Here is a 57,671-nt window from a genome sequence, read left to right on the forward strand (position 1 = left end):
CCAACAGGCCACCATCACGGAGGTGACAGCACCACGCCTGCCAGGCAATGTTGAAACCAACAAGAATTCAAAAAACTTGGTACAACATTCAAACAAAGCACACTATTGAGTTCTCAAACAACAAACCTGTACTAGGAACTTTCACCTGATATGATGTCCGCTCCCGCGGTTGCCTGAACAAGTTTACCGACTGTCCTCCGGCGAGTCAACTTGACGTTTCCGCCTTGTTCACTCTTCCTGCCACCTCTTCGAGCTGATTGCTCTTCAGAGCGACAATCCACCAGCTTAGCTGGTCGTTCCTGACGACGCAACTCGTTGATCCTGAGATCTTGGTGGAGGTTTGTCGCCACTCCCCGGTCGTGACCAGGTCGCCGTGGCAACTCGCATTACTTTACAGACGCCCACGGGACCCCGCAACTCGGGAAGCCGTGGGCTGCGTCACTCCTGCTGGAGCGGCCCGGCAGGGCACAGGTCAGTCCCCGCCGACGCTTCGGCGAAGGCGCGAAACCTCGTAGAGCGCGATGCCTGCAGCGAGGGAAGCATTGAGGGATTCCATCGCGGAATCGATGGGGATGGAGACGACCTGGTCGCACTTCTCCGCCGTGAGACGTGAAAGCCCCTTGCCCTCGGATCCCACGACCACGCACAAGGGTTCCGTCGCCAACTCGAGGTCGGGCAACTCCACGTCGCCGTCGCCGTCGAGCCCGACCACGAAGACTCCCTGGTCCTTGAGCTGGCCGATCGTCCGGTTGAGGTTGGTTGCCTTGGCCACCGGAACACGTGAGACCGCACCCGCGCTTGTCTTCCACGCGGAAGCAGTCACGCCGGCGGCCCGACGCTCAGGCACAATCACCGCATGACCCGAGAACGCGGACACGCTCCTGATGATCGCGCCAAGGTTCCTGGGATCTGTGATTCCGTCCAGCGCGACGAAGAGCGGCGGCTGGGCCATCTCCCCGGCGTGCCACTTCTCCAAGATCGTCGAGGTCAGGTCGCCGGCGTCGGGATATTTGTACGGCGGAATCTGCAGGGCAAGCCCCTGGTGGACTGCGCCTTCCGTCAGACGGTCGATCTCGCTCCTCGTGATCTCCAGGGCAGGGATGTCCCGATGCGCCACGGTCGCAAGAATTTCCTTGACCCGATCGTCCTGTTCGATATTGGCCATCACATAGATGTGCTTCGCAGGAATGTCCGTACGCAAAGCTTCCAGTACAGCGTTGCGGCCCGTCACGAGCTCTTCGCTGGTCCGCTTTCCGCCCAGTCGCTGCTGGCGCGACTGCGCGCCACGCTGCTGATTCCGGGCGGCGGCCTTCTTGGTCTTGTAGGCCTTGTGGTACGGCCGGTCCTCGGCCTTCGGGGTGGGGCCCTTGCCCTCCAGGGACCTACGGCCGTGGCCGCCCGTCCCCTTGAGCGGGGCACGCTTCTTCTTCCGGATGGCTCCGGGGCGATTGTTGTCAGCCATGGTTTGCCTTTCTGTACTCGGTCCGGTCTCAGACCGACCAAGTCGAGCCGTCGCCGGAATCTTTCACAGTGATTCCGGCTGCGGTGAGTTCGTCACGGATTTGGTCGGCGCGCGCCCAGTCCTTCGCGGCGCGCGCATCGGCCCGTTGGGCCAGGAGGGTTCTGATCAGGGAATCGAGCGCGGATCGCTCCGCGCCGGATCCATTTCGGGGCCCGAGATCCATCAAAGATGTCAGCCCCAAGACGTCCGTCATTGCCCTGACCGCATGTGCTTCGAGCTCGACGTCGTCGGTCTTCCCCGCCGACAGCGCCGAATTTCCCGCCTTCACGCGATCGTGCAGGACCGCGAGGGCCTGCGGGATGTTGAGGTCGTCGTCCATGGCCTGGCCGAAGGCCTCCGGCACCTCCCCGCCCGGGGCGCCTCCCCCGGAGTTCGCCAGGAAGGACTCGACGCGTTCCACCGCGACCCGCGCTTCGTCGAGGGACGTCGGACGGTAATCGAGCACGGACCTGTAGTGAGCCTGACCAAGGTAGTACCTCACAACAAGGGGACGTGCGGTCTCGAGCATCTCCTCCGGCGAAACGGTATTGCCGATGGACTTGGACATCTTGTCGCCCTCGTAGGTCACAAGACCGTTGTGCAACCAGTAATTCGCAAAGCCGAAGCCGGCCGCGGTGGATTGGGCGAGTTCGTTCTCGTGGTGCGGGAACCGCAGATCAAGCCCCCCACCATGGATGTCGAAACGCTCACCCAGGTATTTCCCCGCCATGGCCGAGCACTCCAGGTGCCACCCCGGACGACCCCGTCCCCACGGGGAATCCCACGACGCCGTCTGCGGCTCTCCCTCTTTGTGCCCCTTCCACAACGCGAAGTCACGCGGGTCCCGTTTGCCTCGGGGATCGGCGTCGGGCGCAGCCTGCATGTCGTCAATGTTCTGCCGGGTCAGTGACCCGTACGGGCCCCAAGACCTCACGTCGAAATAGACGTCTCCGGAATCGTCCAGGGCCGGGTAGGCGTGCCCCCTGTCGATCAACCGCTGGATGAGTCCGAACATCTCGGTGATATGGCCAGTCGCCCGAGGCTCATACGTCGGGGCGTTGATGCCCAAAGTGTCATAGGCCGAGGAGAAAATGCGTTCGAACCGATAGGCCAGGGCCCACCATTCCTCCTCGGGGTAATTTCCGCAGTACCCCTGCTCGAAACTGGCCGCAGAATTGGCCAAGATCTTGTCATCGATATCGGTCACGTTGCGGACGGTGGTGACCTTGTAGCCGCGATAGCGCAACCAGTTGCTGAGCTGGTCGAAAACGAGAGCAGACCTGATGTGCCCGATGTGCGGCATCCCCTGGACGGTCGCTCCGCAGTAATAGAGGCGGGCTTCCCCGGGATTCACCGGTTCGAAATCTCGGACAGTGGCAGTATCTGTACTGTAAAAACGCAAGCTCACGGGGCAATTCTAGCGGCGATGTCCAGCGACGACGTCCAACCGCCGGGCCCCACATTCCGTGGCGCACGGTCCTGTTCCCTCGGACAGTTCGACAGCCCGGTCGGCGGCCCCGCGCACGAAGGACACCTCAAACAACAAAAGCGCGTCCCTCCCGGACGGAGGAACGCGCGATCGTCGTCTTCAATGACGCCGCGGCCCAGGCGGTCCCGGCGAGCCGGGCGCCCGGTGGACGAATTCAGTGCTCCAGGATCTTGTCGAGCTCCGTCTCCGCGGCTTCCTCGTCAATGTCTCTCGCGAGTGCCACCTCGGACGAGAGAATCTGCCGTGCCTTGGACAGCATGCGCTTCTCCCCCGCGGAAAGACCTTTGACCTGTTCGCGCCGCCAGAGATCGCGGACGACCTCGGCGACCTTGAGGACGTCCCCCGAAGCCAACTTCTCCGAGTTCGCTTTGAACCTGCGGGACCAGTTGCTGGCCTCTTCGACATCCTCGGCCTGGAGTACGTTGATGACCTCCTGGAGGCCGTTCTCATCAACGACGTCCCTCACGCCCACCATGTCGACGTTGTCCGCCGGAACCTCAATCGTCAGATCCCCCTGGGCGACCTGGAGCTTGAGATACATTTTTTCTTCGCCCTTGACCATGCGAGTCTTGATCTCTTCGATCGTCGCAGCGCCGTGGTGAGGGTAAACGACGGTTTCGCCAACCTCAAAAAGCATATGGATGAACCCCTTTCAGCCTACCCAGTTTACCACGGCCCATTTACACCAGGGGCCGATGAGTTTCCTACAATGAAGCGCAGGAAAACATGAGGTATTCGCCACCCGTTGTGGATCGCTCGGAGCGAGAATTCGGGGATACGGGACCCGTGCACCGGCCTGCCGGAGATCGGGACGATCGCCACGGGAGCCGTTGCAGACGAAGCGTCCACAAAACACGCTAAACTGACCAGGGAATGAGTCCGCGACGCTTCAGACAAGGGCGCCGCTCGATCCTCGCATCACCACACAAGGAGTGAGACGTGAAGTCTTTCGGTCGCCAGAACGTCAAGCGCGCTGGAGCAACCGCAGCCATCGCAGTCGCGGTTCTGTCCGCCACCGCCGGTTGCGGCTACATTCACGAACAGCCCACCACGATCCACTACGCGGCTTCGGACGGCGTCCACGCGAACGTGGCCGATGCCGAATTCCGCAACCTGATGGTGATCGCCAAGGACAAGAACTCCGCCGGGCGGTTGCTGGGTACGATCATCAATTCCTCGGACAAGGAAATGAACGTCACCATCGACACCGGTGACGCCACGGCCTCCGTCAAGGTTCCGGCCGACGGCAAGGTCCAGCTCGAGAAGCAGGAGACTCTCCTCAAGCCCGTGGGCAAGGTCCCGGGCGAAACCCTGGAAGACACCAAGCTCTCCGTCGGGCCCCAGAGCACCACGTCCAATGTTCCCGTGCTCGACGGAACCCTGGACGAATACCAGCAGTACATGCCCAACCTGGCGGACACTCAGCCCTCGAACGGTTCCTCGCCCAGCTAGGCTTTCTCGAGTTCCGACTCCTGCGGCCCCGAGAACCGGGCTCACTTCCGCGGATGCGAGCCAGGCGACTGAGACACATGCGCGAAGGCTCCCTGCCGAATCATCGGCAGGGAGCCTTCGTGCATTTCGGCCAAGGGTCCGGCCTAGGGCTCGAATTTGTAGCCGAGCCCGCGGACCGTCACCAAGTACCTCGGGTGCGAGGGGTCCGGCTCGATCTTGGACCGGAGTCGTTTGATATGGACGTCCAGTGTTTTGGTGTCCCCCACATAGTCGCTTCCCCACACGCGGTCGATCAGCTGCCCTCGGGTCAGCACGCGCCCCGCATTCCTCAGCAACATTTCGAGCAGTTCGAACTCCTTGAGCGGCATGGACTTCTGCGATCCGTTGACGCTCACCACGTGGCGCTCTATGTCCATCCGGACCGGGCCGCCTTCAACGGTCGACGTCACGAGCTCCTCGGTCTCCGTCTGCCGTCTCAGCACGGCACGCACGCGGGCCACGAGTTCTCGGGACGAATACGGTTTCGTCACATAGTCGTCCGCGCCGAGCTCCAGGCCGAGTACCTTGTCGATCTCCGTGTCCTTCGCGGTCAGCATGATGATCGGGACATTGGATCGTTGCCGCAACTGTTTGCAGACCTCTGTTCCTGACTGCCCCGGAAGCATCAGGTCCAGCAGAACGAGGTCCGCGCCGGCTCGATCGAACTCCGCAACCGCATCCAGACCGTTGTCGATCACCGTGACCTCGAACCCTTCACGTCCCAACAAGAACGCCAGCGGCTCGCTGAGAGCCTCCTCGTCCTCGATTACCAAGAGTCGAGTCATGCTTGAGTATCCTCCTCGTCACGACCGGATCCAGCCGGTCTGCTCTTCTCCGCGGACCCCGCGGGGGCGTCGTCCACCGCCGTGATGGAGACGGGTTCCTGGTCCCGAATCGGCGCCGGTTCCGATTCGCTGTCCCGAAGGTCTTTTTCGGTGGCTTCGTCCAATTCGGGAAGGCTCACCGTGAAAGTGGATCCTTGCCCCGGCGTCGACCACAAGGAAATCTCGCCACCGTGCTGTGCCATCACGTGCTTCACGATGGACAGCCCAAGCCCGGTCCCACCGGTCTGGCGGGAACGCGCGGCGTCGACGCGATAGAACCGCTCAAAGATCCGGTCCTGCTCGTCATTCGGAATCCCGGGCCCCTGGTCCTTGACCGAGACCAGCGCTGTGCCCTTCTTGGATTTGATTCCGACGCCGATCCTGGTGTTCTCCGGCGAATACCGGATCGCGTTGTCGATCAGGTTGCGCAGCGCAGTCATCAGCAATTCCGGGTCCCCGTGGACCGGACGTGTGGCCGCGCCGCCGACACGGATCGATATGTTCTTGTTCTCAGCGGCCAGCTTGTTGCGGTCCGCTGCCTCATGCACCAGCTGGTTGAGGTCGATGATCGTCCCCTTCTGGACGATGTCGGTTCCCTGCAGCCTCGAGAGTTCGATGATGTCGTGCACGAGGGCGGTCAGACGAGCCGACTCCTTGTGGAGCCGCCGGGTGAAGTGCCGCACCGCTTCCGGATCCTCCGACGAGCCTTCGATCGCTTCGGCCAGCAGGCGGACCGCCCCCACCGGAGTCTTCAGTTCGTGAGAAACATTGGCGACGAAATCCGTACGAATGGCCTGAGCCCGCGTGATCTCGGTCCGGTCGTCGGCCAGCATGAGGATGTATTCGTCGGCCACGGGGGCAATGCGCACATTGAGCACGAGAACGCCGCGCCCCATCGGCCCGCGGGATATTTCCACGGTCTTCTCGACGATGACGCCGTCCCGACGAACCTGTCTGATCAGGTCCAACAGTTCCGACTGCGCCACGCTGTGGCCTCTGACGAGTCCGTAGGCATATGAACCCTGGGATGCCCGCACGACCCCGTCGACGGCGTCGACCAGAACGTACGCCTGCCCGACGACGGCCAGCACCTGGGCCGCGCCGTCGTTGATGGTGGGCTCGTCCACAACGGCCCATTCGGCGCGCTGACGATCGCTCCTGCGCAGGGCGAAGTGACTCACCACGCCGAGCGCCAAACCGATCAGACCCCACATGAAGGCCATAGCCACAGAACTCACCCTTACAGCTTAGGCACATACGGGCCGCCGACACCGTTCGGAGCATGGTTCACATCGATGGATTCAACTAAGGTTCACCCAAGGCCGGCACTGCGTTTACGCGAGATGGCCAGACTCGACAGGTAGATACGCGTTGTCAGGAAAGGACCGTTTCATCGTGCGCAAAGTTTTTCAGGCCGAGCTCCAGCAGGTGGGCGACGACCTCGTCGAGATCGCGAATCTCGTTGAAACGGCCTTCGACCGCGCGTCGGAGTCCTTGCTGAACGCGGACATTCAGGAGGCCGAGCAGGTCATTTCCGACGACGCCCGCATCGACTTCCTCCAGAACCAGCTCGACGAGCGTTCGATCGACCTCCTGGCGCTGCAAGGTCCCGTCGCATCCGACCTGCGCATGATCGTGGGCGCGCTCCGCATGAGTGCTTCCCTCGAGCGCGCAGGCGACCTCGCACGTCACCTCGCTCAGGTCACCCGGTTGCGGTACCCGGAGACTTCAGTTCCCGAGGACCTCGTACCGACCTTCCAAGAAATCATCGATCACGACAAAGCGATCATCAACAACGTCATCCACCTGCTCGAGACGCGGGAACTGGCCTACGCGGACGAGATCTATGCGGCCAAGGGTCGAATCAACGTGCTCCACGAGTCCGTTTTCGCTCACATCGCCGAAGCGGACTGGGGGTCCGATGCCCAGACGACCATCGATATGACGCTCGTTTCCCGTTACATGGAGCGTTTCGGCGACCACGGCGTCTCCGTGGCCCGAAAGGTCACGTACCTCGTGACCGGCGAATGGGACTCCGCCCCGACGGCGAGCCACTCGTAACCCAGACCATGTGCCCGGACCGCGTGGGCCGGGCCAGGTCCCGTTCAACGCAGAACGCGCCACGACGCACACCAGCCGCCCGACCATGGGATTGATCGGGCGGCTGGTGTGCGTCGTGGGATACGGGCTACTTCTTGCCCTGGTTCGCAACGGCCTGGATCGCGTCCGCAGCCGCGTCCGGGTCCAGGTACTCACCGGGCTTGACCGGCTTGTAATTCTCATCCAGCTCGTAATAGAGCGGAATTCCGGTCGGGATGTTCAGGCCGGAGATGTCCTCATCCGCGATACCGTCCAGGTGCTTGACCAGGGCCCGCAGGGAATTTCCGTGTGCGGCGACCAAAACCGTCTTGCCCGTTGCAAGATCCGGCTTGACCCCCTCGTGCCAGTAAGGAAGCATCCGCTCGAGAACATCCTTGAGGCACTCCGTCCGGGGAGCATCTTCGACGTCCGCATACCGCGGATCATGGGCCTGGGAGAATTCGGAGTCATCGTCCAGGGACGGCGGCGGAACATCGTAGGAACGACGCCACTGCATGAACTGTTCCTCGCCGTACTTGTCCCGAACCTCGGCCTTGTCCTTGCCCTGAAGGTCGCCGTAGTGACGCTCGTTGAGACGCCAGTTCCGCTTGACCGGGATCCACAGCCTGTCGGCCTCGTCCAACGCGAGGTTCGCTGTGTTCATGGCACGACGCAACAAGGACGTGTGCACGACGTCCGGAAGGATGCCGCGCTCCTTGAGCAGTGCACCACCACGGACGGCCTCCTCCCGCCCTTGGTCGGACAGGGGCACATCGACCCAACCGGTGAACAGATTTTCTTTGTTCCATTCGCTCTGCCCGTGACGCAGCAGAACAAGTTTGTACGTTTCAGCCATGTCCCCCATTGTTCCACTTTCCGGGACCTCATCGGGAGGAAATCCACAGGAAATAAAAGCGCCCCGGGCGAACCCGGGGCACTGTCCGTTGTGCGTTCGTCATCGCGCAGGCCGGTGAAGGCGCCGCGGAAGGAGCTATTTCCTGGTGCGGACCGCCGGACGGACATCGGCCAGGAACACCCCCACCGCCGACGCGGCGATCAATTGCAGGAACAGGCTCGAAGAACCGCCGCGCAGGGCGCCGAGCATGGATATCACCGCGGCAAGCAGGCAGGCTCCCGTGACGAGTACCCAGAACTTCTTCGTGCGTTTGAAGGAGTACTGGTAGGCGTGGTCGCTCGCCCCGAGCGCTGAGACGAAGGCCCACAGCGCGAGCAGGAAGAGGATCAGCCCGAGCGCAAGATCGATGATTCGTTCCAGGGCCATCGTGATGGTCAAGATCTCCATGCGTTCACCCTATCGCTTCTCGACGTGGTCCAAAGCCTGACTCAGATCCGACCAGAGATCCTCGACGTCCTCAATGCCCACCGACAGTCGCAGAAGCGCCTCGCTGACGCTCGGGGCCTCGTTCGAGTGTCGGCGACGTCGCTCGACCAGCGATTCCACGCCGCCCAACGAGGTCGCCGGCGTCCAGAGCCGCAAGGCCTCGACGACCCGCTGTGTCGTCTCGGCGTCGGCATTCAGGGTCGCCGACAGCACCGAGCCGAAATTGCTCATCTGTGCCTTGGCCCGATCGTGTCCGCGGTCCTCCGGCAAGCCGGGGTACCTGACTTCGGCGACGGCCGGATGATCGCGCAGTCGTTCCGCGAGAACCTGCGCGGATGCCGACGACTGCCGGATACGCAAGGACAGGGTTCGCAGTCCGCGCAACGCCAACCACGCCTCGACGGGTCCGGCGATCGCTCCTCCCAGCGAGCGCTGGGCCAGAGTCGCTTCCCTGAGCGCGGGGTCACGAGTCACAACGGCCCCCATGACGACGTCGGAATGTCCGGCCAGATACTTGGTTGCCGAGTGAACCACGAAGTCCGCACCCCATTCCAGGGGACGCTGCACCAGCGGGGTCGCGAAGGTGTTGTCGACGGCCGTTCGAATTCCCAGGCCACGGGCGGCCGCCAGGAGGGTCGGAAGGTCCGCGACCTCCAGCATGGGGTTGGTCGGGCTTTCGAGCCAGAACAGAACGTACGGCGCCTCGGCACCAGGGGCCGGTTCGGGGAGGGAACGCGCCTGCTCGGTCAGAACCTCGATCACGCGATCCGTGTCTTCGATGGCCACCTCGACCAGTGTGCAGACACCACGCCGTTCCATCTGACGAACCAAGGACATCGACCCCAAGTAGGTGTGCTCCGGCATGACGATGACCGACCCCACGGGGACCTGGCCCACGACGCCGGCGACGGCGCCCATGCCCGAACCGAAGAGCAGAGCCGGCAACTCGGACCCCTCGAGGGACGAGAGAACCTGTTCCAGGTCCTCCCACGTCGGGTTCGTAAACCGACCGTAGGCGCGGTCCTCCGGCAGAATGGGGCCAGCGCCGTGGAACGTCGAAGAGAGAACGATCGGCGAATTCACCGGGGCGTCATGTTCCCTCTCCGGTCGCCCCGCCGAGACGACCAAGGTCTCGCGCGACCACGGCGAATCGGCGTCCGTGCCCTGATGTTCGGCGCGCGCTTCTTCCGCGACGATCTCGTCGGGCTCGTGCCCCTTGCGTCCGTGGATATCCGAGGAATTCTGCTGCATAGTCCACAGATTACCCGTCCGCCCACGGCAAACCGGGGTGCGCGCCCATGGACCGCCCCTGATTTCGATAGGCTACGAGGGTGACTTCAGAGCTCCACTATTCACCGCCCGAAGTGACTTCCCGGCGCCCCGGAACCTTCATCGTGTTCGAAGGCGGGGACGGTACCGGGAAGTCGACTCAGGCGCGGATTCTCGAGGACCGGATCCGCCAACGGCTGGACCGCGAGGTCGTCCTGACCCGAGAGCCCGGAGGAACGGATATCGGAGAGAAGATCCGTTCCCTCGTGCTCGAGACGGGCAACGGAGTGATCGACGCCCGCACCGAAGCATTGTTGTATGCCGCTTCCCGCGCCGCCCACGCGCATCAGCTCATCGCACCGGCCCTCGAACGCGGAGCCGTGGTCGTGTGCGACCGATACATCGACTCTTCGGCCGCCTACCAGGGCGGCGGACGGGGGCTGGGCGAGGACGCCGTCACGAACCTTTCCCTGTGGGCCACGGAGAATCTCGTCCCGGATCTGACGGTCTTCCTGTCCGTCGACGGTGCACATGCACGCAACCGCGTGGCCTCTCGAGGCGCACTGGATCGACTCGAGACGGAGCCCGACTCGTTCCATGCCCGCGTGCGGGAATCGTTCCAGGGTCTGGCTAGGAGCCCTGGATCGAAGAAAACAGTGATCGATGGTTCCGGTTCCGTCGACGAGGTCGCGGACAGGGTGTGGGACAGCGTCCTGCCGACCCTGATGGCGGGTGAGACACCATGAGCGTCTGGGACCAGTTGGTCGGCCAGGAACAGGCCGTCGTCCAGCTCCGCAAGGCGGCGGCGTCGGAATTGCCTCCGCACGCCTGGTTGTTCACGGGACCTCCAGGATCAGGGCGGTCAACGGCCGCACGCGCCCTGGCTGCGGCGCTGCTCTGCGAGAAACCGGACCCGGCGGAGAGGGGGTGCGGGGAGTGCAAATCGTGCCGTACGGCCATGTCCGGAGCGCACGCGGACGTCACCAATTTCGCGACCGAGAATGTCCAGATCAAGATCGAAGAGGCGCGCGACCTCGTGGTCAAGGCCCAGGACCGCCCCGCCGTGGGCCGGTGGCGGGTCATGATCGTCGAGGACGCCGATCGCATGCCCGAACGCACGTCCAACGTCTTGCTGAAAGCGATCGAAGAACCTCCTCCGCACACGATCTGGTTGCTCTGCGCGCCGAGCCCGGTCGACGTCCTGGTGACCATTCGGTCACGGTGTCGCGCCATCACTCTGAAAGTCCCCACGGCCGAGGAAGTCGCGGAGCTTCTTGGGCGCAGGGACGGAGTCGATCCGGAGACCGCGGAGCAGGCTGCACGCCTGGCACAGGGACACATCGGAATTGCTCGTCGGCTCGCGCTGTACCCCGAGGCGAAAGCCCGCCGCGAGGACGTGGTGCGGCTCCCCCTGGGCCTGGGTGGGATCAGCTCGGCCGTGGCCGCCGCGGATCGCCTCATCTCCACGGCGGAGGCCGAGGCAACCGCCGATGCCGAGGAACGCAACGACCAGGAAAAAGCAGACCTGCTCGTGACTCTCGGCGCGCCCGAGTCCGGCCGGGTGCCGCCGACCATCAAGGCCGCCGTACGTCGCCTCGAGGAGGACCAGAAGCGGCGTGCCAAACGGATTCAGGTCGACACCCTCGACCGCTTCCTCATCGACCTCTCGACCTTCTACAGGGACGTGCTGACACTCCAGCTGAAAACGGGCTCACGTCTGGTCAATCACCATTTGGAACGGGAGCTGTCCGACTACGCGCTCAATTCCAGCGCGGAACGGACCCTGGAGCAGATCGACACGATCAATCTCACGCGCAGAAGGATCTCGACCAATGTCAGCCCGCGCCTGGCATTCGAGGCCATGGCCGCCAGTCTGATACTCCGCCACTGACCGCCGAGGGGCGCGGGTCAGTTCCGGAAACCGTGGACCGGGGACGGGATGTGACCCGCCCTGCGGACGAAGATCTCCGAGGACCCTTCGTGCGCGGGCATGACGGGCGCCCGTCCCAAGATCCCGCCGAACTCGACGACGTCGCCCACCCCGAGACCGACCGCGGGGATCACACGCACGGCGGTCGTCTTGTGGTTCATGACGCCGATGGCCGCTTCGTCGGCGATCATGGCCGAGAGCGTGGACGCCGGGGTGTCTCCAGGAACGGCGACCATGTCGAGCCCCACGGAGCAGATGGCTGTCATCGCCTCGAGCTTGTCCAGGGTGATGGCCCCCGAAGCCGCGGCCTCGATCATGCCGATGTCTTCCGATATCGGGATGAAGGACCCGGACAACCCACCGACGCGAGAGCATGCCATGAGGCCTCCCTTTTTCATGGCGTCGTTGAGCAGGGCCAACGCCGCCGTGGTCCCGTGGGTTCCCACCACCTCGAGGCCGAGCTCCTCGAGAACCCGCGCCACGGAGTCGCCGACCTCGGCCGTGGGCGCGAGGGAAAGATCCACGATCCCGAAGGAGACCCCGAGCCTCTCTGCCGCGAGGTTCCCGACGAGTTGCCCCACGCGCGTGATCTTGAAAGCGGCCTTCTTGATGACCTCGGCGCTGACATTCAAGGGCGCCCCGGGAGCCTTTTCCAGGGCACGCTTGACGACGCCGGGACCTGAGACACCGACGCTGACCACGCAGTCCGTCTCCTGAACGCCGTGGAAAGCCCCCGCCATGAAGGGATTGTCCGAGACGGCATTGGCGAAAACGACGAGCTTGGAGCAACCGAAACCGTGGGCTTCACCCGTCAGATCCGCCGTCTCGCGGATCACCTCTCCCATGTCCCGCACGGCATCCATGTTGATGCCGGCGCGTGACGAGCCGATGTCCACCGAAGAGCAGACCACGTCGGTTTCCGCGAGCGCCCGAGGAATCGAGGACATGAGAATGCGATCGGCTTCGGTCTGCCCCTTGTCGACCAGCGCCGAGAATCCGCCGATGAAATCGACGCCGACCGCGCGCGCGGCCCGGTCGAGTGTGCGGGCGTATTCGAGGTAGTCGGAATCGCCCGATGCGCCGGCCACGATCGAGATCGGGGTGACCGCGATGCGCTTGTTGATGATCGGGATCCCGAGTTCGGCCTCGATCCCTTCGGCGACCCCGACCAGGTTCTTCGCGCGCTGGGTGATTTTGTCGTATATCTTGGCCCGCGCCCTGGCCCCGTCTGCATCGATGCAGTCGAGCAGCGAGATGCCCATGGTCACCGTGCGGATGTCGAGTTTGTCTTCCTCGATCATCTGGATGGTTTCGAGGATATTGGCGTTGGTATCGATCATGGCGGGACGTCCTAGAGGGTGTGCATGGCTTCGAAGATGGCCTCGGACTGGATCCGGATCTCGACCTGCGCCGCCTGACCGATGGGTTCCATCGCCGCCTGGATGTCTTCGATGGTCTGCTTCGACTCGTCGAATTCACCCTGCATGATCATGGTGAAGTAGCCCTCCATGAGGGTTTGGGAGACATTGAGGATGTTGACGTGAAGATCGGCCAGACCGGTGGAGACGGCGGCGATGATGCCTTCGTGGTCCAGGCCCGTCACGGTGAGGATGACTTTCATGGTGCTCTTTCGGGAGTGATGGCTGACGGTTCGCGTCTATTGGGTGTTCTGCTGCTTCAGCCGCCGGCGTTTTTCGCGTTTGAGCCGGCGTTTTCGCGCGGTCAGACTCCCGGGAGGTTCGGCGTCCTCCCCGGGTTCGGGACCGTAGGTCTTCCTCAGCGAATACCGACCGTCCTCGTGGACGAGTTGCTCCGACCAGCGCAGATCATTCGGTTTGCCCCTGGAGTCGAAGGCCACGCCGATCCAACGCGATCTCGGGTCCGAATCGATGAACATCGCCTTGAAGAACAGCGTCAGCGGGACGGCGAGGATCGCGCCCAGCGGGCCGACGATCGCCGACCAGAAGATCAGCGAGACGAAGGTGACGGTCGTGTTGAGGCCGACGGCGTCCCCGGTGACTTTCGGCTGGATCACCGACTGGGCGACGAAGTTGATCACGGAGTACAGCACCACGACCCAGATGGCCGTGGCCGGTCCGCCGGCGAGCAGTCCGAGCAGGGCCGGCGGGATCAGGCCGATGACGAACCCGATGTTGGGGATGTAGTTCGTGACGAACGAGAACACGCCCCAGGTGAAGGCCAGCGGGACCCCCAGAATCATCAGGGCTATCGTGTCCAGAACGGCCACGATCGCGCCGAAGACGGTATTGACGACCCAGTACTTCGAGGTCCTGTGGCTGAAGTCCGCGTAGGCCTGGCCGAGACCCGGCTTGGCGCTTGCGATTTCGGAGCGACGTCCGGGGATGATCGTGGCGTCGATGAAGAGGAAAGCCATCACCATCACCAGCACGAACAGCTGCGACCCCGCGGATGACAGTCCGCTCAGGATTGTAGTCGCTGCGCTGAGGATTCGGCTCGGCTGAAGGTATTCGAGCAGAGAATCCCCGACGTCCGTCTCGCTGAGACCGTAGTCGCTCAGCAAGTGGCGCGTCTGCTGGTAGAGGGTCGCGAATTTTCCGCTGTAATTCGGAAGGGTCTCGACGAGCTGGAGGACCGACACGACCATGGACCCGATAATGGCGAGCAATATCGCATAGAGGAACAGCGCCACCAGAACCGTCGCGAGCCACCGGGGAACCTTGCGGTCGGCCAGCCACAATCGCATCGGTCGAACCGCGACGACGAGCGAATAGGCCAGGAACATGGGCCCGAAGATCTCCGAGATGAACTTGAGCCCGCCCATGAAGACCACGAGGGCCGCCAGGGCGACGAGAGCGACGACGCCGAGCGGCAGGTCGGGGCCACGGCGAGGAGCTCGTTCCTGCTCCTGCAACGGCATGTTCGCATCCGTTTCTGTCGCTCGGGTTGATGCGGCGACGGGTCGGTTCATGGGTTGGGTGTTCTCCCTGCGTGGACGATCGGGGTCAGGTCCGGACGGCCGTGTACACCTGGCCGTTTCCGGACAGGGTCAGGACGTCCCGCGACCCGATGTGCAGTGCCGATTCCGTGCCGCGCAGGTCAATTCGTTCGCCGGCACCGGCCACCTCGACGTCGCCTTCGACGCACAGGATAGCCGAGAGCCCATCACAGGTGTACTCGACGGGAGTGTCCGGCGACACGGCCACGTGGTCCACGTGCATGTGTGAGTCCCAGAGGCCGTAGCGGGCCACGCCGGGCTGCTGCTCCGCGGGGAGCACCAGGTCCGGGGCGGGCTGGTCGGCGACGACCACGGAGAGCAGTTCCTTGATGTCGATGTGCTTGGGCGTCAGCCCGGCCCGCATCACGTTGTCGGACGGATTCATGATCTCGATCGCGGTGCCCTGGAGGTACGCGTGGACCTGCCCGTGCGGTGTGTGGGCCGACTCCCCGGGTTTCAGAAAGAGCTGATTCATGGCCACGGCCACCAGGGTCCCCCGGTCACCGGGGTAGGCATCGTGGAGCAACAGGATGAGGTCGGCGACGGCGTCGAGGTCGAAGCCCTCACGGTCGCGACGGTAGGCGGCGTCGTCCTCGTCGAAGGGATGAGCCAGGCTCCAGTCCATGGCCGCGTTCACCGTCGCATCCAATGCCAGGGCCGAGCTCGTCTCGTCCTTGGCGAAGATGGCCTTGATGATCTCCGCGGCGTCGTAATCCGCCAGTTCGGCCAGCCACGTGAGGTTGAGTTCCTTGGCGATCCGCTTGAGTTCGGCCGCTGGCCGGATCCCGGTGAGGAGACGCACCGGCGAGTACGCGATGACGGTCTCCGGTTTGGAACGGTCGTCCTTGTAATTGCGTTCATTCGCGCCGAGCGCGATGCCCGCCCGGTTCTCCTTCTCAAATCCTTCGACGGCCTGTTGCTCGGAAGGATGGACTTGGAGGGACAGGGGCGAATCGATGGCCAGAATCTTGAACAGGAACGGGAATCCGGAGGTGCCTTCCGGCAGGACCGTCTCCGGGTCCTCGTCGACCCAGTCGGCCAGGGACTTCGTTCCTCCGGCCGTGAGCACCGAGGACGGCGCCTTGGCATGCGCCCCGACCCACAGCTCGGCTTCCGGTTCGGAAGCGGGCTTGTTCTCGCCGCGAAGTCGGGCGAGCGTATCCCGCGTTCCCCACGCATAATTCTGGACTGGATTTACCATTTTGAGCAGCTGACCCATACCCATCATCCAACCACAACCGGTTCCCGCAACGCAGTCGCACCCCAAGGCTATGATGGCTGTCACCCCGGCGATTCCGAGGGTTTTCGGAGGGCGCCCACGTAGAATTGTGCGGGTGAGCATTAACCTACAAGAGTCGTTCAAGGCCTACGACGTCCGCGGGATCGTGGGCCAGTCCATCACACGGGAAAGCGTGCGTGCCACGGGTGCCGCCTTCGTCGATGTTCTTGACCTCTCGGGAAAGACCGTTCTGGTCGGCGGCGACATGAGGCCCTCATCCCCCGAATTCATGGACGAGTTCGCGGACGGGGCCACGGCCCGAGGAGCCGACGTCGTGAAGATCGGCCTGATCTCGACCGACGAACTCTACTTCGCGTGCGGTGTCCTCGACGCCCCCGGTGTCACTTTCACCGCGTCGCACAACCCCGCCGAGTACAACGGCATGAAGATGGCCAAGGCAGGGGCCGTCCCGATCTCCTCCGAGACCGGACTGTTCGATATCCGCGATGCCGCCCAGCGCTATCTCGAGAGCGGCCTCGTCGCCCTGGAGACCACCGGGAGCGTTTCGGAACGGGACATTCTCGTCGATTACGCCCAGTACCTGCGCAACCTCGTGGACCTGTCGTCCATCCGCCCGCTGAAGGTCGTCGTCGACGCCGGCAACGGCATGGCGGGAATGACGACGCCTGCCGTTCTCGGCGACGCCGTCCTGCCCGCGCTGCCGCTGGACGTCAGCCCGCTGTACTTCGATCTGGACGGCACCTTCCCGAACCATCCGGCGAATCCGCTGGAACCGGCAAATCTGCGCGATCTGCAGGCCGCCGTCGTCGAACAGGGAGCGGACCTCGGCCTGGCCTTCGACGGTGACGCCGACCGGTGTTTCGTGGTCGACGAAAAGGGGGACCCCGTCACTCCGTCCGCGATCGCTGCCTTGGTGGCCGAGAGGGAAATTGCCCGTGCCCAGGCCGACGGCACCGAAGAGCCTGTGGTCATCCACAATCTGATTACGTCCAAGGCCGTGCCCGAGCTCGTCGAGTCCCTGGGCGGCCGGGCCGTGAGAACGCGGGTGGGGCATTCCTTCATCAAGGGCGTCATGGCTCGCGAGAACGGCGTGTTCGGTGGCGAGCATTCGGCCCACTACTACTTCAAGGACTTCTTCAACGCCGACACCGGGATGCTCGCCGCCATGCACGTGCTGGCGGCCTTGGGGACGCAGGAACGTCCGCTGTCCGGGCTGGCCGAGAAGTATGCGCCGTACGTCGCATCCGGCGAAATCAACTCGGAGATCGAGGACAAGGCGGCCGCGGTCACGCGCGTTCGTGAAGCCTTGGCCGACGAGCCCATCGATGTCGACGACATGGACGGGACGACGTTCACCCATCGCACCGACGGCTGGTGGTTCAACCTGCGCCCCTCGAACACCGAACCGTTCCTGCGGCTCAATGTCGAGGGCCCTGACCCGGCAACCATGGAACGCGTTCGCGACGAGGTCCTGGGGCTGATCCGGCAGTAATTGCGGCACGGCCAGAAGGCCGACGGGGTCCGGACGGCGCGGTTGCCCGGATGGCGCGGTTGCCCCGGCGGCCCGCTGCCCGGGCGGCCCGGTGCCAGGGCCCCGAAGTCGTCGGGGCCTCGACCAGCCCCATCACATGCAAAGGACGCCGCCGGGTCCGCCCACTGAGGGCGGCCGGGCGGCGTCCTTCATCGTGCTCCTGGTATCAGCCGTCGAGACGGGCGCCCAGGGCGTCCCTCTGCTCCTTGACCTCCGCGGGAACGTGGTCGCCAAGCTTCTCGAACCACTCATCGATTCCGGGAAGTTCTTCCTTCCACTCGTCGACGTTCACCGCGAGGGCGGCCTCGGTATCCTTCGGGTCGGCGTCCAACCCAGTCAGGTCCAAGTCCTCGACGTTCGGGACGATACCGACGGGGGTCTCCTTGCCACCGGCCGTGCCCTGCAGGCGTTCGACGATCCACTTGACCACGCGCGAGTTCTCGCCGAAACCGGGCCAGGCGAATCCACCGTCCGGGGTGCGGCGGAACCAGTTCACGTAGAAGATCTTCGGCATGTTCTCTTCGCCGTACTTCTTCGCGATGTCCACCCAATGCTGGAGGTAGTCCCCCGCGTTGTAACCGATGAACGGCAGCATGGCCATCGGGTCGCGACGCACGACGCCGACCTGGCCCTTCGCAGCTGCGGTGGTCTCGGAGGACAGCGTGGCCCCCTGGAAGACGCCGTGATTCCAGTCGAACGATTCGGACACGAGCGGGACCGTGGTCTTGCGGCGGCCGCCGAAGACGATCGCCGACAGCGGGACGCCGTCGGGGTCGCTGTACTCGGGCGCGACGATGTCGCACTGTTCGATCGGCGTGCAGAACCGCGAATTCGGGTGTGCCGCGGGACGACCGGAGTCCGGGGTCCAGTCCTGCCCCTTCCAGTCGATCAGGTGCTCAGGGACCTCATCGGTCATGCCTTCCCACCAAACACCGCCGTTGTCCGTCAGAGCCACGTTGGTGAAGATCGTGTTGCCCTTGGCGACGCCGCGCATCGCGTTGGGGTTGGTGGTCCACCCGGTTCCGGGTGCGACGCCGAACAGGCCGGCCTCGGGGTTGATCACCCGGGGCTTGCCTTCGTCGTCGAAGGTGATCCAGGAAATGTCGTCCCCGACCATTTCGGCCTTCCAGCCTTCGATGGTGGGTTCGATCATCGCGAAGTTGGTCTTGCCGCAGGCCGAGGGGAAGGCCGCACTGATGTAGTGGGTCTCGCCCTGGGGGTCGGTGACCTTCAGGATCAGCATGTGCTCCGCAAGCCAGCCCTCGTCGTGCGCGATGGCCGAGGCGATGCGCAAGGCGTAGCACTTCTTGCCGAGCAGGGCATTTCCGCCGTATCCCGATCCGAAGGACCAGATCGCGCGGTCCTCGGGGAACTGCACAATGTACTTGTCCGGGTTGCACGGCCAGGCGACGTCGTCCTGCCCCTCGTCCAGAGGCGCGCCCACGGAATGGAGGGCTTCCACGAAGAAGGCGTCCTTTTCCTCCATCGTGCGCAGAACGTCCTGCCCGATGGTCGCCATGATGCGCATCGAGCACACGACGTAGGCTGAGTCCGTCAGTTCGACGCCGAACTTCGGATCCTTGGCACCCAGGTGGCCCATGACGAAAGGGATCACGTACAACGTGCGTCCACGCATGCAACCCCGGTACTTCTCGGTCAGGGTCGCCTTCATCTCCTCCGGATCCACCCAGTTGTTGGTGGGCCCGGCGCCCTCTCGCGTGCTGGAGCAGATGAACGTGCGCTCCTCCACGCGGGCGACGTCCTCCGGATCGGAGAACGCGGCGAATGAGTTGGGAAATTCATCCTCATTGAGCCGGACGAAGGTCCCGGCGTCCACGAGCTCACTCGTGAGACGGTCCCATTCCTCCTGGGAGCCATCCACCCAATGGATGGTCTCCGGCTCAGTCAATGCAGCGACTTCGCGGACCCAGTCCAGCAACCGCTGGTGCTGAGTCGGTGCGCTCTTCAGGGCTTCTTCCACGGCTGGCTTCAGCTTGTCGCTGTTTCCGACGACGATGTCAGTCATTAATTGTTCCCCTCAACAGGTTTCGGCCCTCTCGGGCCATCACTCACGACATTGTGTGGGGGTGCTCGATGTCCGTTCGGACTCGTGCCCGCTGTGCGGTCCACGAATTCCAGCTCCGTCCCTTGTGACTAGACCAGGGTAGCGTAAACCGAACATAGTGTCCCGGGATTGTGGTGCGGCAGAGATCACAGAACCCCGAGTTGGCGTTCCGTAAACCCGCATGTAAGGTAGTACTCGGCCTTGAACGGTAATGCGTTTGTGGGCCGGGCGCCTGTAGCTCAACGGATAGAGCATCTGACTACGGATCAGAAGGTTGGGGGTTCGAATCCCTTCGGGCGCACATCAGCGGAAGCCCCGTCATCGGAAGGTGACGGGGCTTTTTCGTATCCACACGGGTTCGAGACAAGAATCGACACACAACCACCCTGATCCCCACCCTACGGGGGTGCCGGTTGGGCGGTTCCGCGAAGAACCATGGAAGCCATGAACACTTCGACGCTCACCGGTTTCGCTCTTCTCGTAGTCCTCATCGCATGGATCTGCCTCCGGCAGTTCCTCTGGTCTCCAGTCCGACCACAACGAAACATGAAAATTGGGATGGTTCTGGGAATCATCGCCGTGGCCAATCTCTGGCATTCTCCGATCCCGGTCAAGGGCGGAGACGTGGGAATCCTCGCCATCGAACTCGTCGCGGGCGCAGCCTGCGGGCTCTGGCAAGCCAAACTCGCGGAGGTCAGGCCCATCAGCGACAAGACCGTCGCGAGGCTCGAAGCCAGGGCCCGGAGAAAGGAAGAACCAGTCGCCGATCTGCCGGAGCAGGAGAGCCGCGCGGGCGTTCAGGGCCTGGTCATTTGGCTTCTGCTCCTCGGCCTGCGCGTTGGTCTCGGAATCTTCAGTTCGGCGCACGGTTACGACCTGATGAGTTCGATGTGGCCGACATACCTTGTCATTGCCGCCAACCGGATCGTCAACGGGGCCGTCTTCGCCCGACGTACAGTGGACAACCGTGTCACAGCTTGAAACCGGTTCGGGTCCGAAGGTTGCCCAGGCGCATGCCAGTCCCGCGAGGATCATCATCACGGGCGCGGTCTGCGCGCTCTGGACCTATGCGCTGGCCACACGACTGGTCCACGGGGATCATCCGGTCTTCGCCGCTCTTGGAATCTGTGCCCTGGCCTGCTGGTTCGCCCAGGCTTGTTTCACCCGCCCCGGAACCCGGTCCTTCCTGGCGCTGAACGTGGTGATGATCGCCGTCGGCGGTTTCAGCGGGCCAGGCACCGACGTCCTCGGAGCGATACCCGCGTTTGCCGGGCTGCTCAGACAGTCCCGTGACAGCACGATGTCGTTGCAGCGAATTCTCCTGACGCACGGGCTGGGAATCGTCGCCGTCGGTGCGGGGGTCGTCATCAGCGAAGCGGACCTGCCCACGAGTATCGGGTGTTTCGCCGGTTTCTTGTTGATCATCCCCTTCGGCCTTCTCAGGCGCCAGGCCGACGCAGTCGCCGTCGCGGAACGGGCCGCCCTCCACGACCGTCTGGCCGCGGCCCACGAACGGGCGCGGACGGCCGCCGCCGAGGAACGTACGGCCATAGCCCGCGATCTGCATGATGTCCTCGCCCACAGCTTGGGAGGGCTGACGATTCAACTGGATGCGCTGGCCGCCGAGATCGAAGCCGGGAAGAATACCGCTGCGCTGTCCCGGGCCAGGGATGCACGCGAGTTGGCCGGATCCGGATTGAAGGACGCCCGCCGTGCCGTGGCGGCCCTGAGGGCGCCCGCACCAGAATTCGACGCCGGAGCCGAGGAACTGATCCGGGCCCACCGAGAACTGGGCTTTGCCGCGGAGGCAGAGATCGAGGCAACGGACGCGATGTCCCCAGCATCCGCAGAAGTTCTCCTCAGTGGCCTGCGGGAGTTCTTGACCAATGCTCGTCGGCACGCACCGGACGAGTGCGCACACATCGGGTTGGCGCCTCTTCCGGACGGGTATCGTCTGACCGTGTGGACGCCTGCATCGGCGGGTGGACCGACCTCCTCGGTCGGTGGAGGCTTCGGGCTCCTGGGGATTCGGGAGCGAGCCGAGTCCATCGGAGGCGTTCTCCGCGTCGAGAAGAACACCGTATTCCTCGTGACTTTGGAGGTGCCCCAGTGATCACCGTTCTGGTGGTGGACGACCAAGCCATCGTCCGTGACGGCCTGACCGCAGTACTCTCCCTGACGGAAGGCATCGAGATCGCGGGCGAGGCCGAAAACGGCCGACAAGCGGTGGAGATGGTCGACCGACTCGGGCCGGACGTGGTCCTGATGGACCTCCGGATGCCGGAGATGGACGGAGCGGAGGCCACCGCGGCCCTTCGCACCTCACATCCCGACGTCGCGGTGCTCGTGCTGACCACATTCGACGACGACGACTCGATCGCCCGCGCCTTGGCCAGCGGCGCCCGCGGGTACCTGACCAAGGACGCCGGCCGAGAAGAAGTGGCTGCCGCAATCCGAACCGCCGCGACCGGGCAAGTCACGTTCACCCGGGACATCGGTGAGAAACTCGCCGGTTCCTTCTCCCCGCAGAGCATCTCTCCGCGGGACCGGTTCCCCACCCTGACCGCCCGAGAAGCCGAAGTCCTCACCCACATGGTGGCCGGCCGAAGCAACACCGAGATAGCTCAGCAACTCTTCCTGGCGGTGGGAACGGTCAAGTCGTACACCAATGACATTTTCACCAAGCTCGGCGCCCAGAACCGCGCCCATGCGATCGCGCTGGCCACGGGGCGGGCAAAGAACGAGGGCTAGATCGCCAGATCGAGCGGGAGGTCCGAGATATCCCGGAGTCTCCTTCCCTGGACCATCGTGTGAAGAAGTTCGGCACCGGCAGGGTCGGTCTCGGGGTCGATCGCATCCAATAATTCGTGCAGCGCGAAGTGATACACGCAGTCGAGATCTCCCGTACCGAGGGCAACCGACGCAATGCGGGAGGGCATCGGCTCCCCCGTGACCAGCACCAGGTGAGGGACCCTGCCCCGCCGGTTCCGGATCAGGTGCCGTGCTTCCGCCTTGATCTGCTCGGCACGGTCGCTGCGCAGCGTCCACTTGCACGAGACCACGGCGTGCAACAGCGGTTTGGACTGGACGGCCGCCCGGAGAGGGGTCGAGGCCGCCAACGGCCCCATCGGATCGACCAGTCGGGCCGAACCGTTGAGTTCCGAGTCAGGGACGGGATGACGCGCGATGACGACGTCGGGGGCCATGATCTCGGTGTCGTGCCCAAGAAGGGCACGCAGGTCTCGACGGCCGAGAATAGCCTCCCGCATCCCCGAGACATGGTCGTATTGCTCGAAAATCTCGGATGCGTCCTCGATGGCCGTCCATTCCTCCCGGTCCCCCAGGCGCCGAACGACCCAGTCGCCCGGCCTCACGGCGTCGAGGGCCTGCGTGACCGACTTGAGGTACGCGGCGACTGCCCGTTCGAAATTCCTGCTGACGCCCTTGCCGGGCGCGCGGGAGGTTTCAGGAACGCCACCGATGCCCTGGGCCACGCAGCGTGCGTAGCGAATGCTCGAGGCGGAGTCCTTGTCCGCGTTGGAAGGGACACCACTGCCCGGGTTCAGGACCAGGACGCGTTCGTCCAACAGGGCGCGGTGGAATACGCGACGCGCACGGTCCAGCAGGTACTCGGGCTTGGACCTGTGGAAGGCCGCGACTTCGGCGCGGGTCATCTCCGCCTTGGCCTCGTCAAGATTCGGCGGCTCCGGAGCAACCGGCGCACTCTGCGGGGACGGCGTCCGGGCTTCCGACGTCGGCGCCTGCTCCGCACCCGAGGTCCCGGATCTGCCCTCCGCGCTCCCCTGATTCGCTGTGCCGGGGGCCGTGCTGGTCTTCCGGCCCGCCGCGCGATCCGCACCACTCCGAGCCCGTACCGACCCCGACCCGTGGGAGGTCTTTCCCGACTCCTCGAATTCGGCGAGGTCGAGCGAGAACAGGAACTGCTCTTCCGGTTGGTCGTGCGGATGCTTCGGACTCATGCGGCCTCCTGGAGATAGGATCAGTCGCCAGATTACTGGACATGTCGCGCCGACAGAGCGCGGTATGTTTCCGGTCACTCCTTGTGAAGGGACGGTTACTCCTTCCGCTGGAGCCGACCTACACTGTCCCGAGAGAAGAATTCGTCCAGCTTGGAGAGCAATGAGCATCAACATCACCGTGGTCGATGAGTCGGGAGAGGCCCAGGAGGTGGAGTGGAAGGACAACCAGACCCTTCTGGAATGCCTTCACAAGAACCAGTACCCCGTGCTGGCCACCTGCGGGGGCAACGCCTCCTGCGCGACCTGCCACACTTTCATGGATCCGGAGCATTTCGAGACCGGGGGCGACGAACGCACCGAGGCCGAGGAAGACCTGCTCGAGATGATTGATGACGTCGCCAACGACTACTCGCGCCTGGCGTGCCAGACCGAGTACAACGAAGGGCTCGACGGCGCGACAGTAACTCTCAAACCCGGAATGTAAGGGGCGCCGGCGTCACGGTCGAACGGAGCGGACCCGCATGGATGCAATGTGGTGGAACCGCTCTGAGAATGCGCCTACCCTGAAATCATGGTCCATGACACCAACCGACGCTGGAGAACGTCTCTCGCGGGAGCCGGTCTGCTAGTCCTGCTCCTGGGGACGAGTGCGTGCTCCTCGGGCGGGACACACGGCTCAGACGGGCCGTCCTCCTCCGCCGCCCCGTCCGCTTCGAGCTCGGCCTCCGCGTCGTCGTCCGCGCCTGCGGGGCCTTCGGAGCGTCCCGGCCCCAGCCCGACGACGCCGGCCCCGACGCCCTCGGTGGTCGAAGAATCCCCGACCCCGGAGCCATCCGGAACGGTATCGAGCGCACCGGCGGAGGGTCAGCCCGGTGCATCGGAGCCGAGCGACCAGCCGCCCTCGACGGATCCCGCTTCACCGGACCCGTCGTCTCCTCAAGGAGCCAAGGGCTCAACCTGTGGAGACGGGGCGCTGAAAGTAGCCATCGAGGAATCCGGCAACGCGGCCGGATCGACGGACTACAACCTCACCTTCACGAACTCCGGCTCCGATTCGTGCAAGCTCTCCGGCTACCCCACCGTCAATTTCCTCGACGGTTCGGGGCAGGTCATCGGGCCTCCTGCGATGCAGGCAACGGAACTGGCCGGGAACGGAGCGACGCTGGAACCGGGCGGTTCGACGTCGGCGGTCCTCCGGAGCACGCAACCGGGTCTCTACGGAGAAACCTGCCAGAAGACCAGCGCCTCCGGTCTTCGCATTGCCGCACCGGGAAGCGGACAGGTTCTGGATGTCAGCTTCCCGATGTCGGCGTGCGCGAATCAGTCTGTTCAGCAACTGTCCGTGAGCAAGGTCGGCGTCCAGCGCTGATGGCCCTCGGGGCTCAGAGCGTGGTCGTGGATTCCTCGTAGGCGTAACGCGGGGAACGGTCATAGGCCGGATCCACGCCCTTGCCGATGTTGACGACGACCAGCGAGTTCAAGTCAGTACCCGCAAGCAGGTCCTCGTCCACGCCCGCGGGATCGAAACCGGTCATCGGGCCGGCCGCGAGGCCCAGGGCCCGAACGGCCATCACGAAGTAACCGACCTGGATGAAGGCGTTGTCCCGTCCCGTCGAGGCAGCAAGCTCGGGGTTGTCCAGGTACATCTGGCCCATCTGCGGGCGAGCCGGCAGGAACTTGTCGAATTTGTGGTGCCACTTCGTGTCCACGGCCAGCACGGCGACCAGGGGCGCACCGGAGGTCTTGGGCTGGTTTCCGGTCATCATGTGCGAGACCAGGCGGTCGCGGTTCTCCCCCTTCTCGACCCACACGACGTGGAGAGGCTGCGAATTGAAGGCCGTCGGCCCCATTTTCGCCAGCTCGTAAATGGCGCGCTTCTGGTCCTCGGTGACCTCGACGTCCTCGAATTCGCTGACCGTGCGGGTGTTGAAGAGCAGGTGCAGATCCTCGTCGGTCAGTTGGGCCTGGGTAACAGTATCGATCATTCGAATTCCTTCATCTGAGGGGTACGTCCGGACCGGACGCGCATTGCTTTACGGGTAAACGGATGGCGCGCTCAGCCTATTCCGCCGATGTCCCGGCGTGACTCAAATGTGATGCACGACTCCCGCGGGCGACGTCGGCTTCCGGAGACAAGAGACACGAAACCTCAGAGGAACCAGAGGCACAATGGGAGATATGCCATCGGCTCTCGAACGATTCAGTCCAGCAACCCGTGAATGGTTCACGGGTGCCTTCAGGCAGCCCACCTCGGCTCAGGACGGCGCCTGGGACGCGATTGCCCAGGGGCGTCACGCCCTCGTCGTGGCACCGACCGGATCCGGCAAGACCCTCGCCGCTTTCCTCTGGGCCCTCGACAGGCTCATGCACACCAACGGCAGCCAGAGCGCGCCGACGCAGCGAACCGATTCGTCCGCGGATCACGAATCCTCGGAGGACACACCGGACTCGGGCACTCAGCGAGCGAAGTCCCGCCGCAAGAAGGCCACCAACCGCACCAAGGTGCTCTACATATCCCCGCTCAAAGCCTTGGGCGTGGACGTCGAGAGAAACCTCCGGTCTCCCCTGGTCGGAATCGCCCAGACCGCCAGGTACCAAGGGACCGAGCCCAATGAGGTCTCGGTCGGGATCCGTTCGGGAGACACTCCGGCGAAGGAAAGACGGCAACTGCTCACCGACCCGCCGGACATCCTCATCACGACGCCGGAATCCCTGTACCTGATGCTGACCTCCAAGGCGCGGTCGAGCCTGTCCCAGGTCGACACCGTGATCGTGGACGAGGTGCATGCGGTCGCGGGGACCAAACGCGGCGCCCACCTGGCGGTCTCCCTCGAGCGCCTGGACCGCATCCTGCCCCGACCGGCTCAACGCATCGGGCTCTCGGCCACGGTCGAACCCGTGGAGACGGTCGCACGGTTCCTGGGCGGCACCTCCCCCGTGAGCGTTGTCCGACCCGAAGCGGTCAAGAACTGGGACCTGTCCGTCTCGGTGCCGGTCCCCGACATGTCCAACCTGACGACGCCGGTGCCCCGGACCGATCTGCCGGAACAGCGTTCGGGCGTCAGCGCAGGATCGGCATCCTCCGGCACGGCGACTCTTGAGGACGCTCTGGGGCTGGACCTCGAATCTCCCCTGACACGGAACGAAGGACCAGAAGAGGGCGAGCGTTCGACGTCCAGGCCCCTCCCTCCCGAGCCGCCTCACACCGTCGTCGCGTCCATCTGGCCGCATGTCGAGGAACGAATGGTCGACCTGATCGAGGCCAATCGGTCCACCATCGTCTTCGCCAATTCCCGCGGGCTCGCGGAAAGGCTGACGTCGCGACTCAATGAAGTCCACGCGTTCCGGGAAGAGCAACGAGGCAACGTACCTTCCGGGACCCCGGGGCGGAACTCGCAGAGGGGCCCGGGGAACGGCCCGGAACCCGGCGTCCTTCCCGACGGCAACGAGGTCCCCTACGCGCCGGCCGCGGTGAACCACCTGACCTCGGGCACGGCGCCGGCCGAACTTGCGCGGGCCCATCACGGGTCGGTGTCCAAGGACCAACGGGCCATGATCGAAGACGCCTTGAAATCGGGCAGTCTCCGCTGCGTCGTCGCCACGAGCTCCCTGGAGCTGGGAATCGACATGGGTGCCGTGGACCTCGTGATCCAAGTCGAGTCCCCGCCGAGCGTCGCCAGCGGCCTCCAGCGCGTGGGTCGCGCCGGGCACCAGGTCGGCGAGGTCTCGCGCGCCGTGCTGTACCCGAAGCATCGAGGCGATCTCCTCTCATCCGCCGTCACCGTGGAACGGATGCGTTCCGGCGCCATCGAACCGTTGCACATTCCTGCCAATCCTCTGGACGTCCTCGCCCAACAGACGGTCGCCGCATGCGCCCTCGGACCGATCGACGTCGAGGCGTGGTTCGACGCCGTACGACACACGGCACCGTTCGCTGCGCTGCCGCGGTCCGCGTTCGACGCCGTCCTCGACCTCCTCGCCGGAAAGTACCCCTCCGACGAATTTGCCGAGTTGCGCCCTAGACTCGTCTGGGATCGGGACGCGGGAACCCTTGAGCCCCGCCCCGGCGCCCAACGCGTCGCCGTCACGTCGGGAGGCACGATCCCGGATCGCGGTTTGTACCCGGTGTACATTGTCGGCTCCGACGAGCAGACCCGCGGCCCGAAACGCGTCGGCGAGCTCGATGAGGAGATGGTCTACGAATCTCGCTCCGGCGACGTCATCGCACTGGGTGCCACGAGCTGGCGCATCGAGGACATCACCCACGACCGCGTGAACGTGACTCCCGCACCGGGCCAGGTCGGCAAGCTTCCCTTCTGGCACGGCGACGGTCCGGGGCGACCCGTGGACCTGGGCGAAGCGACTGGACGATTCACCCGCGAGTTGGCGGCGGTGCTGTCCGAGGGCGACGAGGGCGCGGCTGCGGCCCGCGAGCGACTGGCCGACGCCGGGCTGGACGACTGGGCGGTCGACAACCTGTGCGCCTACGTGGACGAACAACGCGTGGCCACCGGTCAGGTACCCAGCGAGAAGACCGTCGTCGTCGAACGCTTCCGCGACGAACTCGGCGACTGGAGGGTCATCCTGCACTCGCCCTACGGGATGCCGGTGCACGCCCCGTGGGCCCTGGCCGTGGGAGCGCGCATCGACGAGCTCTACGGTCTGGACGGCTCCGCCATGGCGGCGGACGACGGCATTGTTCTGCGCATACCGGCCATGGAAGAGAATCCTCCCGGTGCCGACCTGTTCATGTTCGAGCCGGACGAGATCGAAGCTGTCGTGACCGAACAGGTCGGCTCCTCTGCGCTCTTCGCTTCGCGTTTCAGGGAGTGCTCCGCGCGTGCCCTGCTCCTGCCGCGTCGTGACCCGGGCAAACGGACACCGCTGTGGCAACAGCGCCAGCGTTCGGCCCAGTTGCTCGACGTCGCACGGAAGCACCCGAATTTCCCGATCATCCTGGAGACCGTGCGCGAATGCCTCCAGGATGTCTACGACCTTCCGGCCCTGCGGCGCATCCACGAGAGCATCGAGTCCCGGCGCATCACGGTGCGCGAGCTCGAGACGCCCGAGCCGTCCCCGTTCGCGAAGACTTTGCTCTTCGGATACGTCGGACAATTCCTCTACAACACCGATTCTCCCCTTGCCGAACGCAAGGCCGCGGCGTTGTCTCTCGATCCGGCTCTCCTGTCCGAGCTGCTCGGGAAAGACGAACTGCGGGAGCTGCTGGACCCGGATGTCATTCGCGAGACCGAGGCGCAGTTGCAGCGCCTGGCCGAGGGCCGACAGTTGCACGGCGTCGAGGGTCTCGCGGATCTCTTGCGGATTCTGGGGCCGCTGACCACGCACGACGCCGCCGTCCGCCTCGAGGACGGAGAGGACGCGAGCGCGTTCTCCCAGCAACTGGTGGATGCGAACCGGGCTTTCATCACCAGGATTTCGGGTGAGGAACGGGTCGCCGCGGTCGAGGACGCCGCCCGCTTGCGCGATGGTCTGGGCACCCCGCTGCCCATGGGGGTGCCTCACGCCTTCATCGAGCCCGTGGACGACCCCCTGGGTGACCTCGTCTCCCGCTTCGCTCGAACTCACGGCCCGTTCACGGCCGTCCGGGCCGCCGAGGCTCTGGGCTTGGGGACGGCCGTCGTCGAGACGATCCTGAACCGTCTGGCCGTGGACCGTCGCGTGGTTCAGGGGCGCTTCCTGCCCCCGGAGCTGACTCGCGGGCAGGCCGGCGGGGAGCAGGACGGCGGGGAGCAGGCCGGCGGGGAGCAGGCCGGCGGGGAGCAGGCCGTGGAATGGTGCGACGCGGGGGTGCTCCGCACGATCCGGCGTCGTTCCTTGGCCAAGCTGAGGTCCCAGATCGAACCGGTCGACGGCGCGACCTACGCTCGGTTCCTTCCCGCCTGGCAGCACGTCAGGGCGGACGGGGCGGCCGACGACCCGCGCGTGGACGATTCCGACGGTTTGCTCACCGTCGTCGACCAGCTCGCGGGCTTCCCCGTACCGGCCTCGGCGCTCGAGACCCTGGTGCTGCCCGCCCGTATCCGGGGATACCAGCCCCGCATGCTGGACGAGGCGATGTCCCGCGGAGACGTCCTGTGGACCGGTTCGGGCACGATTCCGGGGCAGGACGGGTGGGTGAGCCTGCATCTGGCCGAATCGGCAGACCTGACCGTGCCCCCGGAACCGCCGCAACGATTGGAGGATCTGAGCGACGACGCCCGGAAAGTATTCGATGCGATGGGTGAGGGCGCGGATTTCCTTCCCCGTATCGCGGCGCGGGCCGGTCTGGCTCTCGGCACTGCGGGCGACGCACTGTGGGACCTGGTGTGGGCCGGGCTGGTCACCAATGACACGGCCGGCCCGCTCCGTGCGTTCCTGGACGGAGGCAAATCCGCCCATGCTCGACCCAAGGCACCGGGCAGGTCCCGATCGAGGGGCCGTCGAGGCGCCGGACGAATCGCCACCGCACGCCTTGGCCGACGCCCCATGGGGTCCGGTGCGGACCCGTCGTCGTCCACCGGGTTGGAGCCCTCGCCGGGTGGACTGGGTGATTCGCCCGCGGGGATGTCGGGGCTGAGTCCCCAACGCGAACGTGAGCTGAGCGGCCGGTGGTCGAGGGTGAGTGCGTTCCTCGACGACGACCCCCTGGACGTGACCGTGCGCGCCGTCGCGATGGCTCAGCTCATGCTGGACCGTTACGGGGTGCTGACCAGGGGCGGCGTTGCCCAGGAGGAGACTCCGGGCGGCTTCGCGGCGGTCTACCAGATCCTGACCGCGCAGGAGGACCAGGGAGAAGCCCGGCGCGGATATTTCATCGAGGGTCTTGGAGGGGCCCAGTTCTCCGCTCCCTCGACCGTGGACATCCTCAGGTCCTCGACGATCGACGACCAGCTCAGGGAATCGACATCGGAACCGCGCTCCCCCGAATCGGTGATCCTGGCCGCGAGCGATCCCGCGAATGCCTACGGTGCCGCACTGCCATGGCCCGACGCCGTTCCCCCGGCGCGACTGCTCGGTCGCACGTCCGATGGACAGGACGACGAGTCCCGCATGGCCAGGCCCGGCAGGAAGGCCGGGTCCCTGGTGGTGTTGGTGGATGGTGCCCCGGTGCTGTACATCGAACGGGGCGGAAAAACGATGTTGGCCTTTTCCACGGACGAAACCGCCCTGGACCTCGCGGGCCCCGCCGTCGCCTCTGCCGTGCGGATCGGGGCCGTGGACAAGCTCGTGGTCGAGAAAGTCAACGGCCTGTCGATTCTCGAGCGCGGGACCACGAGCGACGACGGCGAGCGCGCCCCCATCGCCGTGCTCCGCGACAGCTTGGTCGCGGCGGGCTTCTACACGACACCGCGCGGCATCCGGATGCGGCGGTAGGTGGGGACGTCCGGGCGCCCGACGGCCTCGAGGTGGCAGTTTTGTGCGGGCGCCGGCTCGAGGTGGCAATCTCGTGCGGTCCACGACCCGAGGTGGCAATCTCGTGCGTTTTTGGCAGCCAAAACCGCTCAAAACTGCCACTTCGCGCGGAATTCTGCACGCGATTGCCACGTCGCGCGATGGCACACGCTCACGGGCTATTTTTCGTAGAGTCGCGTCCCAAAGCCCCAAGCCGTACTCGCCTCAGTGCCCAGATCGCGACTGCACCCAGGGTCAGGGCATGACGTCTCCGCTGTTGGGGCCGAGGGTCTGGCCCGTGTAGAGGTCTCCGCCAGGAGATGAAGTCAGTAATACCGCTGTGGGGGCTATCTCCTCGGGCTCTCCGAATCGCCCCAGGGGTAACTCGGCCTGTTTGTCTCGCTTCCATTCGTCGCTCAGGCTCTCCACCAACGTGGTATTCACCGGTCCTGGGGCAATCGCGTTGACGAGGATGTTCTTCGGCGCCAATTCCAACGCAAGCGCTTTTGTCATCCCTATGACTCCCGCCTTGGCTGCGACGTAATGCACCAGACCGGCGCCGCCCTTGATCCCAAGCTGCGAGGAGACGTTGATGATTCGTCCGCCGTTCATTTCCAAATAAGGAAGGGCGATCCGAGCGGCGAGAAAGACCCCTTTGAGGTCAATATCTATGGTGCGCTGGAAAGTGGCCTCAGACATTTCCTCGAACGGTGTCTCATCGAGAATGCCGGCCGCCGAGACCAAAACGTCAATACCGCCCATGGCCTCGACCGCTGCTTGTACGGCACCGTTCAGTGAATCCGCGTCTGTGACGTCTGCCGGAAACCCGTGGACCGTGTGCGAGGCTCCTATATCGCGAACGACTCGATCCACCGCGCCTTCGTCTTTGTCCAGGAGGCTGACCTCCGCGCCCTCCCGATTGAAGGCTTTCGCGATGGCAGCGCCGATTCCGTTCGCTCCTCCGGTGACGATGGCCCTGCGCCCCAGCAATACAGTCATTTTTTGTCCTCTGATCTCGTCCTCGAGTGCAGTAAACGTCTAATCAGCTGGGCCAACGAATCGTGAGCCCTCCGTCGACGACCAATTCCTGCCCGGTGATATATGCAGAATCCGCGCTGGTGAGGAATCGAATGGTTCTGGCCGCTTCATCGACCGTGCCCACTCTCCCCCAGGGGATGAGGCGGCCTGCCGCTTCCAAGCCCGCCATGCCGAGAGAATTTTCTCCGTCCAGGGACTGGGGGCTTTCAATCAGCCCGGGGACAACGGCATTCACGCGGATACCCCGCGGGGCCAATTCGACGGCGAGGGAACGGCACAGGCCGAGGACCCCCGACTTTGCGGCGGCATAATGCGCGTGGTCTTCCCAGCCGTAAACACCGCCGGCAATGGACGACGTCGCCACCATGGCTCCTCCGTTGCTCATTCGGTCGGCGGCCGACCGAAAGACGCGGTGGACGCCGTTGAGATCGACGTCGAGCATGTCAGTCCATGCCTGATCGGTCATATCGGTGAGACTGTTGCGACGAAGGATCCCAGCGGCGGCAACCACGATGTCCAGACGCCCGAACTCATCGACGGCGGCCTGCGCCAAGGCTTCACAATCGTCAGTGCTTCTGACGTCCGCAGGCAACGCGACGCATCGCGCTCCCTCCGACTCAACCCCGTCAACGGTCCGTTGAACGTCGTGGTCATCCCCCGGGAAATAGCTGACGACACTGTGAGCGCCCGCTCGGGCATACGCGAGGGCCAGCGCCTGTCCGATGCCGCTCGCTCCGCCAGTAATCAGCGCCACCTTGCCATTCAACTCGTCATCTCGCTGCATCAGGCCTCCTACTTGCTTCGCGGGCTTCGCCGCGCGAAGTCCTGGGCGACATCTTTCATATATGCGAACTCGACACCATCGTGGGACGCCATATGGTCGAAAAGCCGCTCGAGCATCAATAGGTTCTGGGGCCGCCCCGAGACATCCGGATGGATCGTGATGGGAAAGACGGCGTAATCCATTTCGCGATAGACCCAGTCGAATTGGTCGCGCCACAGGTCCTCGATGTCCCTCGGCGACACAAATCCGTGGGAGGTCTGGGAGGACTTGATGAACATCATGGGAGGTAGATCGTCCAGGTACCAGGAAGCTGGAATCTCGATCAGATCGGTTTCTTCACCACGGACCAGGGGCTTCATCCATTCGTGGGCTGATTCGGCCTGGTAATCGATGGACGTCCAGGTGTCGCCGACTCGGACGTAATACGGCGTATGGTCGCGGTGCATGAGCGAGTGGTCATAGAGGAAGCCTCGCTCAGCCAGCAGTTCATTGGTCACGGTGGAAAATTCCCACCATGGAGCAACGTATCCCACTGGCTTGGTGCCCGAGCGGGTCGTGATCAAGTCCGTGCAATAGTCGAGAATTTCCTCTTCCTGGGCTCTGGTCATTTCCAAGGGATTCTCGTGAGAGTACCCGTGAACACCAATTTCGTGCCCCGCGGCGACGACGTCCTCGAATTCTCGCGGGAAGGTCTCGATGGAATGTCCAGGCCAGAACCAGGTCACCGGCATGTCTCGACGTTGCGCGAGTTGAAGCAATCGCGGGACTGCCACTTCACCCGCGAACATTCCGCGAGAGATGTCGCCAGGTGAGTCCTCCCCACCGTAGGACCCGAGCCAGCCGCCGACGGCGTCGACGTCGATTCCGACGGACACATAGATTTTCTTTGACATGGTTGCTCCTCTTGCTCAAGGGTCGGTTTACTGTCGTGCCGGCGTTCGGTCAGAGCCGCCGGGTGAATTCGTGGGTGAACTCTCTGCCGCGGAAGCCGTGCGAAATCAGGAGTGCTGTCAAAATGCGTGCTTGGTAGGGACCGAGGGTTCCGGCGGGCACCGCCCCGGCCCGCTCAAGGTCGACTCCACCCCCATTCCCGTACAAGGGGCGGATCGGTCCGAAGGGCACGCGCGAAGCGAGGATGACGGGCACCCCAGCGGCTACGGCACGGCGAACGACGTCACAGTACCCTGGGCCCGCGTTGCCGCTACCCGTCCCCAAAAGCACGACCCCATGCGCGCCCGCATCGATGCACCAGTCCATCAGCGACGGGTCGGAACCGGGAAAGACGGGGATGATTTCGACTCTGACGGAGTCAAAGTTTTCGTCGGGTTGCGGGAGAATCGGCCGACGCGCCGGCGCGGCCTCGGCGTACACATTTCGACCGAAGATTTCGGCCAAGACCGTGCATCCAGTGAATGCATTGCTGGCCAGTGTGTGGGACTTGAACACGCCGCGGGAGGAATGAATGCGGCCGTTGAAACAGACCACGGAGCCCCACCCGCGGGTCACCGATGCGGAGGCTGCCCGTATGGCGTCGTGGAGATTGCGTGGGCCGTCAGCGTCAGGCTCGTCCGGGGTTCGTTGGGCTCCGGTGAAGACGACGGGAGCCGGTCCTTGCCGGACCAGTTCGGCGAGGAAGGCTGATTCCTCGAGGGTGTCGGTGCCGTGGGTAACGACGATTCCATCGAGCCGTGGGTCTGCCGCCTCTGCCTCGATGGACGCCACGACCTTCCTCAGATCTGACAGTCCCAGACGGTAGCTGCCGGTCATCATGACGTCGCGGGTCCTGACTTCGACGTCGTCCAGAGCACCCGTCATTAGATCGTCGACAGAGGACGAGGCTACGGCTCCCCCGGACTCCTGACCATGCGAGGCAATGGTGCCTCCGGTCCCAAGGACCTGCACGAGTGGCATTCACACCTCCGGCGATCGTGAGCATCGGAAACAATCGATTGACGCAATCGATTGTGTGCCGTGTGTGAGAATCAGATTATCGTCGCCAAAATGTGCCGTGCAACACTTTTCCAGGACGAGTTCAATTATTTCGAGCCCCATCGAAGGAGCTTCCCGTGCCGCGAGAGCCGATCGTCACCATGAAGTCCCTGGCCGAGGAACTTGGGATTTCACCGTCCACGGTCTCTCGGGTTCTCAGCGAGTCCACCAACGGCCCCTCACGGTGGGCGTCCGACAGGACCAGACAACGGATCCTCGACCTGGCACACGAGGTTGGATACTCAAAGAATCCTCACGCCTACTCCCTCCGAACCTCGCAATCCAGAATGATCGGCGTCGTCGTGCCACGCCTTCAGGACTTCGTTCTGGCGACCATCTACGAAGGGGCAGACGAGGCGGCCACGGAAGCCGGATACTTTACCGTTGTCGTCAATTCGCTGGACGACCCCGATGCCCACACCAGCAAAGTGCAACAGCTCCTGGATCGCCGAGTCGACGGTTTTTTGCTCGGTGACATCATGATGCGCGATCAGGCCGTGGACCAGGTCAAGCGTGCGGGTGTCCCGTACGTGTTGGTCAATCGAAGGTCACCGGGCAGCGTCTCGGTAACGTGCAACGATTATCTCGGAGGGCGTTTGGCCGCTCAGCGGTTCATCGAAACAGGAAGGACCACCTTCGGGGTCCTGGCAGGAGACCCGCAGGCTTCAACCGCGCACGATCGTGTCAGAGGGTTTCGCGACGCCGTCCGAGAGCACGGATTCCGTCTTGACGACCGAGCCATCGTGCCCGGCGGATTCGACGCCACGGCCGGCCACCAAGCCGCTCTGCGACTGCTGGATCATGGGACGCTCCCCGAGGCCGTATTCGCCGTCAACGACTTCTCGGCCATCGGCGCCCGAGGTGCACTGGCGGGGTTCGGAATTTCCGTGCCTGACGATGTCGCGATGATTGGATACAACGACACTCCACTGGCTCCGGCCGTGAACCTCACCACGATCCACTCGCCGATGCACGACATGGGCGCCCAGGGCATGCGCGTTTTGTTGACCATGCTCAGGGGTGAAGCAGGAGAATGCTGTCAGCTAGAACCGTCCCTCGTGGTGCGGGACACCGCATGATTCGCAACCCTGGCACTATTGGTGCGCAGAAGCGGCACCCCGACTCTCCCGGAAGATCCCGGCCGCCTGGGCGTACCAGTCCAGGACCGTCGCGTCCTCCGCACTGGCCCGGTTCAAGGTTCCCGGATCCGCCCCCTGAAAGAGTCTCTTGACCGGGATCTCCATGAGTTTCCCGGTGCGGGTACGGGGAACCGCGGGGGCCTCGATGAATTCGTCCGGGACGTAGCGGGGCGAGATCCGGGTCCGGATCGTATGCACGATCTCGGCCTTGAGCTCGTCCGTGAGCCGTTGTCCGGGCTGGGGAACCACGAACAACGGCATGTAGTAGTCGCCCCCGGCGAGTTCGGCGCCGATCACCATGGACGCGGCGACGCCGTCGACCTGGTCGACGATGTCCGTGATGTCGGCGGAGCCCATGCGTATTCCTCCACGGTTGATCGTGGAATCGGAACGACCGTGGATGACCATCCGGCCGTCGCGGCGCTGGGTCGTCCAGTCGCCCTGGCGCCAGGTTCCGGGGAAGAGATCGAAGTAGGCATCGTGGTACCGGCTGCCGTCGTCGTCGTTCCAGAAGAAAACGGGCATGCTCGGCATGGGCACCGTCATCACGAGTTCACCAACCTCGTCCCAGACGCGCCGCCCCTCAGAATTCCAGGACTGCGCGTCGACCCCGAGGTACGGGCCCATGATCTCACCCTTGTAGACGTCCATGTACGGGTTGCTGCCGACGAAGGCCGTGGTGACGTCGGTACCGCCGGAGTCCGAGCCCAGCCGGACGTCCGGGCTGATGGCGTCGTAGACCCAATCCCAGGCGGGATCGGGAAGGGGCGATCCGGTCACCAGGATGCCGTTCAGGGCCGAGAAGTCGTAGGTCGTGTTGGGGTGGAGGCCCGCGCGCTGGGCCATGCTGAGGATTCCGGCGCCTGTGCCGAAGAAGGTGACTTTGTTGCGCGCGACGAGTTCCAGGGATTTGTCCGGTCCGTTGTACGCGGGCGACCCGTCATAGACCAGGATCGTACTGCCGACCAGCAGGTTCCCCATGTGCATGTTCCACATCATCCAGGTCGTCGCGACGGCGATGTAGACGATGTCCTCCTCGCCGACCCCGGCGTGGAGTCCCAGGGACTTCACGAATTCGAGGGTGACGCCGCCGTGGGAATGAACGATGCCCTTGGGCTTGCCGGTGGTCCCGGACGAGTAGAGGATCCAGAGGGGATGGCCGAAGTGGACCTGCTCGTACCGTGGTTCTGCCGGGACCGCGACGATGTCCGAGAACAGAGTGACGTCCGCGGGGATGCTGCCGACCTCGGACGGGTCGCACTGGTCGACCATGATCACGTGTTCGACCGTCGGCAGGTGCTCGCGCAGTGGCTGCACCGTCTCGGTCATGTCGCGCAGGGTCCCGTTGTAGGTGTAGCCGTCCACGGTGAAGAGGACCTTCGGTTCAATCTGGGCAAATCGGTCCGCGACGGCGGGCGGCCCGAAGTCGGTATTGACCACCGACCAGATCGCACCGACCGAGGCCGTCGCCATGAGTGCGACGACGGTCTCCGGAATGTTGGGCAGGACGGCGGCGACGCGGTCGCCGGGCTCGACGCCCAGGTCACGGAGCTTTTTCGCGAGCGAGGCGACCTGCGCCTCGAGGTCCGCCCACGTGGTCTCGGTGCGTTCCGCGGTTTCGTGGTCGCCGATGATGGCGACGTCGTTCGGCCGCGTCTTCGCCGCACGGAGGGAATTCTCGGCGTAGTTCAGGCAAGCCCCGGGGAACCATTTCGCGCCCGGCATCTCCCGAGTCGTCAGGACCTGGCCCGACGTCTTCGAGGCCACGATGCCGAACCACTCCCAGACCTCCTTCCAAAAGTCTTCGAGGTTCTCGATCGACCAGGCGTGGAGGGAACCATAGTCAGGAAGGACGACGTCGTACTTCTGCTCGATGCGGCGAGCAAACGCGTACATCCGGGACTGTTCGATCGATTCCCGAGTGGGGCGCCAGAGGAGCTTTCTCTGACCCGGCTCCTGCGGTTCCTGGCTCTGGGACATCGGTGACCTCGTTTTCCTGGACTGTCGATCGGACTGGGCGCGTCTATGGTGACCCAGCTTACTTTTCTTTCAGCGTGGGTGGGAATCTGCAAGTCACCGCAGAGCAACACGTCGGCGGCCAACTCTGACGACGCAAGCCCTGTGAGAAGCTCTACAGGAATCATCAGCCGCCTGACGGCCCAACCGGGTCGGCAAGACCGCAGATCACCACCTTCCCGGATAGTAGAATCCGCATCCCGACTTCGACCGAACCCGGACAGGCCCGAAAACCGAGTTCGACACCAGTCGGGCCAGAACAGGAGGAAAGGATGCAGAGTGTCGGATGCCCCTCTCCCCGAATGAACCAATCCGCTCCAGCGAGCGCTATCGCTCCGGAACCGACGTGTCAGCAGCATTCTGGCTCATGCACAAACCCAAGCAGCAGGAGGAGGACCCGTGGATTCTCGCCGGTCGAGTAGCCCACCGACCGATGCCCGGACATCAGCCAGGATGGCGTCCCAGAGGAATCGAGACACGATCCCGGAGCTGATGTTACGGACAGAGCTCCGATCCCGCGGGCTCGGTTACAGGATCAATGCGCGCCTGCCGAATATTCCACGTCGGACTTGTGACGTGGCGTTTGTAGGAGCTCGTGTTGCGGTCTTCATTGACGGGTGCTTCTGGCACTCCTGCCCTCTTCACGCCGTGCCCCCGAAGCAGAACGCAGCTTGGTGGTCCGAGAAGCTGGAACGGAACATCCGGCGGGACCGCGATACTGAACGACGCCTGGAGGAGAATGACTGGAGAGTTCTTCGGTTCTGGGAACATGAGGACATGGCGCTCGCGGCGGACGTGGTGGAGTCCGTGGTTCGCTTTCGGAGATCCAGGGCCAAGACCCGCTAAGTGCCCCCCATCCCCATAGGTATGACATGGCCGGATAAGTGTGCAGAAGCTGCTACACTGCATCAGTGGCCAACGACTTCTCCCTGGGTGAACTCTTCTGCGGTCCCGGCGGCATAGCTCTCGGGGCACAAGCTGCTGCAGTAGAAGGGTCAGATATCCGTATTCGGCATCAGTGGGCCACCGATTACGACGCCGACACTTGCAAGACGTACCGAAACAATATTTGTCCTCATAATCCTCAGAGCGTCATCGAGGCGGACATTCGAGACCTTGAATTGCCACGCCTCCGCGACCTGGGAAGCATCGATGGTCTGGCATTCGGGTTTCCGTGCAATGACTTCAGCATGGTCGGCGAGCGTCTGGGGCTGAAAGGCAAATATGGCCCCCTGTACACCTACGGCGTCGACGCATTGAACGAGTTTCGGCCTCGATGGTTTGTGGCGGAAAATGTTGGTGGACTGAGACAAGCGAACGAGGCCAAAGCATTCACAAAAATCCTTCACGATTTGGAGGACACCGGATACACGCTGACACCTCACCTTTACAAGTTTGAGGAATATGGTGTACCCCAGACAAGACATCGTATTATTATAGTCGGGATACGGAATGATGAAAGCCTGAAATTCAAAGTGCCTGCACCAGCAGACGCACCGGTCAAGACAGCATCCGAAGCCATTTCCGGCATACCAAGCTGGGCTACGAATCACGAACACACCCGGCAACATCCCCGAGTAGTCGGCCGGCTGAAGCTCATAGATCCGGGCGAGAATGCATTCAACGCCAAACGCCTGAACAGACCCGAGAACAAACAATTTCAGCTGAACGTCAAAGGGGCCCATCTGTCACAGATATACAAGCGCTTGCACCCGGATAAGCCGGCTTACACAGTCACAGGGTCAGGCGGGGGCGGCACTCACATGTATCACTGGAGCGAACCGAGAGCGCTGACCAACCGGGAAAGGGCCAGGCTTCAGACCTTTCCAGACACATTCAGGTTCGAAGGAAGCCGCGAATCCGTACGCAAACAAATAGGGATGGCAGTACCCCCGGACGGCGTGGAAACCATATTTCGTGCCATAATTCGCACATTTGAAGGGATGGACTACGCTCACGTCGATCCAAACATAGAAGTGCCTAGCCGCACCGATTTAGTGAACCCCGAATTATCTCTTGAAGGGCTCGTTCGGAAAGAGAATTGATATCAGTAACACGCATCTCGTACTGAATAGCCTTGAGTCCGTTTCGCACTCTCGTTCGACGGTTTCCGTCTTTTGGTATATTCGCTATTTCTCTTGCGATGGCGCGAGTCAGCCTGTGATCCATGGACAGATTGCGGTCTATCAGACCCACAAGCTCGTCCTCGTACAGCTCCATGTCCGGATCGCGGATGACGTCTCCGAGAACGAGAGCTCGCAAATACGCTCTGTAGAATACGTTGCGCCTACCTGCCAGGAAGCGTTCGCTCTGGAGACCGCCCTCACCTCCGGACAGCGGAAACCTGTTGACGGCCAAATCCGGCATGACGATAAGAGACAGGAACGGCCAGACATCATAGTCTGCTGCGTTGGCCGGCCCATCAGCCTCGAACCACCGCAACAGCACCAACCCCGCCCCCACGTCGAATTCCCTGCGAGCTCTATGGTCAGCACAAGTCTGGTCGCCCACTTCATCGATCATGGCATGCCGCAAATCGACCATATGGGATTCGCTGACTGGCGCGCCTCCCGTCGCCGGCCAATCCAACTTCGGATGGAAATTGGATGTCAGCACCGGTCGCAAGTTCTTGCCCTCCTGTGCAGCTCGCTCGAGTCGCGCCAATAGTCGCTTTGCATCGTGAGGGAGTAACCGCGGGTAAAGATAAGACATGATTATCCGTCCTGAAAAAGCTTGAAGGTCTCCCTCAGCCGAAATGTCAACGACATGGGGTCTTCCAATGCGGTTTCAAGTGCTTGGTTCAATGGTAGCCCCATCTTCTCGGCACCTGCACGTCCCAGCGCTGCCAGCGATTTTGCATCCGACTCGGCCAAAGCCTCCATATCCGCTCCACCGGAAGTGCGAGACCAAGCGGCCAACTTGTGCAGTGCAGTGGAATAGATGTCCGCTTCAATCTGCTCGTAGAGGTAACCGGGAGCTTTGTCATCCAGGATTTTTTTGTAAATTTCAAGGTCAGTATTTACGTATGTCCTGATGCAACCGTGCAAGTTCCAGTCGGGTTCGGCATCATCGACAACCTCTATCACCCATGGGACCTGTGGCCGACCCGTCCGGCTGAAGGACACAGCGGATGTCGGGAACGCATTTTGGGATGAGTCGAGTGCTATTGTGCGTTGCCCTTTGAGCTCCCATAGTTTCGCGCCGTAATGAAGTGGCGGGTCGACTCCGTAGACAGGGTAGCCGGTCCGTCCGTTGCCCACGACCCAGAGTTCGTATCGAAGCTCTGCAGCTATTCTGTTCCCGGGAATATTGATCGAAAGGTTGGCGCTGTGCCGCCCGCTTTTTTCGCAGAAGGTCGCGTTGTTGGTCCACCGCGTTCGGAGGGAAGGACAGTAGACCAGCCCGACGAGAAATAGCGGCTCGTTCCTGGACGTCATGGACTGAGTCCAGAACCTGTCCTCCAGGTGAGCATCCATCCTGAATTCCAGGTCCAAGCCTGGTTCCCAGGTCTCGGCAAGAGCATTGAGCTCAATCTCCGGCGCGACCAGAGAGATTGATGAAGATACCGAGCCATATTCCGGTACGGCATAGGGACGGGACTCGACAGCAGGCACTATTCCACCCCCGTGACTAGCAACTCTATCCGCAGAGCTCGCCTGTGAGGGGCGTTGAACAGTACTGACGCTGAGGAGCCCGAGCCGATCCGGCAACCACTCCCATCCGCAAGGGCCTGAACGTCCTGGCTCCAACGAGCCTGGAGAACGGCAGGACTGAGGAGTTCAGTGACCCCCTGGTCGCCTATGACGCTGACCTGCAAATCAACCATGGCTTCCGGCCCTGGGCCCTCGACCCTGAAGCGAACCCGTTGCATTTGGGTTCCGTCGAACGCTGTTCCCTCGAAATTGCATACTTGGTCCGCCACTCTCCATCTATCCGACCGGACTGGTTTGGGGTCCTTTTTGTCGGTATTTCCGCGCCCCTTGTTGTCCCTCGGAACCTCTACTGGCAAGACTGATCCCAGCCTTCGTGACAGGCCGGCTGTCCGCTCTGCGTTTCCGGGACCGGAACTTGTATTTTTGTTGCCCAGCCCCAAGTTCTCAGCGATGCGCCGGTTGATCATTTTCTTCATGGCAGTCACCACCCGCTTGACGTCCGGCCTGCTTCCGGAGGATACCCATGAATCGTGGGCCGGTGGTTCGGAAGCCGCAAAAATCGGATCAAAATCAGGAGTACTACGAAAGACTGCTAGCCAGTCCGTCATAGGAACTAGCGAGTCCACGCCCCAATCCTCTGTCGCGACGACCAACTCCGTCGCCCCTCGCATCAAAGCGACCCTTCCGAGGTAATTCGACGGCTCAGCAGGGTCCAGATCATCGGTCGACAGTTGCGGCTTCAGCAGAAAATTCCGATGAACGATTGCCAGGTGACCGAGGACCTCGGAAAGACGAATGATAGGCACGATATCCGTCTTGACCTGACGGGATACTACTGTTGAAGGTTCACTCTGATGTGGTGACGTTTGACGAAGGGCGTTGAGAGCCATACCCCAGAGTTCCAATGCCCCTGAGTCAGAATCCACGAGATCTACTTTGGTTCCCCCGACTTCGAGCGAGAGCGTCATCGGCGCCTCGCTCTTCTCGCCCCCGGGAACCAGCTTTGGCCAGAGGTGGCGTCTAATTGCTCTTCTGGCCTGGGAGGCGAAGGCATCCATGCCGTTCATCGGGGTATTGGTCTCGCCCGTCGAATCGCTGACCGATGGACCGAGTCTTTCTTCTTCCCCGTCGAATTCGCTTTCAACTTCCGTCGAGCCGATCCTGGGCACAAGCACAAGAAGCGAGGTTCCTGTTTGCTCATCGCCGAAACCTCGCACGAAGAGCTCATTACCGAGCGCCTCAGCGGCTTCGCCCTGAACAGGCAGGATCTTCGAGTCTTCGATTCGGCCCCACCAATGCCGGCCAGTGTATTGAACGTCATCGGCCACATAGGACTCGGTGAAGGCTGAAACAATAAACCGATGTTCCAGCTCCTGGTCCGAGTTCTTGCATCTCGTCCAATAGACGACGACTCCCAGCTCGCTGTAGTTGAAGGCTGCGGTCTTTCCGAATCCGAACGTACCTCCGCCCTGTCCATCGCTCCGAGGCACGCCCACTTTGAAGATAAGGTCCTCAAAATTCTTGGGGGTTCCGACTGCTACCGGTTCCATGTCCACAGGACCGTCAAGTCCGACGGTGTTTCTGTCACTGATTTCCAGTATCGGAGCGTCCGGCGACAACAGACTTTCGGCGAAATGAGGCACATGGTCCAGCGGAAGCAATTCCGCCAACCGCTGGTTGAGGCCTGGGTCTGGTTGTCTGAGGTTGACCCCATACTCGGGGACCAACCCTTCTATTCGCGCGTCCCAACTGTTCTGAGCAGTCTCTCTGATCAGAATTTCCAGAGGCGAAAGCTCGGTCTTGCCCAGAAGACCATCGTTCATGTTTCCGTCCATGTCCCCAGGGGCGAACCGCTTGGGATACCAATCCAGGCTCCTGGCGCTCACAGACACTTCAGCACACCCTCTAGTTCTTCGACCGGCAAGATTCCGGTGCAATGGTCCAGACCCAAGGAGTAGGAGAGGTTGTCCACGCCGCGGAGCGCATCAGGCTCGAGGCGGGAAGGCCTGATCCCGGGGAAATCTCCACCGATTTCGAACAGCCTGATTTCTTCCACGACGAACCTGTAGCTCAGAGCCTCAAGGTTTTCCATCGTCCGATCCAGTTTGCGAAGTACGGTCCCTCGAGAGACCCCCAAATCGGCCAAGGCGTCGACCATTGCTGAGAGGGATTCCCCCGATTCGTTCTCATCGACTTTGAGTGCCACCAGGTGCAACCTGTGACCGAGGGGTGGCTCCAGTTGATATGCACCATGGATCCTGATCCTGGGTTCCCCATATCCGGTATAGGTCTTGACCTCAAGACTGTTGGTTGCGTTGAAATCATGCCGGTAGTTTTCGACACCTCGCCATACGTCCAAAGCCTTCCGCGGATCCAATCGTGCGAATTTTCGGAGTATGGTGAGTTCGCCGAACAGACCAATTGCCTCTTGGCGGCTCAACATCTTGCTCCTGGACCGCAAGATCTGGTGCCAGGAATCAATCACTGTCAGCAGCCCGTCCAGGACGGGCTGTGACGTTCCCCTGACCTCGTCGAGCATCTCAGCCGTCAAGGACAAGAAGGTACGGTTCAACCGTGGTTCGTTGCACGAAACCTGCAGATACGTCGCTCTGCCGTTGCCAAGGTCAGAATGATTGACCCATTCGGTCTCCAATATCGATCCGACGCCGAGTTTGGGTGTAGTCCGTCCCGCGGGAAGCCTGACCCAAAGACGGTAGGTTCCCGACGGTCCCCTTCCGAGACCCACTTCTTCAGCGTCGCCGTCACGCCCGATGTAGAAGTACGGAACCTCCGACGCGCGGTGTGGCTCCTCCGAGAGTCTTTCGAAAATGCCCTGGATACGTGCGTAGCTTGAAATCATTCCGCTTCCTCGAAGTCTCCCTCTCGGTCGACGACAATTTCATCATTATCAGCAAGTTCGTCCGATTCTTCAGCATCGTTCTGAACGATGAGTGCCGATATGTACTCATTCGGATCTTCTGCACCGGCGTGAGGGAACACCATCCCGAGCCCCACCAAGTCATCCTCGCTGTCCATCGATGTCCGGGCTTTTGAAGAAGGAGCAGCCTTGGAATCCTTGTCGATGAGATAGACGACGAGGACACCGAGGTCCGGTTCAAACCGGTTCCTGAATTCCTTGACCGCTCCAACATCGTCCTTGTCCAACCGTTCGAATGCTTCAGCGCATTGGATGTCCAGCTTGTCGTTTTCGTATCGGATTCGTATGTCCGCGGTATAGTCCCCGCTGGACATCAGTGCCCGGATATTCACGAGATCCGCATTGCTCGGGCGATCGAAACTTGTCTTTTCCGGGGACCACTTTCCGTCCATCAGCCTGGCTCGTCTCGTAGTTCGGACCGAAACGCCCGGCTTCCATTCGTGTACTCGTCCGTTCTGACTGGATCCCGAAACCAGAACCAGATCCCATTCGGCGCATCTTGCGTACTCACCCAGCCAACGCTCCATGGCCTCCGGCTGCATCCAAGGATCTGCAGTCCAGAACCCACGCAAGAACTCGACAACGTCCTCATTGCGCAACCTGCGGTACAAGATGTTTCCATTGGTTCCCTTGAGAAAACTGCCTGCGCTACGCTCAGCCGCCCGGACAACCAGGCCCCGCGCAGCGTCGAGCTGTTGCACGGCCGCATCATGTTCTTTGTTCAGGTAAATGGTCTGACGCCGCGTGCCTCCGATACCAGCATGCACCAGCGTAGCGTCCGCCATTTTTCCACGAGAGGTGATTTCCAACCGGCCAGGATGGGTAAGAATTTTTGGAGCGAATTCTCGGGGAGCCAAATTTTCTTTGGCCATCTGGGCGATTTCCGCCCTTATCTGCCTCTCCACACGGGCCAGGTGGCGATAATCGTCAAGCAGACCGGGTCCGACCCAAACCCGAACGAGGTCCCCATAGTGAGGCCTGAATCCGAACCAGCGCCCCATCTGGAGGAGCGTGTCGTATGCATTGCTCGAACGGAGAAAATATGAGACAACCAGACCTTCGAGCGTCAAGCCGCGAGAGAGCGTACCACCACCTATGGCGATGACGCGTTGTGGCTCGTCATCTGGGTAGACAAGACGGTCCGTCGAGCGCCCGTTGTCGATCTTTACAGTGATGGAAGGCAGGATATCAAGCACCCGGTCCCAAACTTCACTCCAGGAATAATTCCTTTCATCCCCTCTTAGCGCTTTTCCCTTGCCCTCCTGGCTTTCAAATACCGCACGCATGGTCGTTTCGTCAGCGTTTCTGGCAAGTTCTCTAAGGAAATCGTCTATTACTTCTTTTTGTTGTTCATGCGCTTGGACCCGGTGGGTGGTATGCAAGAGCATTGACGAGTGGTTAATTTTCCCGGTCCGCAACTCGCGTATTGCTGTTGCGATCACGAACCACCTAATGGCCTGCCCCAGGGTATCCGTAATCTCCGGATCATAGTTTTCGATATTTCTCCCCCTGGGCACCAACACGGAGGCCTCATTGTCGGGTATTCCGATTGACAGATCATGTATGAGTTCGTCGCCTTCTGCCTCATCGGAAACCTCCGAAGTGTCGAAGAACTCGTCTGCCCCCAAATATCCGACCGGCTTGGGAAGAGAGACTATGAAGTCGTCCGGGTAGAAGTCGTTTTCCTCGGCCGGGCTGATAAGCAAGTTCGCGAAAGGTGTGGCCGTATAGGCTACATAGCTACCCGTCGGGACCGACTTCCAGATATCACGCAACCGTTGATTGATTGTGGAAATCTGGTCCCGCCCACTTTCTGTATTCGGTGTGGCCTGATCCGATTCGTCGTCGATAATGAGAACCGGGTAGCGGGAAAGCTGATCCTTCGGGATACGTTGCAAAAACTTCTCTATGTTCTTCAAACGCTTCTCATGTTTTTTGACGACCATGACGACTACACCGTTGGCCGTGTTCAGTGAGGTAGCAGTCGCATTGGCCGCAATATCATGGGTTTCGTCCGTTTTCGGGTCCCAGTAAACGGTCTTCATCGGATCCATGACGGCCAGGTCGAGGTCGTCCTCGAGCCTGGTCTGTGTCTGCGCGCGCAAGTTCGAGTACATGCCGGCAAGGACAATGACAATCCTGTATCCCGCGTCGACTGACTTCGCAATCAGGGCCTGGAAGTTGGCCGTTTTGCCGGACTGCACGTAGCCGAGTACCAGCCCTTTGCGCTGGCTTCCGGGCCGCTTGGGATTGGCCATTCGGTAGATGGTGGCTTCCGTGGTGTCGTCAATGGCCTGCACCGCGGCATCGGGCAATTTCTCAGCAATCTTCTTCCGGTAATCGGGCCAAGCACCTCGGGTGGTTCGAGCACCCGAATACCAGGTTTCCTCTGCACCTTCCTTCTTGAGCATCTTGCCCATACGCAGGTGCTGCATCTGGTCACGCTTCTGGAGTTCGTACTCGCGTCGCCTCTCTTCGAATCCGGGAAACATGGACTCTGCCTGGGCCGTGGCCTGTTGCAACGCAACGTCTCGGTTGCTCATCTTGCTCAACGCCTGGAAATAGGCCTCGAAAATAGCCATTGCGTCAGGAAATTCTTCCTCAGAGAGTTTCACGTCAGTCACGTCAGCCGTACCTCGATCCAGAGCGAGCCTTTATTATCGTTGCTGACGTCAGCATATAGTTCCAGTCACACAACTACTAACCAGCGGACGGCGACCAGTCGGCGCCGCAACCTGACCTGGACTCACGTATTTGTCCAGCTTGGGAGACTCTTCGCGGTTTGCGCCCCTGTGGGAGAGCATCGAGTCGGGACCCCGGCCATACCTCTCTTCTCACATCCTGAGATTCGGCGTCCCAATCCGCTTAACTCGGCGTATGCTCAAGCGTCAATATTGTAGGCCTGCCCTGAGACGCAAGGAGTCATCATGACCTCTGGGCTATTTCGCACCAAGTCCGTCGAGCAGAGCATTCGGGACACCGAGGAACCCGAGCATCAGCTCAAGAAGAACCTTGGCGCACTCGATCTCATCGTCTTCGGCGTCGGCGTGTGCGTCGGCGCGGGCATCTTCGTCCTGACTGGCCATGCCGCCGCAACCAATGCGGGGCCCGCCATTGTCCTGTCCTTCCTCATCGCCGGGCTCGCCTGCGGGCTGGCGGCCATGTGCTACGCCGAGCTTGCCTCGACGGTGCCGGTAGCAGGTTCCGCCTACACCTTCACGTACGCGACCCTCGGAGAACTGGCCGCCTGGATCATCGGGTGGGACCTCATCCTCGAATTCACGGTCGGCGCGGCCGCGCTGGCGACGTCGTTCAGTCAATACTTGGGGGTCCTGCTCGCGGATACGCCGCTCGCCATCCCGGACGCCCTGGCCTCGACCGAGACCGGCTGGATCAACCTCCCCGCGTTCTTGCTGGTCGCGGCCCTGACGGTCGTCCTGATCACCGGCGTCAAACTGTCGAGCCGACTCAACCAGGTGGTCACCGGCATCAAACTCCTGGTCGTCTTCGCCGTGATCATCGTCGGCATCTTCTTCGTCAAGGTCTCCAACTGGGTTCCGTTCATCCCGCCCGCCCAAGGAGCGAGCGAGGCGGACGGCAGCGCACTCACGCTTCCGCTGGTCCAGTCGCTCTTCGGCATCGCGCCCAGCGTGTTCGGTATCGGAGGTGTGTTGGCGGCCGCGGCCATGGTGTTCTTCGCGTTCATCGGCTTCGACATCGTGGCCACCACCGCCGAGGAGACCCGCAACCCGCAAAGGAACCTGCCCATCGGCATCTTCGGTTCCCTGGCCATCGTCACCATCTTGTACGCGGGCGTCTCGCTGGTCATCACCGGCATGCAGAACTACAAGGACATCGACCCGAAGGACGGCGCCCCGCTCGCCACGGCCTTCACCAACAACGGCCTCCCGGCCATGGGAAACATCATCGCGATCGGCGCCTGCATCGGCCTGATCGTGGTGACCATGATCCTGTTCCTCGGCCAGACCCGCGTCGGCTTCTCGATGTCACGCGACAATCTTCTCCCCCAGGCTTTGGGCAAGACACATCCCAAGTTCAGGACACCGTACCGCTTCACGATGCTCGCCGGTCTGGCCATCGCGCTGCTCGCAGCCTTCGTTCCGCTGGCCAAACTCGCCGACCTCGTGAACATCGGCACCCTCTCGGCCTTCGTCCTGGTCTCGGTGGGCGTGATCGTCCTCCGCAAGAAGCGCCCCGATCTGAAACGCTCCTTCAAGGTTCCGTTCGTTCCGGTCCTCCCGATCGTCTCGGCAATCGTCTGCTTCTACCTGATGATGAACCTGCCCTTGGAAACGTGGATCCGCTTCGTCATCTGGCTCGCCCTCGGCATTGTGGTCTACTTCCTCTATTCGCGCCGTCACAGCCGGATCGGGCGGAACTCCGCGGAGGACGCCTCATCGGAAAACCCGGAGGCGGCCGCCTCGATAGACTGACCGTCGTATGGCACGTCGACCCAGAGTCCCAAGTCCCGTCCCGCCGCGCGACGGCGTTTCACCAACACGCGTGAGACTTCCCCAGGGCGGTGGGTACGGGACCGTAGCGGACTTCCTCACCGATCGATTTCCACCGCACGACGCCGGGTTCACCCGCGACCTCTTCGATCGAGGAGACGTCTTCGACGCGGACGGCACACCGCTGGACTTCGACGCCGCGTTCGCGCCCGGCGGCCACGTGTGGGTGTTCCGTCCCCTTCCCGACGAGCCCGAGCTGCCCGGAGACCTGCCGATCCTCTACGAGGACGACCACGTGCTCGCGGTCGACAAGCCTCATTCGCTCCCGGTGACGCCCCGCGGGTCCTTCGTCCGGCAGACCGCGGTCACAAAACTGCGGAACAGCACCGGGAACGAGGAACTATCGCCCGCGCACCGACTCGACCGGCTCACGGCGGGGGTGCTCCTCTTCGCCAAGACACGCGAGGCCCGCGGTCCGCTCCAGGGACTGTTCGAGCTCCAACGGGTGTCGAAGACGTACGAACTCATCGCCCCACTGGAACCGATGGCCCCTGAGCGGCCGGAGGCGGACGACGTCGCCCCTCCCCGACATTTGCCGAAGTACCCGGAGGAGCCTCACATGGTCCGGTCGCGCATCGTCAAGGACTCGTCCTCCCTCCAGGCCCGAGAGGTGGAGGGACCGCCGAACGCGGTCACGGGCGTGGTGCTCCTCGAGGAGCTCGGCGATTCCGGTTGGGGTCTGTACGGAGCGAACCCGCTGTCCGGAAAGACCCACCAGATCAGAGTGCACATGAATTCCATCGGCAGGCCGATCTGCGGCGATCCTCTGTACCCGCAGATCAGGAACGACGAATTGGAGCGCCCCATCGGTCGGCTCCAGCTGCTGGCACGGGAAATCCTCCTCAAACATCCATTCACTCAGGAGTACCTTCGCATCCGATCAGACCGTAACCTGGGGATCAGCACGTTCGCCGATTCCACCGGAATCGGAGCCGCAGACCGGGAGGAACCATGAGCAACGAGACCCATCCGACCACGCCGAATACCCCGAGCGATCGGTCCCGCACCGTCACGGCCTCCCGCGGCCTGTTCTTCAGCGCCAAACAGAAGGACAAGGCAGAATATGCGCAACGGGCCGAACGGGCCTCGTACTCCGTGAACCGATTGTTCGTTCACCGGCTCATGCACGTACCGGGAACCCTGATCGGCGAACCGACGCTCCCGCCCGTCCAAGGGTTCCGGAAAAAGGTCACCGACTGGAACTACTGGTGGCAGGCCCACCTCCTGGACGCCTTCGTGGACGCGGGCCAGCGAGCCGCCGGGGCCGGGCGCGAGTCCGACGCCAAATGGGTCATCGACCAGTGCCACCGGCTGCTCCGCGGCATCCGGGTCCACAATTTCGGCACCTACGTGAATGCCTACTACGACGACATGGCCTGGCTCGTCCTCGCCGCGCAGAGACTCAACGCGCTCTCCCACCAGGTCAACGGCGCTGGTTCGGCCCCGGCCCAGGAAGTCGGCCGCATCCTCTACCCCCAACTGCGCAAAGCCGTGACAGAGGACCTCGGCGGTGGGGCCTTCTGGTCCAAGGCGGAAGATTTCAAGAACCTTCCCGCGTCCGGGCCCATCGCGATCGCCCTGGCCAGGGCCGGCGAGTACGACGCCGCTGGTCGGCTCGTGGATTGGTTCCGCAGCAATCTGTGGTCGCCGGAGAAGGGCTACTTGGACGGGATCAAACTGGTGCTCCAGCGAGACGGGTCCCGCGAACACGCGCTCCAAGAAGCCGCATTCCCCTACAACCAGGGTGTTGCTATCGGGGCGCACCTGGAGATCCCCGGCAGCGACCTTCGGCACGTCGAGGACGTCATCAGGCTGGTCCTGGAGCGCTTCACCGTCCCTCATATGGAGGGAGACACGGAATTCCGTGTGCTCGACACCCGCGGTTCGGGAGACGGCGGACTGTTCGCTGGCATCCTGGCCCGCTACCTGGCGAACGCTGCCCAGGACGCGCGGGTGGATCCCAAACTCCGAAGCGCCGTCCGGGAGGCAGTCATCGCCACGGGCGAGTTGCTGTGGGCCGGCCGGCGAGAATACGACCCCGATCTGCCGCTCAACGAACCGGGGATCGACGTCAACGAGATCCGAGGCGAGTCGGTGGTTCTCTTCTCCCCCGACGCCACCCGCCACAGCGCCGAGACTCTCGGCACCGGGGCCAAGGTCGAGTTGAGTTCGCAGATTCAGGCATGGACCATCCTCGAGGCCGCCCATCGGCTGACGTAGGCCACGGGTTCGGAGGCTTCCTCTCTCCCCCCCCTCCCCCGGCATGGGGGCTCTCGTTGAGGTGGTGGTTGCCCGATTCGGTGGCGATCGCCTCCCTGATGTGGGGGCTGGAGCTCCACCTAACGGGGGTCAACGCCCCTCATTCCGGTAACCGCCACATAACAGGGCATCCCGGGCACGACGACGTCGCCGGTTGCCCCCTCCCAAACGGCCAACCGCCACCCAACCCCATCGCGCGCCGTCGTCCGCACGCCGAGGTGGCAATGACGTGCGGTTTTGAGGGCGAGGTGGCAACTATGTGCGGTTTTGGTGCCCAAAACTGCACATAGTTGCCACCTCGCGGGGTGAAACGCACATAGTTGCCACCTCGCGGCACAGCGTCCACCTCGCGACTCCGTGGCCGCCCGGCGGCTCGGCGGCCAGCCCGGCGCCTCGGACGGTTCAGCGGGTAGCCGAACCTGCCGAACAAAACCCCAAATGGCTAGGCATCACACCAACCCGTGAGATAGAACCGAATCATGAGCAGAGTACGCACCCCGGATCCCACTCCGGGCTGGCTCTCGGAAGAAGAGCTGGCTCAGGCCCGACAGCAACTGCCCATGGTCTATGTCCAGGCCGTCCCAGTGACGCTGGACCCCTTGGGCTGCGTCAGCGACGTGGGGCTCCTGCTACGACCGAACGACGAAGGCAACATGATCCGGTCCTTCGTCTCGGGGAGGGTCCACTATCGGGAGACCGTGCGGGCGGCCCTGTTGCGCCATCTCGAGAAGGACCTCGGGCCCCTTGCGATGCCGCAGTTGCCGCCCTCTCTGACCCCGTTCACGATCGCCGAGTACTTCCCTCATCCGTCCCAGTCCGGCCTCACCGACGACCGACAGCACGCCGTAGCCCTCTGCTACGTGATCCCGGTGAATGGCGACTGCGAACCGCGCCAGGACGCCCTGCAGCTGTCCTGGCTCACCCCGGAAGAGGCACTGCGAGAAGAAGTCCAGGAAGAATTCGAAGGCGGAAGCGGGGATCTGGTCCGCAGAGCCCTCGCCTACGCAGGATGGGGACGTTGTTGATGCAAGAGAACACCAAGAAGACCATCGTCATCACCGGTGCCTCGGACGGCATCGGGGCCGCGGCCGCGCGTCGGCTGAGCTCGGAGGGGCACGACGTCGTCGTGGTCGGGCGCTCGCCGGACAAGACGCGTTCCGTTGCGGAGTCGATCGGTGCACGCCATTTCGTCGCCGACTACTCCGACCTCTCTCAGGTGCACGCGCTCGCGTCCGACATCGTCGAATCCACCGACCGAATCGACGTGCTGGCCAACAACGCGGGCGGCATCTTCGGCAAGGGCCGGTGGATCACGACCGACGGCCACGAGATGACCTTCCAGGTCAATTACCTCGCGCAGTTCTATCTGACACGGTTGCTCATAGACCGGCTCATCTCATCGAACGCCACCGTGGTCAATACGTCCTCCATGGCCCACCGGCTCTTTTCGCGCTTCTCGCTCGAGGACCTCGATGCCGAGAAGCGGTACGATCCACGGACCGCCTATGGAAACGCCAAATTCGCCGACCTGCTCCACGCCCAGGAGTTGTCACGCAGGTACGGCCACCTCGGCCTTGCGTCGGCCTCGTTCCACCCGGGAGTGATCAGCAGCAATTTCGCTCAGGAGTCTGCGGGTGCCGGCGTCGAGGCCCTCTATCGCGGTCCCGTGCAGAAGCTGCTCACCGGTCCGGACCAAGGGGCAGACACCCTTGTCTGGCTCGCGGAGGCCGAGCCGTGGGTCGACTTCGGCTCGGGCGGATACTTCGCGAGGAAGAAGCCCGCTAGCATCGCCCGTCAGGGCCAGGATCCGTTGACCGCATACAGGCTCTGGGAGACCTCCGAGCGAATGATCGAGGGCCTGCCGAACCTGGCTTCCTGAGTCCCACGGACCATCTAGGATAGGTCGGGTGTCCAACACCGAATTTCCCAACCCCAGTTTTCGCTTCGATCTCGGCGCCCGGCTCGCCGAGACTTCGGGCAATGATTCCTCCTCCGCGGCCCTGAACCGCAACAACGGGGGCGAATTCCTCGGCCGAACGGGAGTCATCACCACTCCGCACGGCACGATCCGGACGCCCGCCTTCGTCCCCGTGGGGACCAAGGCGACCGTGAAGGCGGTCCTGCCCGGTCAGATGGAGGACCTCGGGGCTCAGGCCCTGCTCGCCAACGCGTATCACCTGTACCTCCAGCCGGGTCCGGATGTGCTCGATGCCGCGGGCGGTCTCGGTCGGTTCATGAACTGGGACGGACCGACCTTCACGGACTCGGGCGGTTTCCAGGTCATGTCCCTGGGTTCCGGGTTCAAGAAGGTCATCGACATGGGAACGGTCGAGGGCACCCGGGGCGCGGACGGCAGACCCGTGGGGGACGACGACGTCGCCCGCGGCAAAGAGCGCATGGCCCACGTCGACGACGACGGCGTGACCTTCAAGTCCCATCTCAATGGGGACCTCCACCGATTCACGCCGGAAGTCTCGATGAGCGTGCAGCACCGGCTCGGAGCCGACGTCATGTTCGCTTTCGACGAGTTGACCACGCTCTACAACTCCCGCGGATACCAGGAGGAAGCCCTCGAGCGGACGCGCCTGTGGGCCATGCGATGCATCGCGGAGCACCAGCGTCTCACGCGAGAGAGGTCCGAGAAGCCGTACCAGGCGCTGTTCGGAGTGATTCAGGGTGCCCAGTACGAGGATCTCCGCCGGAAGGCGTGCCGAGACCTGGGTGATATGGAGTTCGACGGCTTCGGCATCGGCGGGGCTCTGGAGAAGGAGAATCTGGGGACGATCGTCCGTTGGTGCAATGAAGAGCTTCCCGAGAACAAGCCCCGGCACTTGCTCGGCATCTCGGAACCGGACGATATCTTCGTGGCGATCGAGAACGGAGCGGACACCTTCGACTGCGTCTCCCCCACCCGCGTGGCACGGACCGCCGCCGTGTACTCACCGGACGGCCGATTCAACGTGTCCAACGCCCGCTTCAAGACGGATTTCACCCCGATCTACGACGGGTGCGACTGTTACACCTGCGCGCACTACACGAAGGCGTACCTGCACCATCTGTTCAAGGCCAAAGAGCGCCTCGCGGCGACGCTCGCCTCGATCCACAACGAGCGTTTCATCGTCCGCATGGTCGATACCGCACGAGAAACCATCGCCTCCGGGGAATATTTTCAGTACCGCGACGAGTTCCTCGGTAGGTACTACGCGTAGGAAGGCGGAGAAGTGAGCATTCTGACCACGGTCCCGACGAAGCAGATCGTCTCGGTCTCCGGCGACGTCCCGGCACCGCCGCAGGACGTCTTCGGGGCCTTCGTCGATCCGCTGCGGCTCGCCGGATGGTACGGCCCGGAAGGGTGGATCGTGCCCGCGCACACGATCTCGATCGATCCCCGGCCCGGAGGCACGTTCCGGCTTGCGATGGTCAACCACGCCCAGCCGGGACAGGCCGTGCCGCTGTACTCGACGTTCGTGAGCGTGGTCGACGGCGAACTCCTCGAACACCGTGAGTCGCTCCCCGGCCCGGACGGCGAGGCCTCGGATGCGACGGTCCTCCACCGGATCGAGTTCCTGCCGCGCGAGATCGACGGGACCGAGGTCACGCGCGTCGTCGTGAGCCAGGGCCCTCTGCCCCGTGAGGTCCACGCAACCGTCGTCGACGGCTGGCGATCGGCCCTGGACGAGTTGGCGAATGCCGTGGCCTCCGAACGCAAGGTGCGCACGGCCAACTGACCCGCCCCGGGAGGCAGTGCGGGGTCAGGGTTGGCTCTTGCCCTGCGCGGCCTTCTCGTGCTCGACCCGGAGGGCGCGCATCTGGCGCGTCTCCGGGTTCTCGGTTCCGGTCAGGACCCTGCCCTCGAAATCGCCCGGGTCTTCGTCCTCGTACTGTCGCGCGTCCGCCAGCTCCTCATCCGCATTCTTGCGCTTGAGATGCTCCACGTACAGGTGGCCCGCGGTGTAGAGCAGAATGCCGATCAGCAACCACACGAGCTCCAGGACGATGTCCCCGCGGATCGATGCCTCCGGCAAGTACACCTGGAGCCTGATCGCCCCGAGCGCCGCCGAACTCGGCACCAGGTGGTTGAGCACCGTGTAGAGGTGAGGGGCCATGTCCAGGGGCAGCAACAGCCCCGAACTCGGCACACCGCACATGACGAACAGGGGCAAGGAAATCAGCATGACCGAATTTCGGAGGAACAGCGCCCCGCCCAGGGTGAAGAACTGAATCGTCAGAGACGTCAGGAACAGAATCCCCCAGACCGTCCACGGTGCACCCGGGTGCAGGAATTGGACCACGTGCACCGAAATCACGTACTGGAGGAACGTGTTCGCGGCCGCGACCCCGATGACCCACGCGACGCGTCTGCCCCAGTGCCAGCCTCGTCCGACCAATCCGATCATCATTCCGGCCAGGTTCGACCCGACGATTCCGCCCATGCCGAGGTACATCATCGACATGCCGAATTTGTCGTGCCCGTCCGTCGGGGCGACGTCCACGTTCTCCATCGGTTTCCCCTGAGTCAGGGTTCCGAAGAGCTTCTCGACCGAGCTCTCGGCCTGCATCCCGTTGCCGGTGGCGACGTACAGGACGGACGAGGCCGGGTCCTTCCGCTCGGAAATGTCCCCCGCGGCGGACGCCGGGACGAACGCGGCGCGGGCCTTGTTCTCGGTGACGTCCTGACGTGCCTGGTCGGCGTCGTCGACCGTGCGCACCTCGTATTCGGAGGAAGGCAGCTCCTTCATGGTCTGCGCGAGCTTCTCCGAGGTCTGGTCGGAGACGACGACGTCGAGCTTCATGTGGTTCGGCGACGGAGCGTGCACGAGGCCGATGTACATCAGAGGCAACGCGATCATCATGATGACGGGCAGCTTGAAGGCATGGACCAGCCCGAAGCGGTTCTTCATCTGCTCCTCGGAGACCAGTCTCCGGCTCCCGAAGTAGTGCCGGAACCCGGGCGAGGAGTACGTCCGCCGAATGTGGCGGCCCGTGCCCGCCGGAACAGGGTCCGCGTCTTCCTTCTCAGAGGACAGGGCGTCATCGTCCGAGGCTTTGGGCCTCTTCAGGAACGACGACGCCAGCAGGATGAGGGCCAAGAAGAACCACACCATGAGCGTGATGATGTAACTGCTCAGCGGCGCGTTCGGGAAGTAGAGGATCCTGCGCAGGGCCTCCATGAGGGCCGGAGTCGGCAGGATCTTGTGCAGCCCCTGGAATACGGGTGGAACGAGTTCGATGGCCATCCCCGCCCCGGAGGACGGGATACCCAGCAGGACCAGCAGGAACATTGTCGGCAGGGCCATGTAGAGCCCGATGAGTCTGAGTCCGCCCGTGTGGAACAGCATCACGGTAAAGGACATGAAAGCCAGCAGACAGAACACGGGCAAACCGTGTTCGGAGAATGCTCCGTGCACCGCGTAGGCGATGAACATCGGGACCGTCGCGATGAACAGTGCCATGATTCCCATGATGCTGATCGCGACCTTGGCACTGAGTTGGGCCAGGTTGCTCCTCAGGCCGACCGCGGTCATGAAGCTGGCGATCAGCACGGGCAGCCCCATGAACATCAGGGAGGTGCCCATCCCGTCGTTGGGCGGGGGCGGGACCAGGTCGTCCACGGTCGGTTTGGGCACGTCCCCGGGATCCTGGTACTGCCCGGACTGGACCAGGATCTGTGGGGCCGCCTTCTCGAAGTACGCCTCCGCGAACTGGGCGGCCGTGGAGGCTCCCATCGTCGCGACGTATTCCGTATTGGTCTGCGGGTCCCAGGCCGCACGGATCTCCAAGGATTCGATCTTGTCCTTGGCCTCGTCCGTCGATCCGACCGCCGAGACCTCATAGGCGCCTCCGGAGGTGGCGTTGAGCTTCGACGCGAGCTGCTCGGTCTTCTGGTCGGAGCCGATGACCGCGACCTTGAGGCCGTGCGGGGACGGCGAGTGCATGCTGAACCCGTAGACCAGGGGGAACATGATGGTCATGAACAGCGGCAGAACGATGGAGAACTTCAGGACCTTGGAGGCCTGTTTCCTGAGACCCGCTGCGTTCATGCGTCGGCGTCGAGATGTCATGAGACCTTCTTCTTGCGATCGCTGTGGCGGAGGATGGGCATGGCCTGGGTGTCTGCTTCCCGTTCGGCCGGCGTCCGGGTGAGCAGGATCAGAACGAACCCGACCGCGGCGCCGATGGCGGTTTCCGCCATGCGAGCGGTCAGGATCTCAG

At 63.1% G+C, this 57,671-nt stretch carries 48 protein-coding genes and 1 tRNA gene (1 of these 49 running past the window's edge); 22 read left to right on the plus strand and 27 right to left on the minus strand.

Annotation, left to right across the window (positions count from 1 at the left end; all coding sequences use genetic code 11):
• Window positions 1-472 precede the first annotated feature (472 nt).
• From rlmB to EWU68_RS05480, 3 genes are all read right to left on the minus strand, one after another.
• Entirely contained in the window at window positions 473-1,462 is a 990-nt protein-coding gene (rlmB, locus tag EWU68_RS05470) for a 23S rRNA (guanosine(2251)-2'-O)-methyltransferase RlmB (protein WP_129315114.1), read from the minus strand.
• 28 nt (window positions 1,463-1,490) lie between these two features.
• The gene (gene cysS / locus EWU68_RS05475) at window positions 1,491-2,909 is read right to left on the minus strand and encodes a cysteine--tRNA ligase (RefSeq protein ID WP_129315115.1); all 1,419 of its coding nucleotides are present in this window, start codon (window positions 2,907-2,909) and stop codon (window positions 1,491-1,493) included.
• Window positions 2,910-3,144: 235 nt separating this feature from the next.
• Complete coding sequence (locus EWU68_RS05480; RefSeq protein ID WP_129315116.1) at window positions 3,145-3,627, minus strand: CarD family transcriptional regulator; 483 nt, start codon at window positions 3,625-3,627, stop codon at window positions 3,145-3,147.
• A gap of 302 nt (window positions 3,628-3,929) precedes the next feature.
• Here EWU68_RS05480 and EWU68_RS05485 point away from each other — a divergent pair, with 302 nt between their 5' ends.
• Window positions 3,930-4,442, plus strand: a complete 513-nt coding sequence (locus EWU68_RS05485) for a hypothetical protein (RefSeq protein ID WP_129315117.1) — start codon at window positions 3,930-3,932, stop codon at window positions 4,440-4,442.
• 143 nt (window positions 4,443-4,585) lie between these two features.
• On the opposite strand, the gene EWU68_RS05490 is transcribed toward EWU68_RS05485, so the two are convergent.
• Complete coding sequence (locus tag EWU68_RS05490; RefSeq protein ID WP_129315118.1) at window positions 4,586-5,266, minus strand: response regulator transcription factor; 681 nt, start codon at window positions 5,264-5,266, stop codon at window positions 4,586-4,588.
• Window positions 5,263-6,543, minus strand: a complete 1,281-nt coding sequence (locus tag EWU68_RS05495) for a sensor histidine kinase (RefSeq protein WP_129315119.1) — start codon at window positions 6,541-6,543, stop codon at window positions 5,263-5,265. The genes EWU68_RS05490 and EWU68_RS05495 overlap by 4 nt, the downstream gene beginning before the upstream one ends.
• Before the next feature lie 157 nt (window positions 6,544-6,700).
• Between EWU68_RS05495 and phoU the strand changes: the two genes are divergently transcribed.
• Entirely contained in the window at window positions 6,701-7,366 is a 666-nt protein-coding gene (phoU, locus tag EWU68_RS05500; RefSeq protein WP_129315120.1) for a phosphate signaling complex protein PhoU, read from the plus strand.
• Between the two features lie 127 nt (window positions 7,367-7,493).
• Here the strand turns inward: phoU and EWU68_RS05505 are convergent, their stop codons facing one another.
• The 3 genes from EWU68_RS05505 to EWU68_RS05515 all read right to left on the minus strand — a co-directional run bounded on the left by EWU68_RS05505 (window position 7,494) and on the right by EWU68_RS05515 (window position 9,977).
• Complete coding sequence (locus tag EWU68_RS05505; RefSeq protein WP_420852874.1) at window positions 7,494-8,240, minus strand: phosphoglyceromutase; 747 nt, start codon at window positions 8,238-8,240, stop codon at window positions 7,494-7,496.
• A 135-nt stretch (window positions 8,241-8,375) separates the two neighbouring features.
• Entirely contained in the window at window positions 8,376-8,687 is a 312-nt protein-coding gene (locus tag EWU68_RS05510; RefSeq protein ID WP_238692338.1) for a DUF2516 family protein, read from the minus strand.
• 9 nt (window positions 8,688-8,696) lie between these two features.
• Entirely contained in the window at window positions 8,697-9,977 is a 1,281-nt protein-coding gene (locus EWU68_RS05515; protein WP_129315122.1) for a trans-sulfuration enzyme family protein, read from the minus strand.
• Between the two features lie 80 nt (window positions 9,978-10,057).
• On the opposite strand from EWU68_RS05515, the gene tmk reads away from it, so the two are divergent.
• Together tmk and EWU68_RS05525 are read left to right on the plus strand one after the other, a co-directional pair.
• Window positions 10,058-10,741, plus strand: a complete 684-nt coding sequence (gene tmk, locus EWU68_RS05520; protein ID WP_238692339.1) for a dTMP kinase — start codon at window positions 10,058-10,060, stop codon at window positions 10,739-10,741.
• A complete protein-coding gene (locus EWU68_RS05525; RefSeq protein ID WP_129315123.1) occupies window positions 10,738-11,886 on the plus strand; it encodes a DNA polymerase III subunit delta' in 1,149 nt (382 codons plus the stop codon). The genes tmk and EWU68_RS05525 overlap by 4 nt, the downstream gene beginning before the upstream one ends.
• 17 nt (window positions 11,887-11,903) lie before the next feature.
• On the opposite strand, the gene EWU68_RS05530 is transcribed toward EWU68_RS05525, so the two are convergent.
• From EWU68_RS05530 to manA, 4 genes are read right to left on the minus strand one after another with little or no spacing between them, the layout of a single operon-like run.
• Complete coding sequence (locus EWU68_RS05530; RefSeq protein ID WP_129315124.1) at window positions 11,904-13,265, minus strand: PFL family protein; 1,362 nt, start codon at window positions 13,263-13,265, stop codon at window positions 11,904-11,906.
• An 11-nt stretch (window positions 13,266-13,276) separates the two neighbouring features.
• Window positions 13,277-13,546 (minus strand): ACT domain-containing protein, encoded by a 270-nt coding sequence (locus EWU68_RS05535; RefSeq protein WP_129315125.1) that lies wholly within the window; start codon window positions 13,544-13,546, stop codon window positions 13,277-13,279.
• A 36-nt stretch (window positions 13,547-13,582) separates the two neighbouring features.
• A complete protein-coding gene (locus EWU68_RS05540) occupies window positions 13,583-14,875 on the minus strand; it encodes an AI-2E family transporter (protein ID WP_129315126.1) in 1,293 nt (430 codons plus the stop codon).
• A gap of 34 nt (window positions 14,876-14,909) precedes the next feature.
• Window positions 14,910-16,103, minus strand: coding sequence for a mannose-6-phosphate isomerase, class I (gene manA, locus EWU68_RS05545; protein WP_162421380.1), 1,194 nt, complete (start codon window positions 16,101-16,103; stop codon window positions 14,910-14,912).
• A 133-nt stretch (window positions 16,104-16,236) separates the two neighbouring features.
• Here manA and EWU68_RS05550 point away from each other — a divergent pair, with 133 nt between their 5' ends.
• Window positions 16,237-17,634 (plus strand): phosphomannomutase/phosphoglucomutase, encoded by a 1,398-nt coding sequence (locus EWU68_RS05550; protein WP_238692340.1) that lies wholly within the window; start codon window positions 16,237-16,239, stop codon window positions 17,632-17,634.
• 205 nt (window positions 17,635-17,839) lie between these two features.
• Here the strand turns inward: EWU68_RS05550 and EWU68_RS05555 are convergent, their stop codons facing one another.
• Complete coding sequence (locus EWU68_RS05555) at window positions 17,840-19,699, minus strand: phosphoenolpyruvate carboxykinase (GTP) (protein ID WP_129315129.1); 1,860 nt, start codon at window positions 19,697-19,699, stop codon at window positions 17,840-17,842.
• Window positions 19,700-19,966: 267 nt separating this feature from the next.
• Here EWU68_RS05555 and EWU68_RS05560 point away from each other — a divergent pair.
• The 4 genes from EWU68_RS05560 (at window position 19,967) to EWU68_RS05575 (ending at window position 22,489) form a co-directional block, all read left to right on the plus strand.
• A tRNA-Arg gene (locus tag EWU68_RS05560) sits at window positions 19,967-20,039 on the plus strand.
• A gap of 143 nt (window positions 20,040-20,182) precedes the next feature.
• Entirely contained in the window at window positions 20,183-20,719 is a 537-nt protein-coding gene (locus tag EWU68_RS05565) for a hypothetical protein (protein ID WP_129315130.1), read from the plus strand.
• Window positions 20,706-21,851 carry a sensor histidine kinase gene (locus tag EWU68_RS05570; protein ID WP_129315131.1) on the plus strand — a complete coding sequence of 382 codons (1,146 nt, stop codon included), beginning with the start codon at window positions 20,706-20,708 and terminating at the stop codon, window positions 21,849-21,851. The genes EWU68_RS05565 and EWU68_RS05570 overlap by 14 nt, the downstream gene beginning before the upstream one ends.
• Complete coding sequence (locus EWU68_RS05575; RefSeq protein ID WP_129315132.1) at window positions 21,848-22,489, plus strand: response regulator transcription factor; 642 nt, start codon at window positions 21,848-21,850, stop codon at window positions 22,487-22,489. The genes EWU68_RS05570 and EWU68_RS05575 overlap by 4 nt, the downstream gene beginning before the upstream one ends.
• Here EWU68_RS05575 and EWU68_RS05580 read toward each other — a convergent pair.
• Window positions 22,486-23,718, minus strand: coding sequence for an NgoMIV family type II restriction endonuclease (locus tag EWU68_RS05580; RefSeq protein ID WP_162421378.1), 1,233 nt, complete (start codon window positions 23,716-23,718; stop codon window positions 22,486-22,488). The two genes, EWU68_RS05575 and EWU68_RS05580, sit on opposite strands and share 4 nt — an antisense overlap.
• Window positions 23,719-23,878: 160 nt before the next feature.
• Between EWU68_RS05580 and EWU68_RS05585 the strand changes: the two genes are divergently transcribed.
• Both EWU68_RS05585 and EWU68_RS05590 read left to right on the plus strand, forming a co-directional pair.
• Window positions 23,879-24,202, plus strand: coding sequence for a 2Fe-2S iron-sulfur cluster-binding protein (locus tag EWU68_RS05585; protein ID WP_129315134.1), 324 nt, complete (start codon window positions 23,879-23,881; stop codon window positions 24,200-24,202).
• Window positions 24,203-24,289: 87 nt separating this feature from the next.
• Complete coding sequence (locus EWU68_RS05590; protein WP_156265369.1) at window positions 24,290-25,087, plus strand: DUF4232 domain-containing protein; 798 nt, start codon at window positions 24,290-24,292, stop codon at window positions 25,085-25,087.
• Between the two features lie 13 nt (window positions 25,088-25,100).
• Here the strand turns inward: EWU68_RS05590 and EWU68_RS05595 are convergent, their stop codons facing one another.
• Window positions 25,101-25,703 carry a malonic semialdehyde reductase gene (locus tag EWU68_RS05595; protein WP_129315136.1) on the minus strand — a complete coding sequence of 201 codons (603 nt, stop codon included), beginning with the start codon at window positions 25,701-25,703 and terminating at the stop codon, window positions 25,101-25,103.
• 184 nt (window positions 25,704-25,887) lie between these two features.
• On the opposite strand from EWU68_RS05595, the gene EWU68_RS05600 reads away from it, so the two are divergent.
• Window positions 25,888-31,092, plus strand: coding sequence for an Lhr family ATP-dependent helicase (locus EWU68_RS05600; RefSeq protein ID WP_129315137.1), 5,205 nt, complete (start codon window positions 25,888-25,890; stop codon window positions 31,090-31,092).
• Window positions 31,093-31,365: 273 nt separating this feature from the next.
• On the opposite strand, the gene EWU68_RS05605 is transcribed toward EWU68_RS05600, so the two are convergent.
• The 4 genes from EWU68_RS05605 to EWU68_RS05620 are packed head-to-tail and all read right to left on the minus strand — an operon-like array spanning window position 31,366 to window position 34,843.
• Window positions 31,366-32,109, minus strand: coding sequence for an SDR family NAD(P)-dependent oxidoreductase (locus EWU68_RS05605; protein WP_129315138.1), 744 nt, complete (start codon window positions 32,107-32,109; stop codon window positions 31,366-31,368).
• A gap of 43 nt (window positions 32,110-32,152) precedes the next feature.
• Entirely contained in the window at window positions 32,153-32,932 is a 780-nt protein-coding gene (locus EWU68_RS05610; RefSeq protein WP_129315139.1) for an SDR family NAD(P)-dependent oxidoreductase, read from the minus strand.
• A gap of 8 nt (window positions 32,933-32,940) precedes the next feature.
• Window positions 32,941-33,825: a polysaccharide deacetylase family protein gene (locus EWU68_RS05615; RefSeq protein ID WP_129315140.1), complete on the minus strand. Its 885-nt coding sequence runs from the start codon at window positions 33,823-33,825 to the stop codon at window positions 32,941-32,943.
• A 49-nt stretch (window positions 33,826-33,874) separates the two neighbouring features.
• Complete coding sequence (locus tag EWU68_RS05620; protein ID WP_129315141.1) at window positions 33,875-34,843, minus strand: asparaginase; 969 nt, start codon at window positions 34,841-34,843, stop codon at window positions 33,875-33,877.
• Between the two features lie 155 nt (window positions 34,844-34,998).
• Here EWU68_RS05620 and EWU68_RS05625 point away from each other — a divergent pair, with 155 nt between their 5' ends.
• The gene (locus tag EWU68_RS05625) at window positions 34,999-36,000 is read left to right on the plus strand and encodes a LacI family DNA-binding transcriptional regulator (RefSeq protein ID WP_129315142.1); all 1,002 of its coding nucleotides are present in this window, start codon (window positions 34,999-35,001) and stop codon (window positions 35,998-36,000) included.
• 15 nt (window positions 36,001-36,015) lie between these two features.
• Here EWU68_RS05625 and EWU68_RS05630 read toward each other — a convergent pair whose 3' ends face one another.
• Window positions 36,016-38,040 carry an acetoacetate--CoA ligase gene (locus EWU68_RS05630; RefSeq protein WP_129315143.1) on the minus strand — a complete coding sequence of 675 codons (2,025 nt, stop codon included), beginning with the start codon at window positions 38,038-38,040 and terminating at the stop codon, window positions 36,016-36,018.
• A 435-nt stretch (window positions 38,041-38,475) separates the two neighbouring features.
• Here EWU68_RS05630 and EWU68_RS05635 point away from each other — a divergent pair, with 435 nt between their 5' ends.
• Together EWU68_RS05635 and EWU68_RS05640 are read left to right on the plus strand one after the other, a co-directional pair.
• Window positions 38,476-38,922 carry a very short patch repair endonuclease gene (locus tag EWU68_RS05635; RefSeq protein WP_274542737.1) on the plus strand — a complete coding sequence of 149 codons (447 nt, stop codon included), beginning with the start codon at window positions 38,476-38,478 and terminating at the stop codon, window positions 38,920-38,922.
• Window positions 38,923-38,987: 65 nt separating this feature from the next.
• On the plus strand, window positions 38,988-40,121 hold the full coding sequence (locus tag EWU68_RS05640) for a DNA cytosine methyltransferase (protein WP_129315144.1): 1,134 nt from the start codon (window positions 38,988-38,990) through the stop codon (window positions 40,119-40,121).
• On the opposite strand, the gene EWU68_RS05645 is transcribed toward EWU68_RS05640, so the two are convergent.
• From EWU68_RS05645 to EWU68_RS05665, 5 genes are read right to left on the minus strand one after another with little or no spacing between them, the layout of a single operon-like run.
• Complete coding sequence (locus tag EWU68_RS05645) at window positions 40,057-40,788, minus strand: DUF6339 family protein (protein ID WP_129315145.1); 732 nt, start codon at window positions 40,786-40,788, stop codon at window positions 40,057-40,059. The genes EWU68_RS05640 and EWU68_RS05645 overlap by 65 nt on opposite strands.
• Before the next feature lie 2 nt (window positions 40,789-40,790).
• Window positions 40,791-41,690 (minus strand): hypothetical protein, encoded by a 900-nt coding sequence (locus tag EWU68_RS05650; RefSeq protein WP_129315146.1) that lies wholly within the window; start codon window positions 41,688-41,690, stop codon window positions 40,791-40,793.
• Window positions 41,690-43,552, minus strand: coding sequence for a hypothetical protein (locus EWU68_RS05655; RefSeq protein WP_129315147.1), 1,863 nt, complete (start codon window positions 43,550-43,552; stop codon window positions 41,690-41,692). Before EWU68_RS05655 ends, EWU68_RS05650 begins: the two co-directional genes overlap by 1 nt.
• Before the next feature lie 59 nt (window positions 43,553-43,611).
• On the minus strand, window positions 43,612-44,589 hold the full coding sequence (locus tag EWU68_RS05660) for a PD-(D/E)XK motif protein (RefSeq protein ID WP_129315148.1): 978 nt from the start codon (window positions 44,587-44,589) through the stop codon (window positions 43,612-43,614).
• Window positions 44,586-47,291, minus strand: a complete 2,706-nt coding sequence (locus EWU68_RS05665) for a Z1 domain-containing protein (RefSeq protein WP_129315149.1) — start codon at window positions 47,289-47,291, stop codon at window positions 44,586-44,588. Before EWU68_RS05665 ends, EWU68_RS05660 begins: the two co-directional genes overlap by 4 nt.
• 303 nt (window positions 47,292-47,594) lie before the next feature.
• Here EWU68_RS05665 and EWU68_RS05670 point away from each other — a divergent pair, with 303 nt between their 5' ends.
• The 7 genes from EWU68_RS05670 (at window position 47,595) to EWU68_RS05700 (ending at window position 55,186) form a co-directional block, all read left to right on the plus strand.
• Entirely contained in the window at window positions 47,595-49,121 is a 1,527-nt protein-coding gene (locus EWU68_RS05670; RefSeq protein ID WP_129315150.1) for an amino acid permease, read from the plus strand.
• 70 nt (window positions 49,122-49,191) lie between these two features.
• Window positions 49,192-50,154 (plus strand): pseudouridine synthase, encoded by a 963-nt coding sequence (locus EWU68_RS05675; protein ID WP_162421376.1) that lies wholly within the window; start codon window positions 49,192-49,194, stop codon window positions 50,152-50,154.
• Window positions 50,151-51,419, plus strand: a complete 1,269-nt coding sequence (locus EWU68_RS05680) for a glycoside hydrolase family 76 protein (RefSeq protein WP_129315152.1) — start codon at window positions 50,151-50,153, stop codon at window positions 51,417-51,419. The genes EWU68_RS05675 and EWU68_RS05680 overlap by 4 nt, the downstream gene beginning before the upstream one ends.
• Before the next feature lie 518 nt (window positions 51,420-51,937).
• Complete coding sequence (locus tag EWU68_RS05685) at window positions 51,938-52,483, plus strand: NUDIX hydrolase family protein (protein WP_129315153.1); 546 nt, start codon at window positions 51,938-51,940, stop codon at window positions 52,481-52,483.
• A complete protein-coding gene (locus tag EWU68_RS05690) occupies window positions 52,483-53,337 on the plus strand; it encodes an SDR family NAD(P)-dependent oxidoreductase (RefSeq protein ID WP_129315154.1) in 855 nt (284 codons plus the stop codon). The genes EWU68_RS05685 and EWU68_RS05690 overlap by 1 nt, the downstream gene beginning before the upstream one ends.
• 28 nt (window positions 53,338-53,365) lie before the next feature.
• Window positions 53,366-54,667 carry a tRNA guanosine(34) transglycosylase Tgt gene (gene tgt / locus EWU68_RS05695; protein WP_129315155.1) on the plus strand — a complete coding sequence of 434 codons (1,302 nt, stop codon included), beginning with the start codon at window positions 53,366-53,368 and terminating at the stop codon, window positions 54,665-54,667.
• A gap of 12 nt (window positions 54,668-54,679) precedes the next feature.
• A complete protein-coding gene (locus tag EWU68_RS05700; protein WP_129315156.1) occupies window positions 54,680-55,186 on the plus strand; it encodes an SRPBCC family protein in 507 nt (168 codons plus the stop codon).
• Between the two features lie 24 nt (window positions 55,187-55,210).
• Here EWU68_RS05700 and EWU68_RS05705 read toward each other — a convergent pair whose 3' ends face one another.
• Complete coding sequence (locus EWU68_RS05705) at window positions 55,211-57,520, minus strand: ABC transporter permease (RefSeq protein ID WP_129315157.1); 2,310 nt, start codon at window positions 57,518-57,520, stop codon at window positions 55,211-55,213.
• On the minus strand, window positions 57,517-57,671 hold the end of the coding sequence (locus tag EWU68_RS05710; protein ID WP_129315158.1) for an FUSC family protein. 916 nt of this gene lie beyond the right edge of the window; the window shows 155 of its 1,071 coding nt (coding positions 917-1,071); its start codon lies off the right edge, out of view; the stop codon is at window positions 57,517-57,519. The genes EWU68_RS05705 and EWU68_RS05710 overlap by 4 nt, the downstream gene beginning before the upstream one ends.

This window comes from Rothia koreensis (genome assembly GCF_004136575.1).
In the GTDB taxonomy this organism is placed as follows: Bacteria; Actinomycetota; Actinomycetes; order Actinomycetales; family Micrococcaceae; genus Rothia; species Rothia koreensis.

Coding starts and splice junctions, on each gene's coding strand:
- rlmB (WP_129315114.1), bottom strand. CDS start 1,462: ATGGCTGACAACAATCGCCCCGGAGCCATCCGGAAGAAGAAGCGTGCC.
- EWU68_RS05480 (WP_129315116.1), bottom strand. CDS start 3,627: ATGCTTTTTGAGGTTGGCGAAACCGTCGTTTACCCTCACCACGGCGCT.
- EWU68_RS05490 (WP_129315118.1), bottom strand. CDS start 5,266: ATGACTCGACTCTTGGTAATCGAGGACGAGGAGGCTCTCAGCGAGCCG.
- EWU68_RS05505 (WP_420852874.1), bottom strand. CDS start 8,240: ATGGCTGAAACGTACAAACTTGTTCTGCTGCGTCACGGGCAGAGCGAA.
- EWU68_RS05510 (WP_238692338.1), bottom strand. CDS start 8,687: ATGGAGATCTTGACCATCACGATGGCCCTGGAACGAATCATCGATCTT.
- EWU68_RS05515 (WP_129315122.1), bottom strand. CDS start 9,977: ATGCAGCAGAATTCCTCGGATATCCACGGACGCAAGGGGCACGAGCCC.
- EWU68_RS05525 (WP_129315123.1), top strand. CDS start 10,738: ATGAGCGTCTGGGACCAGTTGGTCGGCCAGGAACAGGCCGTCGTCCAG.
- EWU68_RS05530 (WP_129315124.1), bottom strand. CDS start 13,265: ATGATCGATACCAACGCCAATATCCTCGAAACCATCCAGATGATCGAG.
- EWU68_RS05535 (WP_129315125.1), bottom strand. CDS start 13,546: ATGAAAGTCATCCTCACCGTGACGGGCCTGGACCACGAAGGCATCATC.
- EWU68_RS05540 (WP_129315126.1), bottom strand. CDS start 14,875: ATGAACCGACCCGTCGCCGCATCAACCCGAGCGACAGAAACGGATGCG.
- manA (WP_162421380.1), bottom strand. CDS start 16,103: ATGGTAAATCCAGTCCAGAATTATGCGTGGGGAACGCGGGATACGCTC.
- EWU68_RS05555 (WP_129315129.1), bottom strand. CDS start 19,699: ATGACTGACATCGTCGTCGGAAACAGCGACAAGCTGAAGCCAGCCGTG.
- EWU68_RS05565 (WP_129315130.1), top strand. CDS start 20,183: ATGAACACTTCGACGCTCACCGGTTTCGCTCTTCTCGTAGTCCTCATC.
- EWU68_RS05580 (WP_162421378.1), bottom strand. CDS start 23,718: ATGAGTCCGAAGCATCCGCACGACCAACCGGAAGAGCAGTTCCTGTTC.
- EWU68_RS05585 (WP_129315134.1), top strand. CDS start 23,879: ATGAGCATCAACATCACCGTGGTCGATGAGTCGGGAGAGGCCCAGGAG.
- EWU68_RS05590 (WP_156265369.1), top strand. CDS start 24,290: ATGGTCCATGACACCAACCGACGCTGGAGAACGTCTCTCGCGGGAGCC.
- EWU68_RS05595 (WP_129315136.1), bottom strand. CDS start 25,703: ATGATCGATACTGTTACCCAGGCCCAACTGACCGACGAGGATCTGCAC.
- EWU68_RS05600 (WP_129315137.1), top strand. CDS start 25,888: ATGGGAGATATGCCATCGGCTCTCGAACGATTCAGTCCAGCAACCCGT.
- EWU68_RS05605 (WP_129315138.1), bottom strand. CDS start 32,109: ATGACTGTATTGCTGGGGCGCAGGGCCATCGTCACCGGAGGAGCGAAC.
- EWU68_RS05610 (WP_129315139.1), bottom strand. CDS start 32,932: ATGCAGCGAGATGACGAGTTGAATGGCAAGGTGGCGCTGATTACTGGC.
- EWU68_RS05615 (WP_129315140.1), bottom strand. CDS start 33,825: ATGTCAAAGAAAATCTATGTGTCCGTCGGAATCGACGTCGACGCCGTC.
- EWU68_RS05620 (WP_129315141.1), bottom strand. CDS start 34,843: ATGCCACTCGTGCAGGTCCTTGGGACCGGAGGCACCATTGCCTCGCAT.
- EWU68_RS05630 (WP_129315143.1), bottom strand. CDS start 38,040: ATGTCCCAGAGCCAGGAACCGCAGGAGCCGGGTCAGAGAAAGCTCCTC.
- EWU68_RS05645 (WP_129315145.1), bottom strand. CDS start 40,788: ATGTCTTATCTTTACCCGCGGTTACTCCCTCACGATGCAAAGCGACTA.
- EWU68_RS05655 (WP_129315147.1), bottom strand. CDS start 43,552: ATGAACGATGGTCTTCTGGGCAAGACCGAGCTTTCGCCTCTGGAAATT.
- EWU68_RS05660 (WP_129315148.1), bottom strand. CDS start 44,589: ATGATTTCAAGCTACGCACGTATCCAGGGCATTTTCGAAAGACTCTCG.
- EWU68_RS05670 (WP_129315150.1), top strand. CDS start 47,595: ATGACCTCTGGGCTATTTCGCACCAAGTCCGTCGAGCAGAGCATTCGG.
- EWU68_RS05680 (WP_129315152.1), top strand. CDS start 50,151: ATGAGCAACGAGACCCATCCGACCACGCCGAATACCCCGAGCGATCGG.
- EWU68_RS05685 (WP_129315153.1), top strand. CDS start 51,938: ATGAGCAGAGTACGCACCCCGGATCCCACTCCGGGCTGGCTCTCGGAA.
- EWU68_RS05690 (WP_129315154.1), top strand. CDS start 52,483: ATGCAAGAGAACACCAAGAAGACCATCGTCATCACCGGTGCCTCGGAC.
- EWU68_RS05705 (WP_129315157.1), bottom strand. CDS start 57,520: ATGACATCTCGACGCCGACGCATGAACGCAGCGGGTCTCAGGAAACAG.